This window comes from Extensimonas soli, assembly GCF_029211265.1.
GTDB classification, from domain to species: Bacteria; Pseudomonadota; Gammaproteobacteria; order Burkholderiales; family Burkholderiaceae_C; genus Extensimonas; species Extensimonas soli.
In genome coordinates this window covers 1-57,269 of record NZ_JARGEL010000022.1, presented here as the reverse complement: position 1 = coordinate 57,269, position 57,269 = coordinate 1, and the positions used below count along the sequence as shown (strand labels likewise).

Genomic DNA, 57,269 nt, shown 5'->3' with positions numbered 1-57,269 from the left:
CCGCGAGCGCCGCGCCCGCGCCCGCCGTGCGCCGCACACGCCGCCCCGCCGCCCCGCCGGCGGCCGCCAGCGCGCTCGGGCCCGACGCGCAGGCACGGTTCATCAATCTCAAGGCCTGGCGCGCCGAAGTCGCGCGCGCACACAACCTGCCCGCCTACGTGATCTTCCACGACGCCACACTCGCCGCCATCGCAGAGCAGCGCCCCACCACGCTCGAAGCGCTGCAAGGCATCAGCGGCATGGGCAGCAAAAAGCTGCAGGCCTACGGCGAGGAAGTGCTGCGCGTCTGCCAGGCGGGGTGAGGGAATGGGGGACTGACCCCGAAATGGGGGCAGATTCCAAGGATTGGCGGCGTTGTGAAGCAAAAGGCCGTGCGCCCGGCGGTGCGCGAAACGCGCTGCGCAGCGCCGCTATCCGCCGTGCGGCTGCCTGTCCGTGCTTGCGCTGCGTTGGACGAGCCCGTCGGGTCCGAAGGTAACGGTGAACACCATCTCCCGATTGGGCGGATCGACCCAATTCCAGTCCCAGTCGGTTTCCTGCTTGAGGGTAAAGGTCATGCGCTGAGCAGGCTTGCCCAGCAGGCGGCGCACCTGTTCCTCGGTCATGCCGGGCTGCACCTGGGCAAAGACGTGGGGCGCCAGCACCTGGCGCAGGGCACTCATCTTGCCGTCGGGGCCGATGGTGATCATGTAGTTCTTCGCGCCGGCGGGCTGGCGGTTGTATTCAAAGGTGCGCGAGCCGTCGGGGTCTTCCCATATCTTCTCGGGCACACCAAAACGGGCGCGCACGTCGGCTTCGGTGGACACACCTTCTTCGAGTTCGCGAATGTTCTTTTCGTCGCAGCCCGCCAACAGGCCGAGCGTCACCAGCACAGCCAGGCCAGAGATCCAGAACCAGGTTTTCATCATGCTCATCCTTGCAAAGATGGGGGCAGACCATTGTCAAATCATTGGAACCTGCCCCAATTTTCTGCAATTTTCCGGGGCTCGCAATGACGGCTGTCTTGCAAAAAGGCCGAGCGCAGCGATGGCCCGCATGGTATCCCCTGGCCCTTCTGTATGCGCCGAGGAGCGCAGCGCCCTGCGGGAAAAGGGCGCGCGATTGTTTGAGCGAAGCGCAGCGCAGCGAGTTTCGCGCGCCCCCGCTGGGCGTGAGCACCGCAGGTTTCCCTGACCGCCGTCAGGCGGGCAGGGACGCAGGCAGCAGGGTCGCCTTCTTTTGCCTTCTTTTCTTGGCGAGACAAGAAAAGAAGGTGCGCCGCCGGGCGCACATCCCGGCATCTGCCCTGAGCCCCTTCACCTGCGCCCAATAATTGGAATCTGACCCCAATTTCAGGATTTCAGCATGTTTTTGGCCATTAGAGCAGGTACAGCAAGCGCAAGAAGCTATCAAAACCATATAAAAACCACCACATGCAGCCCATGCTAAGCTGATCGCCATCACTGTTTTGCACGGAGAAAAACCCATGCCCGGCCTGTTGCCCGATGTCGATCCTGACGGTCTGCTCGAATTTTCGGTGGTCTATACCGACCGCGCGCTCAACCACATGTCCAAACGCTTCGTGGGCGCGATGCAGGAAATTCTCGCCACGCTCAAGGAGGTGTACCACGCGCAATCGGCCGTCATCGTGCCCGGCAGCGGCACCTTTGGCATGGAGGCCGTGGCGCGGCAGTTTGCGCAGCGGCAGAAGGTGCTGATCGTGCGCAACGGCTGGTTCAGCTACCGCTGGAGCCAGATTCTCGACATGGGCGGCTTTGCCGGCGAGGCCGTCGTCTGCAAGGCGCGCCAGCAGGGGGCGGGCGCGCAGGTGCCCTGGGCGCCGTGCCCGGCCGCGGAAGTGGCCGCCAGCATCCGCGCCGAGCGGCCTGCGGTGGTGTTTGCCCCGCACGTCGAAACCGCGAGCGGCATCGTGCTGCCGGATGACTACCTGCGCACCGTGGCCGAGGCCGCGCACGACGTGGGCGCGCTGTTCGTGCTCGACTGCGTGGCCTCGGGCGCGCTGTGGGTGGACATGCAGGCGCTGGGCGTCGACGTGCTGATCTCGGCGCCGCAAAAGGGCTGGAGCGGCCCGCCGTGCTGCGCTCTGGTGATGCTGGGCGCGCGTGCGCGTGCGGCCATCGAGGGCACGATGAGCAACAGCTTTGCCTGCGACCTCAAAAAATGGCTGCAGATTGCCGAGGGCTACGAAAAAGGCCAACATGCCTACCACGCCACCATGCCCACCGATGCGCTCGTGCGCCTGCGCGACGTGATGCGCGAGGCGCGCGCCTACGGCTTCGACAGGCTGCGTGCCGAGCAGATCGAACTGGGCGCCAGGGTGCGCGCGCTGCTCGAGTCGCGCGGCTTTGCGAGCGTTGCGGCCGAGGGTTACAAGGCGCCGGGCGTGGTCGTGAGCTACACCACCGACCCGGGCATCCAAAACGGCAAGAAGTTCGCCGAAGTCGGTCTGCAGACGGCCGCGGGCGTGCCGCTGCAGTGCGGCGAGGGGCCGGACTTCATGAGCTTTCGCATGGGCCTGTTCGGGCTCGACAAGTGGCAGCACATCGAGCGCACCGTGGGCCACCTGGCAGCGGCGCTTGAGCGCATCGCGGCCCCCGCGTGATGGGGCGCTGCGCGCGGACATTCAGGCGCTGGGCGATATGTTTTTGGTAGCGTTCACCAGGGGCTTTGCGAAGTGACAGACCAGGCCCACGCGCTGCAAAAAGCCAAGCGGCAGGCGGGCGCCTTGCTCGTGCTGATGGCGGCGCTGTTTGCCGCGAGCTACGCGCTGCCGCGCAGCCTGGGCGTGGATTGCCTGCGCGCCATGGCCGAGGCCGCGATCGTCGGTGGCCTGGCCGACTGGTTTGCCGTCTCGGCGCTGTTTCGCCGCATCCCGCTGCCGCTGTTGCAGCGCCACACCGACATCGTGGTGCGCAACAAGGAGCGCATAGGCGGCAACCTTGCGCGCTTCGTGCGCGACAAATTTCTCGATCCGCCCTCGCTCGTGGCGCTGATCCGCCGCAACCCGCCCACGGCGCTGCTTGCGCAGTGGCTTAACACGCCCGCGAACGCCGAGCTGCTCGGGCGCCAGCTCGCGCGGCTTGCGCTCGCGGGGCTCGAGATGGTCGAAGACGCACAGGTGCAGCGCTTCATGCGTGCCGCGGCGCGCACGCTGATCGGCCAGATCGACCTCACGCGCTCCATGGCCGCGGCGCTGCAGGCGCTCACGCACGAGGGCCGGCACCAGGCGCTGCTCGACGACCTGCTCGCGCGCCTCGCGCAGCTGTTGCGCTCCGAAGACACACGCGCCTTCATCGCCGCGAGCCTCGTGCAATGGCTCAAGCGCGAACATCCGCTCAAGGAAAAAGTGCTGCCCAGCGAATGGCTCAGCGACAAGGGCGCGAGTGCGATCGCGCACGCCGTGGAAAGCCTGCTCGCCGAAATCGCGCGCAACCCCGAACACCAGCTGCGCGACGCGCTCGACGAGGCGCTGCAGCGCCTGATCACGCGGCTGCAAAGCGACCCCGAGTGGGGGCGCAGGGGCGAAGAAATCCGCCGCTATCTGCAGACCGACCCCACGGTGGGCGCGTATGTCGAGTCGCTCTGGGCCGGGCTGCGCACACGCCTGCAGCGCGACTTGGCCGATGAGCATTCGGCGCTCGTGCGCCGCATCGTCGGCATGGGCCAGTGGCTCGGGCGCGCGCTTGCGGGCGACGCACTGCTGCGCGAGCGCCTCGACGCCCAGCTCGAACTCTGGGCCGTGCAATGGGCGCCCGAGGTGTCCGAATTCTTCGCGCAGCACATCGAAGGCACCGTGCAGCGCTGGGACGCGCGCGAGATGGCGCAATTGCTGGAGCTGCACCTCGGCCCCGACCTGCAGCACATCCGCATCAACGGCACGCTGGTGGGCGGGCTGATCGGCCTGCTGCTGTTCGCCCTGTCGCACGCGGGGGCGCTGTACGCGGCGGCGCGGGTGGCGTTTGTGGGGTGAGCGGGCGGTTGCGTGGATGTGCAGCTGGAGCGGATGGGGAGAAATTGGAATCAGACCTCACAATTTCCCGAAGTGTGCTAGTGATACCATTTGCAACATCATGATCCGCATGTTGCTTGGCGCCAATGTGTTGGTAGCTGGCCTAATGAGCGCTATGACAGTGCGGGTAATACGGTTGCTTTGGCCCACGTGAAGGAGTGCCCAATGAGCCAGCATATGCAAACCGGCAGCCACGCCACCAGCGGCGAATGCCTCCTTTCCGCTTGGGTGCCGAGGAATATGGCAGCCCCATCCTCATGGTGCAGGAGATTCGCGGCTACTCGGAGCCGACCCGCATCGCCAACGCGCCGGACTTCATCCTCGGTGTGCTCAATCTGCGCGGGGTGATCGTTCCCATCATTGACCTGCGCCTCAAGCTCAACCAGCCCGAGGCACCCTACAACGACCTGACCGTCTCCATCGTGCTCAACATCGGCCAGCAGGTCATTGGCGTCGTGGTCGATGCGGTGTCGGACGTGATTGCCTTGAAGGGCGAGCGGATCAAACCCGCCCCCGATTTCCAGAGCAGCGTGGACGCTGCCTACATCACGGGCATCGCCACCATTGAGCAGGGCGGGCAGCACCGCATGCTGATCCTGATGGACATTGCCAAGCTGCTCTCCAGCGCCGAGATGGGGTTGCTCGGCAGCGCCGCCTGACCCTTTCGAAAAACAAATCAAATCCACCTTTCAAAATAAAACGCCATGAACAACTTGAAGACTTCGATCCGTTTGACCCTGCGCCAAAGGTTTTTCTTTGGTTTTCTGACCGTGATCGCGGTGGTTCTGCTGGTGATGCTGGGCGGACGCTACCTTGGCAAGGCCGCGAAGTTTCACCGCCTTGAGCGGGACCACCTGGAGGTGGTCATGCAGATGGCCAACGCAATGCAAGGGGTTGCCTCCGGTGGCTCGGCTTCCGCGCTCGAAAAAGACTTCCTGCTCAAGTCCATTGAGCGTGGGCAATGGCTTGCCGCGCAGGTTGATGTCGAGTTGCTCAAGATTGAGCAGGGGCTGTTCCGCCTGATCGGTTTCGGTGATGTCATCGACTTGCCAACCAAAGATATCGACGATCTGGAGCACATGCGAAAGATCATCGAGGCCGAGCCCGGCCTCTCCGTGAGTCCGGCGCTGGTCGAGCGCTTGCGTCCCGATATGACAGCCGTGAAGCGCAACTCCGAGCTTTTCCCCAAGCTAGTCGCTGAGGCGGCAAGTTTCATCCAGACGGTTGTGTCCATCCTCAACGCTCTGGGGGGCTTGGTGCTGTTGGCCACCTTCTGGGGACTGCGCCAGGCGATTCTCGGGCCGCTGGAGGATGCGGTGGGTGTGGCGGGCCGCATTGCCCATGGCGATCTGTCGGGGCACATCGTGGTGCGCTCGGGTGATGAGATAGGCCGCTTGATGACCAGCCTTGAGGAGATGCAGGCCAGCCTGGTCAAGACCGTGGCCAGTGTGCGCCAAGGCTCCGAAAGCGTGGCCAACGCCAGCATCGAGATTGCCTCGGGCAACGCCGACCTGTCGGCCCGCACCGAGAGCCAGGCCAGCTCGCTGGAAGAAACCGCTGCCTCCATGGAAGAGCTCAGCTCCACCGTGCGCCAGAACGCCGACAACGCCAAACAGGCCAACCAGCTGGCACAAAGCGCCTCGCAAGTGGCCGTCAAAGGGGGCGAAGTCGTGGCCCAGGTTGTTGGCACCATGAAAGAGATCAGCGACAGCAGCCAGAAGATCGCCGACATCAACAGCGTCATCGAAGGCATTGCCTTCCAGACCAACATCCTGGCGCTGAACGCTGCGGTCGAAGCGGCCCGTGCCGGCGAACAGGGCCGCGGCTTTGCCGTGGTGGCCTCCGAGGTGAGGAACCTGGCCGGACGCAGTGCGGCCGCCGCCAAGGAGATCAAGGCCATGATCACCACCAGCGTCGAACGGGTCGAAGCCGGCTCACAGCTGGTGGATCAGGCTGGGCAGACCATGGAAGAAGTGGTCAGCGCCATCCGCCGGGTGACCGACATCATGGGCGAAATCAGCGCGGCCAGTGCCGAGCAGAGCGCCGGGGTGTCTCAAGTGGGCGAGGCCGTGACCAATATGGATCAGGTGACGCAACAGAACGCGTCGCTGGTCGAGGAAATGGCCGCTGCGGCCGACAGCCTCAGAGGCCAGGCACAGGAGCTGGTGCAGACGGTGGCGGTGTTCAAGCTCAGTGGCAGCGAATCCGGTATGCGGCCGGTGTCGGTTGCGGCTCCGCGGCCCGCCCCAGCGGCAGCAAAGCCAGCACCCCAGCGCAAGATGCCGGCCCCGCGAGCGGCTGCTGCGCCGAAGCAGATTGTGGCAACTTCGCCAGCACCCGCGGCGGCCCGCAAGGGCGACTCCGAAAGCGAGTGGGAATCCTTCTGAATGAGGGGAAAATCCGAATCCGTGCGATAACTCAAAGAGCGTTTCGGCAACGAGGCGCTTTTTTGGGAAAATTGGGTTCGGATTCCAATTTTTCCATTCCCTCCCCCGCACGTCGCCCCCGCCTCAAAACCGCTCCAGCTCCGGGTACGCAAGCTGCCCGCCGCGCACCGGCATCTTGCCGTACTCGGCGCAGCGGTGCAGCGTGGGGATGACCTTGCCGGGGTTGAGCAGCCCTGCGGGGTCGAAGGCGGCCTTGAGGGCGCGCATCTGCGCGTTTTCCTCGGCGGAAAACTGCACGCACATGGAGTTGAGCTTTTCCACGCCCACGCCGTGCTCGCCCGTCACGGTGCCACCCATGGCGACGCTGGTTTCGAGGATGTCGGCGCCGAATAGCTCGCAGCGCTGCAGCTGGTCGGGGTCGTTGGCGTCGAACAGGATCAGCGGGTGCAGGTTGCCGTCGCCGGCGTGGAACACGTTCACGCAGCGCAGCTGGTATTTGCGCTCCATCGCGGCGATGGCCTGCAGCATGTCGGCCAGGCGTTTGCGCGGGATGGTCGAGTCCATGCACATGTAGTCAGGGCTGATGCGGCCACTCGCAGGGAAGGCATTCTTGCGTCCGCTCCAAAAGCGCAGGCGCTCCTCTTCGGACTGGCTGACTGCGATTTTCGTAGCGCCTGCGGCAAGCAGCACCTGCGTCATGCGCTCGATTTCTTCTTGCACTTCGGCGGGCGTGCCGTCGCTTTCGCACAGCAGGATGGCGGCGGCGTCGAGGTCGTAGCCCGCGTGCACGAAGTCTTCGACGGCGGCGGTCATGGGCTTGTCCATCATCTCCAGCCCGGCCGGGATGATGCCGGCGGCAATGACTTCGGCCACGGCCTCGCCGGCGCGCCGCACGTCGTCGAAGCTCGCCATGATGCAGCGCGCAAGCTGCGGCTTGGGGATCAGGCGCACCGTGACTTCGGTGGTCACGGCAAGCATGCCTTCGCTGCCTATCACCGCGGCGAGCAGGTCGTAGCCGGACGCATCGAGCGCCTCGCTGCCGAACTCGACGGGCTCGCCCTCCACCGTGAAGCCGCGCACGCGCAGCACGTTGTGCACCGTGAGGCCGTATTTGAGGCAGTGCACGCCGCCCGAGTTCTCGGCCACGTTGCCGCCTATGGTGCAGGCGATCTGGCTGCTTGGGTCGGGCGCGTAATACAGGCCGTGCGGCGCGGCGGCTTCGCTGATGGCGAGGTTGCGCACGCCGCACTGCACGCGCGCGGTGCGCGCAAGCGGGTCGATGTGCAGGATGCGGTGGAAGCGCGCGAGCGAGAGCGTTACGCCCATGGCATGCGGCAGCGCCCCGCCCGAAAGCCCTGTGCCCGCGCCGCGCGCCACCACGGGCACCTGCAGCGCGTGGCAGGTCTGCAGCACGGCCTGCACCTGCGCTTCGGTTTCGGGCAGGCACACCACCAGCGGGCGCTGGCGATAGGCCGTGAGGCCGTCGCACTCGTAGGGCGTGGTGTCTTCGCTGTGCCACAGCAGCATGTGCGCGGGCAGCACGCGCTGCAGGGCGTGCACGACTTCGACCTGGCGCTGCTGGCGCTCGGCGGACAGGATGGAGGGGGGCGGGGTGGAGGGGGAGTGCATGGCGTGGCCGGGCGGAGTGGTCAGACTAGCAGCCTGTCGGACTTTGGGCGTCGATTGCGAGAATGCGCCCCAGCGAGGCCAGTTTTTGCCGGATTCGCCGCCCCATGGCGGGACCATGGGGCAAGAAGACGGTAAAAAATGGGCCGCTGCGGCGCATTCGCAGCCGACGATTCCAAAGTCCGACAGGCTGCTAGTGTAGTGTTTGATGCTTGATGCGACAAATAAAGCCGATGGATTTTTGGTCTGGGCAAGGCGCAAACCGCAGCGATACCGGGTGGTATCGCGAGGATTTGCAACGCGGCCCGGGCCGAAAAGACGCGGTTTGATGTCGCAGATAGTGTCGAACACTGCACTAGGGGCTCAGAAGCCAATTTTCGCCCCGGCGCCGAGCAGGGTGGCCATGCCCAGCACGGCAAAAACCGCGGCGGCGAGCGCGCGCACGAGCTTCATCGGGATTTTGGCCGCGAGCTTGTCGCCCACGAACACGGCGGGTACGTCGGCGATCAGCATGCCGAGGGTGGTGCCGGCCACGACCAGCAGTGGTGTGCCGTAGTGCGCCGCCATGGCCACGGTGGCGATCTGCGTTTTGTCCCCCATTTCGGCCAGGAAGAAGGTGACCAGCGTGGCGCCGAACACGCCCAGGCGCTGGGCCACGTGGGCGCCGTCTTCTTCCATCTCGTCGGGGATCAGCGTCCACACGGCCATGCCGACGAAGGACAGCCCGAGCACCCAGCGCAGAACTTCGGGGCGAACATGGGCGGTGATCCACGCGCCGAGCGCACCCGCCAGGCCATGGTTGACGATGGTGGCCAGCAGGATGCCGAGGATGATGGGGGCCGGCTTTTTGAACCGGGCTGCAAGCAGGAAGGCGAGCAGCTGCGTCTTGTCGCCGATTTCGGCAAGCGCGACGACGCCGGTCGAAACCAGCAGGGACTCGAGGAACATGGTGGGAGCCTTTGACGATCTTTGTCTTTGCGTGAAAGGCGCGGATCGTAAAGGTTCCGTGCGTCGTGCGCGCAAACGCGCTCGCGCACCTGCCCCCGCGGCAGGCTTCAGCCGTTCACATGCGAAACACTGCGTACTGCGTGTCCTTGGCGGGGGTGCGCCCGGCCATGGCGAGCAGCTCGGCGAGCACGGGGCGCGTCTGCACGGGGTCTATGACCATGTCGCACCACAGCTGGCGTGCCCAGTCCATGGCACCAGCATATTCGGCCGCGCCGCCAGCCGCGCCCGTGGGAGCGCCTATGGGAGCGCGTAGTGCGGCGCGTGCATTGGGCCACATCAGCAGTGCGTTGGGCTTGAGCGCGCGCCCGCACAGCGCGTAGTAGGCCGCGCCCCAGGCGTGGCCGGTGATCAGCGTGAACTTGGGCACGTCGGCATTGGCCACGGCGTTCATGAGCTTGGCGCCGTGCTTGCCCACGCCCTGGCGTTCAGACTCGTCACCCGACAGAAAGCCCGGTGAATCGACGAGGAACAGCAGCGGGATGTCGCGCTGGCCGCACAGTTCGATGAAGTGCGCCCCCTTGGCGCCGGCCTGCGCCGTGAGCGCGCCGTTGCCCGCGAGCACGCCAACTTCGATACCCTCGATGTGCGCAAAGCCGGTGACCAGCGTCTCGCCATGCAGCTGCTTGAACTCCTGAAAGCGGCTGCCATCGACGAGGCGCGCGATGATTTCGTGCGCGTGGTAAGGGTCGTCGGCGTGCGTGCGCGCCAGGCCGTAGAGCTCGGCCGGGTCGTGGCGCGGTGGTTCTGCTTCGGCGCGCGTCCAGCGCAGGCGCGGCGGCTCGCCCAGGTGCGCGACGATGTGGCGCGTGATCTCGAGCGCGTGGCGGTCGTCGTCGGCGATGTGGTCGGTCACACCGGAGAGGCGGCTGTGCATCTCGGCACCGCCCAGGGGTTCTATGCCTATCACCTCGCCGGTCGCGGCAAACACGAGCTGCGGGCTGCCGAGGAACATCGCGCCCTGCTTGCGGATGATGACCACCTCGTCGCACAGCGCGGGGATGTAGGCGCCGCCCGCGGTCGAGGGGCCGTGCACGATGGCGATCTGTGCGATGCCCTCGGACGACATCTTGACCTGGTTGTACATGATGGAGCCGGCCTGGCCCTCGTCGGGGAAGATGTTGGCCAGATCGGGCAGAAAGCCGCCGCCCGACTGCACCATGGTGATGCAGGGCAGGCGGTGCTGCCAGGCAAACAGCTGCGCGCGTGTGTGCTTTTTGGTGGTCATGCCAAACATGGTGCCGCCCTTGACGGTGGCGTCGTTGATGATCAGCATGCACGCGCGCCCGCAGACCCAGCCCACGCCGGTGATGATGGTTGCGCCCGGCGGCACGCCCTCGTACATGTCGGCGCCCGCGAGCTGGGCGAGCTCGATGAACGGCGTGCCGGGGTCGGTCAGCGCGGTGATGCGCTCGCGCGGCAGCATCTGCCCGCGATCCTGGTGCAGCTTGCGCGCCTTGGCGCTGCCGCCCTGCAAGGCCTCGGCGCTGCGCTCCTGCAGCTGCGCCAGGTGGCGCTGGTAGGCCGCGCACCGTTGCTGGAAGGCCGGATCGTCGGTGGCGACCTGGGACGCGATCGTGGGCAGTGCAGTCAAAGTCATGGCTTGGGCTTGGTGAACTAACAAATGTTTGTTATCTTACATACCTTCGGTTGTTTTTTGCAACGCAGTTTTTTCACCTACGCCCTTCAGCCATGAACCACCACCGCAGCGCCCCCCACGTCGCGCCTATTGCTGCCGGCGCCTTCCGGCCCGAGAGGAGTTTGTCATGAGCGTCATGAAATCCTCGCTCTCGACGGGTTCGCCCGAATTTCAGGCCAACCAGGCCGCTTACGAGGTGCGCATCGCCGACCTGCACGCGCGCCGCGCCGCGGCGCTGGCCGCGGGCCCGCTGCCCGCGCAGGAAAAGCTGCGCCAGGCCAAGCAGCTGCTCGCGCGCGAGCGCGTCGCGGCGCTGCTCGACGCGGGCTCGCCGTTTCTGGAGCTGTGCCAGCTCGGCGGCGAGGGGTTGTACCCTGGGCAGGCGCCCGGCGCGGCCATCGTCACGGGCGTGGGCGTGGTCGCGGGGCGGCCGTGCATGGTGATTGCCAACGACGCGAGCGTCGATGGCGGCAGCTACAACGCCATCACCTGCAAAAAGCACGTGCGCGCGCTGCGCTTTGCCTGGCAGCACCGCCTGCCCTGCATCACGCTCGCACAGCCCGCGCCGCCGGCTGAAAAGGAAGAACCCGGCGTGTTTCCCGACGACGGGCAGTTCGGCTCCATTTACTACTGCCAGCTGCGCATGTCGCGCGACGGCGTGCCGCAGATCGCGAGCGTGCACGGCCCGGCGGCCGACGTCCTGGCGTTTGCACCCGCGCTGTGCGACCAGGTGGTGATGGTGCGCAAGCAAGGCGCGCTGGCCTTCGGCCCCGAGCCTGCGCTGGCCGCCGGTGACGCCGAGCGCCAGACCACGCTCAGCGGCACCGCGGACAACCTGGCCGAAAACGACAACCACGCCATGGCCATGCTGCGCGACATCGTCGCCAACCTCGGCGACCTGCCGCGCCAGCGCCGCGACGTGGCGCCGCTGCGCGCGCCGCTGCACGATCCGCGCGAGATCCACGGCATCATCAGCGCCGACCCGCGCATTCCCACCGACAACCGCGAGATCGTGCTGCGCCTGATCGACGGCAGCGAGCTGCACGAGTTCAAGCCCGGCTACGGCGACACGCTGATCACCGGCTTTGCGCGCATCATGGGTTTCGAGATCGGCATCCTGTGCAACAACGGCGTGCTGTTTTCCGAAAGCGCGATGAAGGCCACGCAGTTCATCGAGCTGTGCTGCCAGCGCGGCATTCCGCTGCTGTTCATGGCCGACATCAACGGCTTCATGGTCGGGCGCGAGGCCGAGGAGGCCGGCATCGCCAAGCACGGAGCGAAGATGATCACTGCGATGACCAGCGCCAACGTGCCCAAATACACGCTGATCATCGGCGGCTCCTACGGCGCGGGCTACCTGGCGATGTGCGGGCGCCCGTTCAAGCCCAACGCGATGCTCATGTGGCCCAACGGCCGCGCCGCCATCATGGGCCCCGAGCAGGCCGCGACCACGCTCGCGATGGTCAAAGACGACCAGCACAAGCGCGACGGCACGAGCTGGACCGACGAGGAGCGCGAAGCCTACAAGGCCCCCGTGCGCAAGACCTTCGAAGACTTTGCCAACGCCTACAACTTCGCGCGCCACACCTGGTGCGACATGGTCATAGACCCCGTGGAGACGCGCACCGTGATGGGCATGCTGCTCGATCTGGCCGGCTGCGTGCCCGAAGTTCCCACGCGCTACGGCGTCTATCGCATGTGAGGGCCGTTTTCATGTTCAAGAAAATACTGATAGCCAACCGCGGCGAAATTGCCTGCCGCATCGCGCGCACCTGCCGGCGCCTGGGCGTGGAAGTGGCGGGCGTGCACTCGGTGGCCGACCGCGACGCGCTGCACGTGAAAGAGATCGGCGAGTCGATCGACATCGGCGGCGCGCCGGCGTCCGAGAGCTACCTGCGCATGGACGCGGTGATCGCCGCGGCCAAGGCCACGGGCGCGCAGGCCATCCATCCGGGCTTCGGCTTTCTGGCCGAGAACGCCGCGTTCGCGCGCGCCGTAGAGGCCGCGGGCCTGGTCTTCGTCGGCCCCACGGGCGAGGTCATAGACCGCCTGGGCGACAAGGCTGCGGCCAAGCAGGAGGCGCAGGCCGCAGGCGTGCCCACGGTGCCCGGCAGCCTCACGCCCAGCGAAGACCGCGCCGAAATCGCCGCGCTGGTGCGCCAGACCGGCCTGCCCGTGATGCTCAAGGCCGCGGCCGGCGGCGGCGGCAAGGGCATGCGCGCGATCGCGCAGCTCGCGGGGCTGGAGGACGAGATCGACGCCGCCATGCGCGAAGCCAAGAGCTCGTTCGGCAGCGCCGGCCTGATCGTCGAAAAGCTGGTCGAGCGCGGCCGCCACATCGAGGTGCAGATCGTGGGCGACGGCAAGGGCCACGTGATCCACCTGTTCGAGCGCGAATGCACGCTGCAGCGCCGTCACCAGAAGCTCATCGAAGAAGCGCCCGCGGCCCGGCTCGACCCCGAGCTGCGCGCGCGCATGACGGCCGACGCCGTGCGCCTGGGCCAGCGCCTGAAGTACCGCGGCGTGGGCACGGTGGAGTTCATCGTCGGCGGCGAGGACTATTACTTCCTCGAAGTCAACCCGCGCCTGCAGGTCGAGCACCCCGTGACCGAAGCAGTCACGGGCCTGGACATCGTCGAGCTCATGCTGCGCATCGCTGCGGGCGAGGGCCTGCCGCTGCGCCAGGAGGACGTGCCCCTGCACGGCCACGCGGTCGAGGCGCGCATCTGCGCCGAAGACGCGGCGGCGGGCTTTTTGCCCTCCACGGGGCGGCTCGTGCAGGTGCGCTTTCCGGGCGCGGGGGTGCGCGTGGAAACCGGCATCGAGGCGGGCATGGAAGTCACGCCCTACTACGACCCCATGCTCGCCAAGCTCATCACGCACGCCGACACGCGCGACGCCGCGCTCGACAGGTTGCGCCTGGCGCTCGACGACACAGCAATCTTCGGCGTGACGACGAACTGCGACTTCCTCAAGCGCCTGATCGACCTGCCCGAGACGCGCAGCGCGCGCTTTCACACGCGCCTGATCGACGAGCAGATCGCAAGCTGGGACTTGCGCGCCGCGCAGCAGACGCGCCAGACGCTCGCGCTCGCGGCTTACTACTGGCTTTACGCGCAGCGCCACAATGCCGCATCCAAACTCCAGCCATTGTGGCAAGGCTGGGGCTCCAGCGGCTGGAGCCTGGGCACGGGCGACGAAAGCCTCAGCGCCGCGCCCAGCCTGCACATGGCATACACGGGCGGCAGCGTGGCGATCCGCTTTGCGCCGCTGCAGGCCGACGGCAGCATGTGCATAGGCGTGGGCGACGACAGCCTGCGCGTGGCGTTGCAGCCCGTGGGCGGGGATGAATTTCTGGCCATCGTTGCGGCGCGGCGCGAGCGCGTGCGCCTGTACCAGGACGGCGACACGCTGTACCTGCACGACCGCCAGGGCGTTCATGCGTTCCAGGCCGTGCCCTACCTGTCGTACATCAGCGCGGCGGCGCAGGCCAGCGGCGAGCTCAAGGCGCCGATGATGGGCCTGATCCTCAAGGTGAACGCCGCCGTGGGCGACCATGTCGAAAAAGGCGCCGTGGTGGCGCTGCTCGAATCGATGAAGATGGAAATGCGCATCTGCGCCGAATGCGCAGGCACCGTGACGGCCATCCACTGCCAGAGCGGCCAGACGGTGGAGCGCAACGCCATCGTCGCGGTGATAGAGCCGGACGAGGAAGCCTGAGGCCGCTCACTTACGCCAGCAGGCCGGTGGAGCGGACGCCCCATCCGGCTTGCATGGCAGCCCGCACGCGGTGCATGGGTATATCAAAAAAATGAGCTGCTTACGCTCTATCCATGAGCGTAAAAAGGCATTTTGACCATCAAATTGGCGCGATCCGAAGGTGCCTGAGGCGGGCGCAGGACTCCGACACGAGGCTCAGCGAAACACCACCGTCTTGTGCCCGTTGAGCAGCACGCGGTGTTCGCTGTGCCACTTCACGGCGCGCGCGAGCACCAGGCTTTCGGTGTCGCGCCCGCGCGCGGCGAGGTCTTCCACGGTGTCGGTGTGGTCGGCGCGCGCCACGTCCTGCTCGATGATGGGGCCTTCGTCGAGCGTGGCCGTCACATAGTGCGCCGTCGCGCCGATGAGCTTGACGCCGCGCTCGTGCGCCTGGTGGTAGGGGCGCGCGCCCTTGAAGCTGGGCAAAAAGCTGTGGTGGATGTTGATCGCGCGGCCTTCGAGCTTGGTGCACAGGGCGTCGGAGAGCACCTGCATGTAGCGCGCGAGCACCACGAGCTCGGCGCCTTCGGATTCGATGATTTCGAGCTGGCGCGCCTCGGCCTGCGGCTTGGTCGCGGCCGTCACGGGGATGTGGTGAAAGGGCACGTCGTAGCTCGCGGCCAGCTGGTAAAAGTCGCGGTGGTTGCTGATGATGGCGCGGATGTCCAGGCGCAGCAGCCCGCTTTTGTGGCGAAACAGCAGGTCGTTGAGGCAGTGGCCCTCGCGGCTGACCATGAGCACGGTCTTCATGGGCGCGGCTGCGGCGTGCAGGCCCCAGCGCATCTGGTAGGGCTCGGCGAACGCAGTCCAGTCGGCTTGCAGTTGCGCGGGCTCGTGCGCGTCGCAGGCGAATTGCACGCGCATGAAAAACAGGCCCGTGGCGTGGTCGTTGAACTGCGCGGCTTCTTCGATGTTGCCGCCGTGCTCGAGCAAAAACCCTGAGACGGCATGCACCAAGCCCCTGCGGTCGGGGCACGAGAGGGTGAGAATATAGGTTGGGTTCGCGGAAGGGGTCATAAGCGCACGATTGTCGCAGCCCCGCGTGCGCGAACCTTTTGCTTTTGCAGACAGACAGTGGAAATGAAACCATCCCGCAGCACCGCCGCAAACGCAGACGAAGGCGCGTCCCGCCCGCCGCGCATGCTCGCGCCCTGGCGAGGGGCTTTGCTGTACCTCGTCTTGGGCGCGCTCTGGATTTATGTGGGTGACGCCTTGCTCGAGCGCTGGGCTGGCAACACCGCCGAGCTCACGCGCTGGCAGACCATCAAGGGCTGGCTGTACGTGCTGCTCACGGCGCTGCTGGCCGGCGTGCTGCTGCGGCGCGCACAACAGGCGCAGGCCGAAAGCGCCAGCAGCGCGGAGCGCCAGCGCCTGGCGCACACAGCGGTCGATCACACCGTCGAGGGCGTGGTCGTGACCGATGCACACAGCCGCATCCTCTCGGTCAACGCGGCGTTCACGCGCCTCATGGGCTACACCGAGGCAGAGGTGCTGGGCCAGATGCCGCGCCTGTTCAAGTCCGGGCGGCACGACCAGGCGTTCTACCAGGCCATGTGGGCGCAAATACTGGGCACGGGCCATTGGCAGGGCGAGATCTGGAACCGGCGCAAAAACGGTGAAATCTTCCCCGAGCACATGTCGTTGAGCGCGGTGCGCAACGCCGCGGGCGAAGTCACGCACTATGTGTGCGTGTTCAGCGACATTTCTGCCGAAAAGGCGCAGCACGAGCGCATGGAGTTCCTCGCAAACCACGACCCGCTCACGGGCCTGGCCAATCGCCTGTGGCTGGTGCAGCAGCTCGAAGCTGCCGTGCAGCTGGCGCGCACGAGTGGCGAGCGCCTGGCCGTGCTGCAGGTCAACCTCGACCGCTTCAAGGACGTGAACGACAGCTACGGCCACACCGTGGGTGACCGGGTGCTGCGCCACATCGCGCAGCAGCTGCAGTCGGTGCTGCGCCCGGACGACCTGCTGGGGCGCATGGCGGGCGACGAGTTCGCCGTGGTGGCGCGCCATCTGCGCCACCCCGACGAGGCCGCCACCGTGGCGCGCCAGTTGATCGCGGCTGTGGCCGTGCCCTGGCGCTCGCCCGAGGGTTTCGAGGTCGAGTGTGGCGCCAGCGTGGGCATTTGCCTGTTCCCGGGGCATGCGGACACGGCCACGGCGCTGCTGCAGGGTGCGCACGCCGCCGTCTATGGCGCCAAGGCGCAGGGGCGCGGCGCCTGGTGTTTTTACGCCGAGGAAATGACGCAGGCCGCGCGCGAGCGCCTCACGCTCGAGTCGCGCCTGCGCCAGGCGCTGCAGCAAGGGCAGCTCGTGCTGCACTACCAGCCGCAGATCGACATCGCCACGGGCCGCATCGTGAGCGCGGAAGCCCTGGTGCGCTGGCTCGACCCCGACGAGGGCCTGATTGCACCTGCGCGCTTCATCCCGCTGGCCGAAGTTTCTGGCCTGATCGTGCCGCTGGGCGCCTGGGTGCTGGCCGAGGCCTGCCGCCAGGGGCAGGCCTGGCGCGCCGCGGGCTTGCCCGAGATCACGCTCGCGGTGAACGTCTCGCCGCGCCAGCTGCGCCAAAGCGACCTGCCCGCCGCGGTGGCGCAGGCGCTGGCGCAAAGCGGCTTTGCCGCAGCGCAGCTGGAGCTCGAGATCACCGAAAGCGCGCTCGCCGAAAACCATGAACACGCGCTGCGCATCCTGCACCAGCTGCGCGCGCTCGGTGTGCAGCTGGCGATCGACGACTTCGGCACCGGCTACTCGTCACTCGTGCAGCTCAAGCGCTACCCGATCCAGGTGCTCAAGATCGACCAGGGCTTCGTGCGCGACATCCCCCACAACAAGGACGACATGGCCATCAGCGCTGCCATCATCGCGATGGGCCACAGCATGGGCCTGCGCGTGCTCGCCGAAGGGGTGGAAACCGTGGAGCAACTCGAATTCCTGCGCGCGCAGGGCTGCGACAGCTACCAGGGCTATCGGCGCAGCCGCCCCGTGCCCGCAGCCGAGTTCGAGGCCTTGCTGCGCGCCGAAGCGGGGTGCTGAGCCTGAATTCGGCAGTGGGGCGAGCCCACAGCATTTTCTTTCACGCCGCCGTCATCGTGGTGCGCAAGGATTGGGTGCATTACCAACCCAAGCTTTGCGCGCCATGACCAACAAGCCATCCCTTCCCGCGTTGTCCCCGTTTCGCCGCCGTGCCCCGCGCATGCTGGCGCTCGCGCTGCTGTGCAGCGCCGCCCTCGGCCTGAGCGCCTGCGGTGGTGATGGCGGCAGCCCCAGCTACAAGCCGCTGTCGCTCAACATCGCGCACATCAACGACCACCATTCGCAGCTCGATCCGTTTGCCGCGACGCAGCTGCAGCTCGACGGCGTGGCCACGCAGGTCGAGCTCGGCGGGTTTGCGCGCCAGACGGCGTTCTTCAAGTCGCTCGCGGGCACACCCAACCTGCTCAAGCTGCACGCGGGCGACGCGCTCACCGGCACGCTCTACTACACCTTCTTCAAGGGCCAGGCCGACGCGCAGCTGATGAACAGCATCTGCTTCGACGCCTTCATCCCCGGCAACCACGAGTTCGACGACGGCGACGCCGAGCTCAAGCAATTCCTCGACTATCTGTGGGACCCGGCCAACCGGCCCACCGGCAGCAGCTGCAAGACGCCCGCGCTGTCGGCCAACATCGTGCCGCAGGCCGGCACCGCGCTCGCGCCCAGCGCTGGCACGCCCTATCTGCAGCCCTACCTGATTCGCAACATCGACGGCGTGGACGTGGGCATCATCGGCCTGACCACCAAGGACAAGACGACGAATTCCTCGCGCCCGCTGCCGACCACGCAGTTCCTCGACGAAGCCAGCGCAGCGCAGCAGACCATAGACACGCTGCGCAACAAGGGCGTGCGCCACATCGTGCTGATGACGCACCTGGGCTACGACAACGACAAGGCGCTCGCGGCCAAGCTCACCGACGTGGACGTGATCATCGGCGGCGATTCGCACACGCTGCTGGGCGACTTCCAGTCGCTGGGCCAGAGCAGCGCCGGCGCCTACCCCACGGTGGCCAAGAACAAATCGGGCGAGACCGTGTGCATAGGCCAGGCCTGGGAATACGCCAAGGCGAGCGGACTCATGCACGTCGAATTCAACGCGCAAGGCAGCGTGGACAAGTGCAGCGGGCAGGCCTCGTTGCTGATCGGCGACAGCTTCAAGCGCCAGGACAGCACGGGCGCCTGGCAGCCGCTGGCTGACGCCGACCGCCAGGCGCTGATCGCCAAGCTCGCCGCCAACCCGGCCGTGAAGGTGCTCACCCCCGACGCGCAGGCCGCGCAGACGCTCGCCACCTTCAGCAGCCAGGTCAGCGCCGAAAAGGCCAAGGCCATAGGCAGCGCCAGTGAGGCCCTGTGCCTGGTGCGCGTGCCCGGCGAAGCGACCAACCGCAGCGCCGGCGTGGCCGGTTGCGAAAGCGCCAACACGCTCGCGCGCGGCAGCGACGCCGCGCAGGTGGTGGCCGACGCCTTCCTGGCTGCGAGCAAGCGCGCCGACTTCGCCATGCAAAACGCAGGCGGCGTGCGCATCGCCATCCCGGCGGGGCCGCTGAACATGAACACCGCCTTCACACTGCTGCCCTTTACCAACGTGCTCGTGGAGCTCGAGCTGACCGGCGCCGATGTGGTCGCCGCGCTCGAAGACGGCGTGGCCAACCATCTCGACAACAAGCAGTCCGACGGTTCGCACCCCTATGCCTCGGGCTTGCGCTGGGACCTGGACATGAGCCAGCCCAAGGGCCAGCGCTTTGCCAACGTGCAGGTGCGCAACAAAACCACGGGCGCCTGGGCGCCCATAGACCCGGCCAAGACCTACGTGCTCGTGACCAACGACTACGAAGCCTCGGGCAAGGACGGCTACACCACGCTGGGCAAAGCCTATGCCGCGGGCCGCTACGTCAACACCTACCTGCTCTACACGCAGAGCTTCGTCGATTACGTGCTCGCCAAAGGCACGCTGAGCCGCCCGCAGCGCGGCGACTATGCGCACCAGAAGGTGGTCACCAAGGCCGGGGTGACGCTGCCTTGATGCGCTGGGCGGGGGTGCGCGTGGCTTCTGTCGCTGCGCGCGCCAGGCTTGATTTGCTGGTCTTTTCCCGTCCCCGGAGGCTCCATCACGGGGCCGGAAACCCATCCCCCAGCGCCGCCCCCTCGCGCCGCGGGTCGGCGCTGCCTTCGAGCACGGGGCGGCCACGGTAGCGCGTGCGCATGATGGTTGCGATGCCGCTGCTTTGTGCCCTGAGGTCGATCTGGTGGCCGCGCGCGCGCAGGCCGCGCACGAGCGCATCGGCATCGCCGGGCAGGCCGCCCGCAGGGGCAGTGGTGTGGACGTTCGGGTGCTCGCCGCCGACGTAGGTCACGGGGCTGTTGGCGGCACCGAAGTCGATCAGGGCCGTGGCCTGCTGCGCCGAAAGGCCCCAGTCGAGCGCGCCCACCAGCGTTTTGCTCACGTACTGGATGATGGCCGCGCCGCCGGGCGAGCCCGTGGCGAGCATGAAGTCGCCCATGGAGCCGTCGGGCTTTTGGTGGAACACGAGCGTGGGCGCCATGGAGCTGCGCGGGCGCTTGCCGCCTTGCACGCGGTTGGCGATCGGGCCGTGCGCGTCGCGCGGCAGCACGGAAAAGTCGGTGAGTTCGTTGTTCAGCAAAAAACCGTGCGTCATGCGAAACGAGCCCATGCTGCTTTCAATGCTGCTCGTCATGCTGACCACGTTGCCGCGCGCATCGACCACGGTGATCTGCGTCGTGCCTTTGCCTTCGGCGCTGCTCGAGCCCATTTTTGGCTCCTGGGCAAACTCGCCGGGCTGCGCCGTGCCCATGCTGCGCTCGGCGGCGATCAGGCCGGCGCGCTCGCGCAGGTAGTTTTTATCGAGCAGCGCCGCCGCCGAGCCGCCAGGCAGCGGCACGAAGTCGGGGTCGGCGATGTAGCGGTTGCGGTCGGCGTAGGCCAGGCGCTCGGCCTCGGTGACCCAGTGCACGGCCTGCGCCTGCGGTTGGCCGCCGAGCGCGTCGAGCGCGGTGGGGGGCAGGCTTGGCAGGTCGAAGTTTTCCAACATGCCCAGCGTCGCGGCCACGGTGATGCCGCCCGACGAGGGCGCGCCCATGCCGCAGACCCAGTAGGCGCGGTAGCTCGTGCAGACGGGCGTGCGGCGCAGCGCACGGTAGTGCGCCAGGTCATCGACACTGGTCAGGCCCGGCGTGATCGGCACGGCCGGCTGGCCGCCGCGCGTGAGGTGGATTTTTTGCGCGATGCCCGCTGCGATGGAGCCGCTGTAGAAAGCGTCCACGCCATCGTGCGCGAGCGTCTGCAGCGTGGCCGCGTAGGCCGGGTTGCGCAGCAGGCTGCCGCGCGGTTTGGGGCTGCCATCGGGCTGCAGAAAATACGCGGCCGCTTCGGGGTCGGTGTGCAGCAGCACCTGGGCGCCGGCAATCGCGTCGGCCAGGCGCCCGCCGATGGCAAAGCCGTGCGCGGCGAGGTGAATTGCAGGCTGCAGCAGCTGCGGCCAGGGCAGGCGCCCGTGGTCTTGGTGGGCGAGTTCGAGCATGCGCAGCACGCCGGGCGTGCCCACCGAGCGCCCGCTCTGGCGCAGCGCGTTGAATGAGGATGGCCCCTCGGGCGCGCCGTTGACGGGCGCGGGCGGGCTTTGATCGCTCTCGTTTGCATAGCGCAGGTAGTCCTCGGTGGCTGCGGCGGGTGCGGTTTCGCGCCCGTCGTAGGAGGTGACGGTTTTGCGCCGCGCGTCGTAGTGCAGCAAAAAAGCCCCGCCGCCCAGGCCCGAGGACTGCGGCTCGACCAGGCCCAGCACCATTTGCGCGGCCACGGCCGCATCCACGGCCGAGCCGCCGCGCTGCAAGACCGCGCAGCCGGCCTGCGCCGCGAGCGGATGCGCCGCCACGACCATGAAGCGGCGCGCGCGCACGAGCGGCTTGGCGCGGTAGCCCGAGGCGGGCTCGGGCACGCCGGGCGCTGCGTTGGGCAAGGCGCGGGGCTGGCCAGTGCGTGTGCCGGTATTTGCAGCCTCGTCGGTAGCGCTGTACGCGCTGCAGGGTGCGGGGGTGCCTGGTTTGGTGAGATCGCGCGCCTGCGCTGTACCTGTCGCAAGGCACGCCAGGGCGAGCCAGAAGGCAGGCTTGCGCAGGAGGACGAGTGTGGTGACAGACATGGCGCGGCGCGTGGTGGATGGTGCGTGCGGCGCGCGGTGTACGGCGGCTGCGCTCAGAGGTAGATGATGAACGCCACCAGGGCGATGATCAGCCCGTACTTGATGAGGTAATACAACGGCTTGCTGAAGCTCTTGAGCCGGCGCCGGTATTGCCCCGCGTACCAGAAGATGCGGAAGATCTTGTTGATGACGCCGGTTTTGTCGCCGGTGTCGTTGGGCGAGGCCGCGGCGCTCAGCAGCGTGCGGCCCAGCCAGCGGTTCACGGCCTGGGCCCAGCGGTACTTCATGGGGCGCTCGAGGTCGCAAAACAGGATCAGGCGGTTGCGCTCGGTGCCGTTGATGGCCCAGTGCAAAAAGGTTTCGTCGAACACGAAGCCCTCGCCGTCGTGCCAGGCGTGCGGCTCGCCGTTGACCTCGATGAAGCAGCGCTCGTCGTTGGGCGTGGCCAGGCCCAGGTGGTAGCGCAGCGAGCCGCCGAACGGGTCGCGGTGGATGTTGAGCTTGCCGCCCGGCGGCAGCTCGGCAAACATCGCGGCCTTGACGCCGGGAATGTCGCGCAGCAGCGCCACGGTCTTGGGGCACAGGGCCGCGGCCGAGGGCGGGCTGATTTCATACCACTTGAGGTAAAAGCGCTTCCAGCCGTTTTTGAAAAACGAGTTGAAGCCTGCGTCGTCGTTCTTGTCGGTGCCGCGGATGCGCCCCTGTTCGCGCAGCGCGAGCGCCTCGTCGCGGATCATTTCCCAGTGGTCGGCAATGGTCTGCAGGCCCGGAAACTGGCTCGTGGGCAGGTAGGCGTCGCGCGTGGGCACGGCCGAAAAGGCGTAGAGAAAGACGTTCATCGGTGCGACGAACGAGGAATGGTCGAACAGCTGGCGCATGAACGGCAGCCGCGTGCGCCCGCGAAAATGCACGTACAGCACGCAGGCCAGCAAAAGCCCCACGATGGCCCACTTGACGATGCTTGCTCCATTCAGGTCCATATCCCACTCCATTGACCCACTCCATTCATTGACGTCACTGCCGCGCATGCCCGGCGGTTGCACTCCGCAAACGCGCATTGTGCCGGCAAGTGCATGACCTGTTCATGCGCGCAGACATGGTGTTTGATTCAGGACAAGCGGCGGGATGCACACCACCGGGCCGGGTGATTCAGGCAGAGGCGTCGCAGGTCAGCAAGTCGTAGGCGGCGCGCACGCGCTGCAGGTCGCGCCCCAGGCTGCGGCTTTGGGGCAGCAGGCGCAGCCAGTGCAGGCGCGGCAGGTCGGTTGCCAGCGCGGCTTGCATCGCGGGGCTGCTGTGCGCGAGCCAGTCGGCCCACAGCGCATGGCCGGCGGCGAGGGCGCCGCTTTCGACCAGGTAAATGGCGCAGGAGTGCGCATAGTGCAGCGCGTCGCGCGCCTGGCACAGGGGCAGCGGCAGCACGGCGCTCGGGTCTTCCTCGAAGTCGAGGAAACCGACCACGCCGTCGCTGCAGCGCACCATGTTGCGTGCAAAGGCCTGGCTCAGGCAGGCGCCCGCGGCGTGCACCTTGGCGAGCGCCTGCAGGCCCTGCTGCCAGATCGTGAGGATGGTCTGCGCATCACCTAGCAGCCTGTCGGACTTTGGAATCGTCGGCGGCGGCGCATGTTCGCTATCGACGCCCAAAGTCCGACAGGCTGCTAGCGCGGCGTCCATCTCGTCGATCAGCGTGCCGCGCGTGGCGAGGTTTTGCATCAGAAAGCCCTCGGGCTCGGCGGCCAGCACCTGCGGCACGCGCAGGCCCAGCGCGTGCAGCGCGCGCAGGCGGCGCACTTCGGTGGCGATGGCCTGCTGGCCGCCCAGGTTCGGCACGGGTTGCAGCGCCGCCAGGCGCAGCGTGCGCGCCGCCAGGCCGAGCACGCGGTAGCGCCACATGCTGTGCGGCGCGCCGGCTTTTTTCAGCCACACGCGCTCGCCGTCGAGTTCATGCGGCACGACGTTGCCCGTCTGCCGCGGCAGCTGCGCGCGCAAGAAGGCGGCATAGGTCTCGGGTGGGTGGGCGGGGGCAGCAAAAACCGTAGCGGCAGTGGTAGCAGACAAGGGCGTCATGCGGCAAAAAGCATGCAAAAGAGCCGAGCGTAGCGCATGCGCTTGCCCGCGCGAAGCAGCGGTGACACCAAAGCTACCGCTGCGGCGTCGGCTGAAAGCTGTGCGCGGCAGCCATGGGCCAATACAGGCGGTAGGGGTTGGGCAGCGCGTCGAGCGCACCGGGCGCGGTGTCGAGCAGTGCGCCGGGCAGCAGCGGCGTGAGCAGGCGCGCCAGCGGGCGCACCTCGGTGGCGCTGGTGCGGCGCACGATGTGTTCGGCGGTGATTTCGCTGGGGTGCGACAGGCCCGCGGCCTGCAGCAGCTCCTTGAAGGCGTGCAGCGTGCTGCGGTGCAGCTGCGCCACGCGCTGGGCCTTGTCGGGCACGACCAGCGCGCGCTGGCGCCGCGCGTCCTGCGTGGCCACGCCCGTGGGGCAGCGGCCGGTGTGGCAGCTTTGCGCCTGCACGCAGCCCAGCGCCATCATGAAGCCGCGCGCCGAATTGCACCAGTCGGCGCCCAAAGCGATCATGCGCGCAAGGTCGAACGCCGACACCACTTTGCCCGCGCAGCCTATGCGCACGCGCTCGCGCAGGTTCAGGCCCACGAGGGTGTTGTGCACCAGTTGCAGGCCCTCTTGCAGCGGCGCGCCCACGTGGTCGCTGAACTCGACCGGCGCCGCGCCCGTGCCGCCCTCGGCGCCATCGACGGTGATGAAGTCGGGCGTGATGCCCGTCTCGAGCATGGCCTTGGCGATGGCGAACCACTCCCACGGGTGGCCTATGCACAGCTTGAAGCCCGTGGGCTTGCCGCCCGAGAGCGTGCGCAACTGTGCGATGAACTGCAGCAGCTCCACGGGCGTGGCAAACGCGCTGTGGCTGGGCGGCGAGATGCAGTCCTGCCAGGCGGGCACGCCGCGCGCCTCGGCGATCTCGGGCGTGACCTTGGGGCCCAGCAGCATGCCGCCCTGGCCGGGTTTGGCGCCCTGGCTGAGCTTGAGCTCGATCATCTTGACCTGCGGCGCGTGCGCCTGCTCGGCAAAGCGCTCGGGGTTGAAGCTGCCGTCGGCGTTGCGGCAGCCGAAGTAGCCCGAGGCGATCTCCCACACCAGGTCGCCGCCGTGCACGCGGTGGTGGCGCGAGATCGAGCCTTCGCCCGTGTCGTGCGCAAAGCCGCCGATCTTTGCGCCCTGGTTGAGCGCCAGAATCGCGTTGGCTGACAGCGCGCCAAAGCTCATCGCCGAGATGTTGAACACGCTCATCGCATACGGCTGCGTGCAGGGGCTGACCGAGGGCGAGGGCTGCTGCGGCGTGCCGCCGACCCAGACGCGGAAGTCTTGCGAAGCGATGCGCGTGGGCGCGAGCGAGTGGTTGATCCACTCGTAGCCGCTGTCGCTCACGTCGAGCAGGGTGCCAAACGGGCGGTTGTCGGGCTCGCCCTTGGCGCGCTGATACACCAGCGAGCGCTGCGCGCGCGAAAACGGCTCGGCCTCACGGTCGCCTTCGATGAAATACTGGCGGATTTCGGGGCGGATGTCTTCGAGCAGGTAGCGCAAATGCCCGATCACGGGGTAGTTGCGCAGGATGGCGTGGTGCGGCTGGATCAGGTCATAAAGGCCAATCAGCACCAGCAGCGCACACAGCGCGAGCGCCATGCCCGTGGGCCAGCCCAGCGCGAGCCCGGCCTGCAGGCGCTGCGCGGCCAGCACGCCGGCCCACAGCAGGCCGAGCGCGCACAGCAGCAGTGCGGTGTAGCGGATCGGGAACAGCGTGGGCAGGCGTTTTGGCATGGGGCTGGCTGAAAGAGTGGCGGGCTCCCGGCCATCATAAAAGCCCCTGAAGACCGATGCTCCCGCCAGCGCAGATGCCCTTGGATGGAGCGCAGTGAAAGACCGTGGATGCTTTCATAATGATAGCTTCTCATGCTTTCTGAACGGGGACTAAAGCCCGATTTCATCAAAAAAGGCCGCACGGGGCGGCCTTGGGAGGTGATGGCGCGCTCGCGCGTCAGAAGTCCACGGTCAGGCCCGCGTAGACCGAGCGCCCCATGCCGGGCACGCCGGTGCCCCAGAGCGTGGAGCCGGCTTTTTCCCGGTTCATGGACATGGTCGTGCCCTGGCCCAGGTAGGCGCCGCCGAGCGGCTGGTAGTAGAGCTTGTCGAACAGGTTTTCGATGCCGAAATCCACGCGCACGTTTTTCCAGCGGTAGCTCGAGCGCAGGTGGAAGAGCGCATAGCCCGGCGTTTGCAGCTCGTTGCGCACGTCCGACACCTGCGACTTGCGTTTGACCATCTGCAGCTCGAGGCCGCTGCTCCAGTTGTCGTACTGGTGTGTGAGCGTCAGCTTGGCGTTGAGCGGCATGATGTTGTAGAGATGGTCGCCCGTGTCGCGGTTCTTGCCGTTGGTGTAGTTGAGCAGGCCGAGCAGCCCGAAGCGGCCGAAGTCGGTCTTGGCCAGCGGCATCTTGCCCGAGAGGTCCAGGCCATACAGGCGCGCGCTCTGGTTGGCGTAGCGCAAAACGACGAACTGGTTGCGCAGGGGCATCGTTGTGGGGGCGTTGCCCATGGCGCTCCACTGCACCGCGTCGATGAAGTTGTTCACGCGCGAGTAGTAGGGCGTGGCCTTGAACTCCCACTCGCGGTCGGCGGCGTGCAGGTCGAACGTGGCCGAGAAGGTGTGCGCCATTTCATGCTGCAGGTTCGGGTTGCCGAAATAGCCGTTGCCGTCGCCGACGAAGTTGTTCATCGCCGCAGCCATGCCCATGCTCGACCAGGAATAGCGCTCGTAGAGGTTGGGCGAGCGCGTCTTGAAGGCGTAGCCGAACTCTACGCTGCGCGTGGTGTCGGGCGTGTAGCGCGCGATGGCGGCGAGGTTCCAGTTGTCGTCGCTGCGGCTGCGGTCGCTCGTGTTGAAGGCAGTGGTGCTGTACATCATGTTGTAGCCCTGCACATTGCCAGCGTCCGTTTTCACGTGCTCGTAGCGTGCGCCGACCAGGGCCATCCACTGCGCGTCGATCTGGCGCTCCCATTCGCCGAACAGGCCGATGCGGTCGCGCTTGCCGTCGTTGATGTTCCAGAAGGTGTTGGGCCACATGCCGCCGCCCGATGGGGGCCACCAGTCGTCGAGGCGGTAGTTTTGCAGCTCGCCGCCTACGCGCAGCAGGTCGCGCGGGCCCATGTCTATGCTGGCCTTGAGCGACGCACCGGTGTTTTTGCTTTGCGTGTACATGGGCATGCCCGCCGCGCAGGTCGAGCCGATGGGGGAGCAGGGGTAGCCCGTGAAGGGCACGGCGCCGTTGGAGGCGCTGCCGTACCAGTAGCGCTTGTCGTCGCCAAAGTCCATGTAATGGTCGACCTTCTCATGGTAGGCGCGTGCCTCGAGCGCGCCCCAGTCGAACTGGCCCAGGTAGCGCAGGTTGATGCGGTGCTGGGTGTTGTCGAGCATGTCCATGCGCTGGGTCGGGTACAGCTGGTAGGGCATGTCCTGAAAGCCGAGCTTGGCCTCGACGAGCTGGCCGCTGCCGCGCCAGGCCACGCCGAGCTCGTGGTTGCGCGTCTCGTAGGCCGTGGAGCCGACCTCGTCGCGCGCCAGTGTATGGCCGGGGCGGCCCGTGGCGTCGTAGTTCTTGAAGTTGCCGCCGGCCTTGTAGTTGTCGGACTGCGCGATCGAGCCCGCGTAGGTGAGGTTGAAGGTCTCGGTGGCGTAGCTGGCACGCAGGTTGGCGCCCACGGCGTCGCCGTTGCTGCGGTAGTAGGTGCCGACCTGGCCCGTGGTGAGGCGGCCCGTGCCGGGCGCAGCGAACACCGGCGGCAGTGGCTCGACCACGATGGCGCCGCCGATCGCGTCGCCACCCACGCTCACGGGCGCGATGCCGGCATAGACCTGCACGCTGCCCACGTTGCTTGGGTCTATGTACGACAGCGGCGGGTTCATGTGGTTGGGGCAGGCGGCCATCAGGTCCATGCCTTCGAGCTTGATGCGCAGCCGGTCGTCGGCCAGGCCGTGGATCACGGGCAGGCTGGAGACGCCGCCGGCGCCGTACAGGCTCACGCCCGGCACGTCGCGCAGCAGGCTCGCGGTGTCGCTGGTGGACGCGCGCAGCGCAGGCAGGTCTTCGGGCGCTGCGGGTGTGGCGACGGCGCTGGTCGCCTTGGGCGCCGTCACGGTGACCTGCGGCAGGCGCGGCGCTGTGCTTTCTGGCGCGTTTTGCGCCTCCTGCGCGGCGACGACCTGGCAGACCGCCGCGGCGATCAGGCCGAGCGCCAGACGCTCGGCTTTGGGGGGACGGGTTTTCATCGAAATCTCCTGAATACGAATGATTTTTTCCGGCGCAAACACAGTGCCGGCAAGCAAACGGGCAGGGCCATGCGCGCGTGGCGCATGCCTGCGGTGGCTCGGGGGGGTCAGGAGAAAACGGGAGGTGCGCGTGTGCGGTGCGCGCGCCGCGGCTCGTGCGCGCGGGGCGCTTGCGCGGCAGGGCCCCGCGGCGGGGCCTGTGCCTGCGCGGCGGCGATAACGAGGGGCGCGGCCGCCGGAGGCAGCACGGGCGTGTGGCCGTGCAGCACGCACAGCGGGCAATGTGGCGGCGACAGCAGCGCGCCGGGCGCGTGCGGTGCGGCCGGTTCGGGCGCACCCGCATGCATGGTGCCCATGGCGCTGCACACCTGCTCGTCCCAGGGCAGCGCGTCGGCCGCGGCCCGGGATTGCGCCCAGGCCGACAGCAGCGGCGCGCCCAGGTTCCACAGCAGCGCGCACAAGGCCAGCCAGGCGCCGAAGCGCTTGAGCCGAGTGTTGCGCAATGCCGTCATGGTGGGGGTGCCGATCTGCGGTTTGTGTTCAGTCCAAGGCCGCGAGTCGCCCGGCCAGCCAGCCGAGCGCGTGCTGCGCCGTGGCGGCGCGTATCTGTGCGCGTGTGGTCAGGCCGTCCGCGGCGAAGTGCCGTACCTCGCTGTGCAGCAGCGGCGGCTGCCCGGTCGTGGCGCCGGGCAAGCACCAGCCGAACCACACCGTGCCCACGGGCTTGTCGGCGCTGCCGCCGCTCGGGCCCGCGACGCCGGTGACGGCGAGGCTCAGCTGCGCGTGTGCGTGCATGAGCGCGCCGCGGGCCATGGCGCGCACCACGGGCTCGCTCACGGCGCCGTGGCGCGCGATCAGCGCCGCGTCCACGCCCAGCAGCTCGGTCTTGGCGGCGTTCGAATAGCTCACGAAGCCGCGCTCGAACCATTGACTCGAACCCGCGAGCTCGGTGCAGGCCGCGGCGATCAGCCCGCCCGTGCAGCTTTCGGCCGTGGCGAGCATCCAGCCGCGCCGCAGCAGCTGCGCAGAAATAATGGTCAAAACAGGCTCTAGCGCAGATAAATCAAGCGCTGGCAGCTCTTGTTTTGTGAGTTCCGAGGCGCTCATGCGAAGAACCTCCAGAGCGCGATCACGAACAGCGTGCAAAACGCCGCGACGAAGTCGTCCCACAAAATGCCGAAGCCGCCGCGCCAGCCCAATCCCTTGCACACGCGGTCGGCCCAGCCCACGGGGCCGGGCTTGGCGGCGTCGAAAAAGCGAAACAGCACGAAGGCCCAGAACTGCCCCCAGCCGCCCATCGGCATGGCCAGCCACAGCACGAGCCAGAACGCCACGATCTCGTCCCAGACCACGGCGGGCGGATCGGCCACGTCCAGGTGCCGCGCAGTCAGTGTGCAGGCCCACCAGCCGAGCACGGCGCTCGCGGCGATCAGCAGGCCGATCTGCATGGTGCCCAGCCACTGCTGCAGCACCAGGTAGCTGAGCCAGGCCCAGAACGTGCCCACCGTGCCCGGCGCAACGCGGCTCAGCCCCGCGCCTGCGCCCAGCGCAAGGAAATGCGCCGGATGCAGCAGCAAAAAGCCCACACCGGGCCGAGACGGGCGGCGCGGGGGCGGGGTGCTCGATGGATTGCTCGCGGAAAGGGTAGGCATGTCGCCACGTGGGGGCTTGGTGGGTCTGCTTTGGAGGCCGGGGCGAGCAAACCATTGGTTGACCGCAGGCACCGAACCCAAAGGGTTGCAAATTCTAACGAGCCCGCTTTGGCGCTGGTTCGGCGCTGGTTCGGTGGCGCGGCCCCGTTGCGGCTGCCGCGGGCAAGGCAGATGCTTCACGCCCGGCGTGCGTGCAGCGGGCGCAGCGCGATCCCATGCAAAAATCCGCCGACCTTCACGGCCGAGACCATGCCATGCTCAGCGATCCCCTCGATGCCTTCCAGCAAGCCCAGGCCTTGCTCGAGCGCCTGCAGCGCCAGCCGCAGGCCTTTGGCCAGGCTGCTAGCGTGGAGCGCCTGCAGACGCATATCTCGTGGCTGCTGCTCGTGGGCGAGCATGTGTACAAGTTCAAAAAGCCGCTGAAGCTCGAATTCCTCGACTTCAGCACCGCGGCGCTGCGGCGCGCGGCCTGCGAGGAAGAGCTGCGCATCAACCGGCGCACGGCGCCGCAGCTTTATCTGGACGTGGTGGCGGTGGTCGAGGGCGATGCCCAATCCGAAGTGCAGGGGCTAGGAGCCTGTCGGACTTTGGGCGTCGAAAGCGAGAATGCGCCCCGGCGAGGCCAGTTTTTGCCGGATTCGCCGCCCCATAGCGGGACTATGGGGCAAGAAGACGGTAAAAAATGGGCCGCTGCGGCGCATTCGCAGCCGACGATTCCAAAGTCCGACAGGCTGCTGGGCGGCTTGCGCGTGCTGCCCGCGGCCGAGGCCGATGTGCTCGGCCTGCAGGCGCTGGCGCACGCCGTGCACATGCGGCGGTTTGCGCAGGACGAGCTGCTCGCGGCGATGCTCGCACAAGGGCGCCTGCTGCCGGCGCATATCGACGCGCTGGCGCGGCACGTGGCGCAGTTCCACGCGGCCGCGGCGGTGGCGGCGCCGGATGCAGGCTGGGGCAGCGCGGCCGCGGTGCGCGCGCCCGTCACCGAGTGCGTGCAGGCCGTGCAGAGCGTGACTGCGGCGGCGCTGCCTGCGCTCGCGCCCACGGTGCAGGCGCTTGCGCAGTGGTGCGCGGCGCAGGGCGAGGCGCTCGCGCCGGTGTTCGCGGCGCGCCTGCAGCAAGGCTGGGTGCGCGAATGCCATGGCGACCTGCATCTGGGCAATCTGGTGCTGCTCGAAGGTGTGCCGGTGCTGTTCGATGCCATCGAGTTCAACCCCGCGCTGCGCTGGATCGACGTGATGGCGGACGTGGCCTTTCTGGTCATGGACTTGCACGCGCATGGCCGCGCCGACCTGGGCGGGCGCTTTCTCAACGCCTGGCTCGAGCGCACGGGCGACTACGCGGGGCTCGCGCTGCTGCGCTACTACTGCGTCTATCGCGCCTTGGTGCGCGCGCGCGTCGCGGGGGTGCGGCTCGCGCAACTGCACGCCGAGGCGGGCGCGCGTGCGGGCGAAGCACAGTCGTTGGCGCAGGTCCAGGCAGGGGCTGAAATACAGGCCGAAGCACAGGCCGCAGCACTGGAAACGGCGAGCGAAGTGCAGCGCTACGTGCAGCTTGCGGCCCGCTTGAGCGCGCCAGGGCCCAGTGGGCTGGCACTTGCGCATGGCTTTTCCGGCGCGGGCAAGACCACGCAGTCGCAGGCGCTGCTTGCGCGCGGCGTGGTGCGCGTGCGCGCCGACGTGGAGCGCAAGCGCCTGTTCGGCCTTGCGCCCGAGGACGCGAGCGCGGCCGTGCCCGGCGGCATCTACACGCCCGAGGCCACCGAGCGCACCTATGCGCGCCTGGCCGAACTCGCGCGCGCGGTGCTGCAGGCGGGCTACCCGGTGCTCGTCGATGCCACGCTGCTCGCCGGCGCCCAGCGTGCGCGCTTCATCGCGCTCGCGGCGCAGCTGCGCGTGCCCTGGTGCATCCTGGCCTTCGAGGCGCCGCCCGAGGTGCTGCGCGCGCGCATCACCCAGCGCCAGCAGGCGGGCGGCGATGCGTCCGAAGCCACGCTCGCGGTGCTGGAGCGGCAGCTGGCCTCGGCGCAGCCGCTGTCGGCGCAGGAAGAGGCGCATACGCTGCACCTGGACACGACGCAACCGATCGATTGGGATGCCGTGTTGGCGCAGCTCTTGGAGGCCGGGCCGGGCGCTGCTACCAGTGAAACGGCTGCGGCAGCAGGTACAGCAGCACCGCGGTCATGACCAGGTAGCGCAGCAGCTTGCCCACGGCCATGTACGCCACGCAGGGCCAGAACGGCAGCCGCATCCAGCCGGCCACGGCGCACAGCGGGTCGCCGACGATGGGTAGCCGAGAGCCTATCTCGGTAGGGAACATACCCCGCGCCATGGCCTTGCGCGATGCCTGGCTAGGCGCAGGGGGCGACGTGGAGCGGCGCTCCACGAGCCACCTGTAACACCGCCAGGGGCGCGCAAGGCCATGGCCCTTCGGGTTGCGGTCAGGGGCGGCGTCTGCGGCGTTGCAGCGCTTGTTCAGGCATGCAGCATGAACGGCGCGCTGCGCCTTGCATCCATCCGCCCCTGACCGCAACGCGGGGCATGTTCCCTACCGAGATAGGCTCTAGCACACAGGCGCGCGGGCCAAAGCGCCGCAGCCATGCGAGCGCGCGCAGCTCGGTCGCACTGCCGCGCACCTTGTCCACCGCTTTGTGCGTGCCCAGGCCCAACCACCAGTTCAGCGCGCCGCCCAGCGTGTTGCCCGCCGTGGCCACGAGGATGGTGGGCCAGAACAGCGCAGGGTTGAGCTTGATGAGCCCGAACACCGCAGGCTCCGAGCCCATGGGCAGCAAGGTCGCGGACACGAACGAGACGACGAAAACCGTGCCCAGGCCGTATTGCGGCAGCGCGAGCAGTTCGAGCAGGTGTTGCAGCCAGGCTTGCATGGTGGCGCGAGTGTAGTGTTTGATGCTTGATGCGACAAATAAAACCGATGGATTTTTGGTCTGGGCAAGGCGCAAACCGCAGCGATACCGGGTGGTATCGCGAGGATTTGCAACGCGGCCCGGGCCGAAAAGACGCGGCTTTATGTCGCAGATAGCGTCGAACACTACACTAGTGTAGGGGCAGGTGCGAAGGCTGCACTGGCGCACCGTGCGCGGATGCCGGGCGTGTCTACGGGAAAACGAGCATGGCGCAGCGGATTCGCGAGGCACGGCAGCTGCCGCAAAATGCCTAAAATTTGAGCAGCTACAATCGCGCCTCTTTTTTTGCTGCGTCACTGCGACTGCCATTGCGCGCTGCCATGCACATCGGCCCCTACCACCTGCCCAACCGCTTGTTCGTCGCCCCCATGGCGGGGGTGACGGATAGACCTTTTCGCCAGCTGTGCCGCCACTTCGGCGCGGGCTACGCGGTCAGCGAGATGGTGACTTCGCGGCGCGATCTGTGGGACAGCCTCAAGACCTCGCGGCGCGCCGACCATACGGGCGAACCGGGGCCGATCGCGGTGCAGATCGCGGGCACCGACGCGGCCATGATGGCCGACGCGGCGCGCTACAACATCGAGCGCGGCGCGCAGATCATCGACATCAACATGGGCTGCCCGGCCAAGAAGGTGTGCAACAAGTGGGCCGGCAGCGCGCTCATGCGCGACGAGCCGCTTGCGCTCGCGATCATCGAGGCCGTGGTCGCTGCCTGCGCGCCGCATAGCGTGCCCGTGACGCTCAAGATGCGCACCGGCTGGTCGGCCGCGCAGCGCAACGCCGTGGCGCTCGCGCGCGCAGCCGAAAGCGCCGGCGTGCAGATGCTCACCGTGCACGGCCGCACGCGCGAGCAGGGCTACAGCGGCGCGGCCGAATACGACACCATCGCCGCGGTGAAGGCCGCCGTGCGCGTCCCCGTGGTCGCCAACGGCGACATAGACTCGCCCGCCAAAGCGCGCGCCGTGCTCGCCCACACCGGCGCCGACGCGCTCATGATAGGCCGCGCGGCGCAGGGCCGGCCCTGGATTTTTCGCGAGATCGGCCACTACCTGACCACGGGCGAGCCGCTCGCGCCGCCGCTCGTGGCCGAGCTGCGCACGCTGCTGCTCGCGCACCTGCAAGACCATTACCAGCTCTACGGCGAGCACACCGGCGTGCGCAGCGCGCGCAAGCACATCGTCTGGTACACGCGCACCCTGCCCGGCGGCGCAGCTTTGCGCCAGGTCATCCACAGCGCGCAGGACTGCGCCACGCAGTGGCAGGCCGTGGCAGACTATCTGGACGCATTGGCCGCGCGCATGGACCGGCTGCCGGCGGTCTGGGGCGACGCCGGACAAGATCACACAGACACATCCATACCCGAGGGACTGGCGGCATGAGCAAACCATCGATTGCCGATTGCGTGCGGGAAAACCTGCAAAACTACTTGCGCGACCTGGACGGCGAGACGCCCCACGGCATGTACGACATGCTGATGCGCGTGGTCGAAAAACCGCTGCTCGAAGTGGTCATGGAGCACACCGGCCACAACCAGTCGCGCGCCGCCGAGTGGCTGGGGCTCAACCGCAACACGCTGCGCAAAAAACTCATGGAGCACCAGTTGCTCCAATGACTATCGTATTAAGAGCTGCTTGCGCTTGATGCGCCTGCGCTATAGGCCGATTTCAATCTCAAACTGCACCTGCCCATGAACGCCCTGATCTCCGTTTCCGACAAAACCGGCATCGTCGAATTCGCCCGCGCGCTGCACGCGCTGGGCGTGCGCCTGCTGTCCACCGGCGGTACCGCCAAGCTGCTCGCCGAGCAAGGCCTGCCCGTGACCGAGGTGGCCGAAGTCACGCAATTCCCCGAAATGCTCGACGGCCGCGTCAAGACCCTGCACCCCAAAGTGCACGGCGGCCTGCTCGCGCGCCGCGACCTGCCGGCGCACATGGCCGCTTTGAAGGAACACGGCATAGACACCATAGACCTGCTCGTGGTCAACCTCTACCCGTTTGAAGCCACGGTGGCCAAGGCCGGCTGCACGCTGGCTGACGCGATCGAAAACATCGACATCGGCGGCCCCGCCATGGTGCGCAGCGCCGCCAAGAACTGGCAGGACGTGGGCGTGGTCACCGCGGCCGACCAGTACGCGGGCGTGCTCGCCGAGCTGCAGGCGCAGGGCAGGCTCTCGGACCAGCTGCGCTTTGCCCTTGCGGTGGCGGCGTTCAACCGCATCAGCCAGTACGACGGCGCGATCAGCGACTACCTTTCGAGCGTGCAGTTCGAGCCCGAAAAGCTGTGCGAAACCTACGTGCCCGCACGCAAGCTGTTCCCCGACCAGGCGAACAGCCAGTTCGTCAAAATCCAGGACCTGCGCTACGGCGAAAACGCGCACCAGCAGGCCGCCTGGTACCGCGACCTGTACCCCGCGCCCGGCGCCATCGTCACGGGCAGGCAGCTGCAGGGCAAGGAGCTGAGCTACAACAACATCGCCGACGCCGACGCCGCCTGGGAATGCGTCAAGAGCTTCGCGCAGCCCGCGTGCGTGATCGTCAAGCACGCCAACCCCTGCGGCGTGGCCGTGGGCCAGGATGCGCACGAGGCCTACGCCAAAGCCTTCCAGACCGACCCGACGAGCGCCTTCGGCGGCATCATCGCCTTCAACCGCACGGTGGACAAGGCCGCGGCCGAGGCCGTGGTCAAGCAGTTCGTCGAGGTGCTGATGGCGCCCGACTTCACGCCCGAGGCGCTCGAAATCTTCCGCCCCAAGGTCAACGTGCGCCTGATGCAGATCGCCCTGCCGCCGGGCGGCAGCACCCCGTGGGAGCAGGGCCGCAACGCCATCGACTCCAAGCGCGTGGGCTCGGGCATCCTGCTGCAGACCGCCGACAGCCACGAGCTGCAGCTCGCCGACCTCAAGGTCGTCACGCAAAAGCAGCCCACGCCCGCGCAGCTGCAAGACCTGCTGTTCGCCTGGAACGTGGCCAAGTACGTCAAGAGCAACGCCATCGTCTTTTGCAAGGATGGCATGACCATGGGCGTGGGCGCGGGGCAGATGAGCCGGCTCGACTCGGCGCGCATCGCCAGCATCAAGGCCCAGGCCGCGAGCCTGAGTTTGCAGGGCACGGCGGTCGCGAGCGATGCGTTCTTCCCGTTCCGCGACGGGCTCGACGTGGTCGTCGATGCGGGCGCGAGCTGCGTGATCCAGCCCGGCGGCTCCATGCGCGACCAGGAAGTGATAGATGCCGCGAACGAGCGAGGTGTCGCGATGGTGTTCACGGGCGTGCGGCATTTCCGGCATTGAGACGCTGCGCTGTGCCGGTGCAGGACGGCGCAAGAGGGCGCAGGATCGCGCAGGATGGCGCAGGATGGCGCATCGTGGCGCCGATGGATTCAGAGCGTTTTTGGCGCTTTGCCGGTGTCCATCAAGCCCTGGCAGCTATCATTAGCGAAGCGGTGCGCGCACTGCCTCGGCCGCCGTGCCGGTGCGCGGCCCGGCCGCGTCCGCCGCCAGGGCTCAGACAGGGACCAGCCGGCCGCGCCCCGCCGCGCCGGGCAGCACCTTGAGCGACTTGTCCGTGCTGGCGTGGTAGTTGTGGCTCGTGATGGTGTCAACGAACACCCAATCGCCGCGGCATTCGCTGGGGGTGGCGGTGAGCAGCAGGTAGCCGCGGCGTGAGGTGTCGGCGTATTTCAGCGTGGGGATGAGCTGCTGGAAGGCGCCGGCGAGCATCGCGGGGTTCTCCTTGGGCAAGATTTCCTCGAAGCCCGGCGCGCTCACGGAAGAGGTGGCGAACTCCACGCCCACGGGGTTGCCTTGCAGGTCTTGCAGCTCGTTGGCCCAGGCGTTGTGCGTGTCGCCGGCCAGCACCACCAGGTTTTTTTGCAGTGCGCGGGCCATGCCCAGCACGGTTTCGCGCGCTGCGGCGTAGCCGTCCCAGGCGTCGAGGTTGTACGGAATCGCTGGCTGCGCCAGGATGGCCTGCTCCTGTGGCGTGAGCGCGGCAGGGGTTTGCTGGGCCTTGGCGACCAGCGCCGCATAGGTGGACACGCTGACCCCGCTGCCCGGCGCCAGCACGTCCATGAGGATGGGCGCGGGCACGTTCATGCGGCCCATGAGCACCTGCTGGCCCAGCACCTGCCAGGTTGCGGCCGAAGCGCCCAGCTGCTGCTGCAGCCATTGCGTTTGCTGCGTGCCGAGCAATTGGCGCGTCGGATTGCTGAGTGCCGCGGTAAAGGCCGCGGCGTCGAGGCCCTGGGGCGTCATGAACTGGGTGTAGTCGAGCTGTTTGTCGCGCCCAATGTGGCGCGTGTCGAGCATGTGCAGCGCCAGCAGGTCGCCGAACGCGAAGCTGCGGTAAATCAGCGCGGGCTGGGCGTTGCGCGTGGGCAGCCACTCGTGGTAGGCCTGCTGGGCCACGGCCTTGCGTGTGGCGTAGTCGCCTTCGGTCGCGCTCTGGTGGTTTTCGGCGCCGCCGGTCCAGCTGTCGTTGGCGACCTCGTGGTCGTCCCAGATGGCGATCATGGGCAAAGCGGCGTGCAGCGCCTGCAAGTCCGGGTCGCTGCGGTACTGCGCGTAGCGCTGGCGGTAGTCGGCCAGGGTGAGGATTTCGCCTGCAGGCTGCACCAGCCGCCCGAGCTGCGCAGCCTGCGCCGAGGCATAGCCGTCGCGGCCGTATTCATAGAGGTAGTCGCCCAGGTGCACGGCGACGTCCACGTCGCTGCGGCGCGCGGCGTCGGCATAGACGTTGAAGTAGCCCGCGGGGTAGTTGGAACAGGAAAACACCGCGAGTTTGACCTGCGCGACGCTGCCCGTGGGCAGGGTGCGTGTGCGTCCCGTGGGCGATGTGGCATCGTAGGCGCGGAAACGGTAGTAGTAGCCGGTGGCGGCCTTGAGCCCGGCGGCATCGACCTTGACGGTGAAGTCCCGACCCGCAGCGGCCGTGGCCTGGCCTTGCGCCACGAGCGTGGTGAAGGCGGCATCGCTGGCCACTTCCCACTGCACCGGAATGTCGCGCGTGTCGCCCGCGGGCGGCGTGACGCGCGTCCACAGGATCACGCGGTCGCTCAGCGGGTCACCGCTGGCCACGCCGTGCAGAAACTGCACGGGCGGTGCGCCATCGCCGCCACCGCAGGCGGTCAGTGGCAAGGTGCCGAGCGCGACCCCGCCCCAGGCCACTTGGCGCACAAAGCTGCGGCGTCCGGGGTCGGCGGGGCGCTGGTCCGCACTGGCAGCGGAGGTTGCAGGGACGGAGGTGTCGGCTGGCAGATTCATGGTGCGGCAGTGATTGAAAGAACAAAGCCGCGAGTCTGGTCACGGGTTGTGACGCGGGCGTGAATCGTGTCGGGGCGGCCGCAAAAGCCCCATGCAGTCCGTTCCGCGTTTTGCGAGAAAAGCGCCGAAGCCGACGAAATGTAGGGGCGTTTTTGGCACTTTGCCCGCATCCATCAAGCGCCATCAGCTATCACTAGTGTAGTGTTCGACGCTATCTGCGACATAAAACCGCGTCTTTTCGGCCCGGGCCGCGTTGCAAATCCTCGCGATACCACTCGGTATCGCTGCGGTTTGCGCCTTGCCCAGACCAAAAATCCATCGGTTTTATTTGTTGCATCAAGCATCAAACACTACACTAGCGAAGTGATGCGAACACCGCCTCGGCCGCCGCGAGGGTCTGTGCGATGTCATCCTCGCTGTGCGCCGCGCTCACGAAGCCGGCCTCATATAGCGCCGGAGCGATATACACGCCACGATCGAGCAGGCCGTGGAACAGCCGGTTGAAGCGTGCGCCGTCGCTGTGCATGACTTGCTGATAGTTTTGCGGCAATTCGGGCAGCAGGAAAAAGCCGAACATGCCGCCTTCGCAGTCGGCGGCAAAGGGCACGCCGTGGCGGGCGGCGGCGGCCGCTAGACCCTCGACCAGGCTGCGGGTGCGCTGCGCGAGCGCGGCGTAAAAACCAGGCTTGGCGATTTCGCGCAGCGTGGCGAGGCCGCAGGCCGTGGCCACGGGGTTGCCGCTGAGCGTGCCGGCCTGGTACACGGGGCCCAGCGGCGCGAGCTGCTCCATGACCGCGCGCTTGCCGCCAAAGGCCGCGAGCGGCATGCCGCCGCCTATGACCTTGCCCAGCACCGTGAGGTCGGGCGCGAAGCCGGGGATGGCCTGTGCATACAGGCTTTGCGCGCCGCCGAGCGCGACGCGAAAGCCGGTCATCACCTCGTCGAGGATGAGCAGCGCGCCGTACTGCGTGCACAGCTCGCGGCAGCGGCGCATGAAGGGGATGCTCGCGCGCACGAAGTTCATGTTGCCCGCGATGGGCTCCAAAATCACGCAGGCCAGCTCTGCGCCATGTTCGGCAAACGCCTGCTCGAGCTGCGCCACGTCGTTGTAGGGCAGCACCAGCGTGTGCTGCACCACCTCGGGCGGCACGCCGGCGCTCGTGGGGTTGCCGAAGGTGGCCAGGCCCGAGCCCGCCTTGACCAGCAGCGCGTCGGCGTGGCCGTGGTAGCAGCCTTCGAACTTGAGGATCTTGCTGCGCCCGGTGGCGCCGCGCGCCAGGCGCAGCGCGCTCATGCCCGCCTCGGTGCCGGAGCTGACCAGGCGCAGCATTTCCATAGAGGGCAGGTGCGCGAGGATGGCTTCGGCGAGCTCGATCTCGCGCTCGGTTGGCGCGCCGAAGCTGAAGCCGTCGCGCGCGGCCTTTTGCACGGCCTCGAGCACCGCAGGGTGGCCATGGCCCAGGATCATCGGGCCCCAGGAGCCTATGTAGTCGATGTAGCGCTGGCCGTTGGCGTCCCAAAAGTAGGGCCCTTGTGCGCGCTCGACGAAGCGCGGTGTGCCGCCCACGGCGCGAAACGCGCGCACCGGCGAATTGACGCCGCCGGGGATCACGCGCTGGGCGCGGGCGAACAGGCTGGCGTTGCGGTCGGCGCCAGCGCCAGGGGTGGAATCAGTGTTTGGTGTCATGGGGTGGGATGACGAAGCCCTCGAAACTCGTGGCTTCTTCCATAAGCGTGTCGATGCTGTCGCCTTCGTCGTCCTCGTCGTCCTCGTCGGACTGCGCCCAGAACATGCGGTCTGGCAGCACATGGCCCATGCCGGGGCGAAAGCCTGAGGCCAGGCAGCGGTCGAGGTAGGAAAGCGCCTCGCTCGTGGCCTCGCCGAGGTCGAAGCCATTGGCTATCAATGCCGCGAGTGCCGCCGAGAGCGTGTCGCCCGCGCCGGTGAAGGTGGCGTCGAACAGCTCGAACTTGCCGCTGCCGAGGATTTTTTCGGGCGATGCCAGCACGTTTTCGACGAACTGCTCGGGCAGGGGAATGCCCGTGACCAAGGTATAGGGCACGCCCTGCTCGCCGGCCGCGCGTGCGAGGTCGCGCGCCGTGGGGCTGCGCTCGCCGTCCCAGTCGGGCAGCAGCCAGCGCCAGAGCGTGCCGTGGTTGCCCACCAGCACCGAGGTCTGCGGCAGCAGCAGTTCGCGGAAGGCGTCGAGGTAGGGCTCGATCGCACTCTCGCGCAGCCACGACAGGTCGGGCATGTAGGCAATCACCGGCACGCCGTCGTAATCGGCGGTGATTTCGGCAATCGTGCCTATGTTTTCGGGGCTGCCCACGAAACCTACCTTGATGGCCTGCACGCTCAGGTCTTCGAGCACGGCGCGCGCCTGCTCGCCCACGGCCTCATCGTCGAGCGCACTGTGGTCGAAGATTTCGGCGGTGTCGCGCACATAGACGCCCGTGGTGACCGGCAGGGGGTGTGCCCCTACGCTTGCGCTGGCGGTAATGTCCGCCGCCAGGCCGCCGGCGCCGCAGGGGTCGCTGGCATTGAAAACCAGAATGCAGGCGGGAAGCTCTGAGCCTGCAGCTTGCGGGTCACCGGGCATGTCAGGTGCAAAGGGAGAAGGCGATGGGGTCATGGACACCGTTTTTTGTGTGGCAAGGGTGCAACTGTAATGCAGGCGCGGCGCGGCGGTGGAGGGGGCCGGGTGCACATCGCCTGTTGTTTTTTGGTTCCCGTCGCGTGCCAGATTCCATGCAAAGTGGTCTGGTGGATACGAGCGCACCGATACAATGCCCTCTCATTGTAGGAGCGCGTCAAGGAGCCTCCAGTGCGGCAAAAGGCGGTCGCCGGCCTCTGGAAAGACAACTGCCATGTCGGCTGCCAGTGCAGCGTTTCGTGGTTGCTGCATGCGCGCACCGATCGTCATTACATTTACCGAAGCAGGCATTAATCTGTGAGCGCCCCCAGGTCTTGGATGTGTTTGGTGTGCGGCTGGGTTTACGACGAAGCCAAAGGCTCGCCCGAACACGGCATTCCCCCCAACACCCCTTGGGAGCAGGTTCCGATGAACTGGACATGCCCCGAATGCGGGGCGCGCAAGGAAGACTTCGAAATGGTGCAGATATAAACAAAACAGGGACAGGGTGGACCGGCTTGTTCATGCGCATTTTTCCTTCAACCTTCAGGAGTGGCAGCAATTGACTACCAATGACCCATCCTTCAAGGTGCTCGTGGTGGACGACAGCAACACCATCCGCCGCAGTGCCGAGATTTTTCTCAAGCAGGGCGGCCACGAGGTTTTGCTGGCAGAAGACGGTTTCGACGCCTTGTCCAAGGTCAACGACTACCATCCCGATATGATTTTTTGCGACATCCTGATGCCGCGGCTCGATGGCTATCAGACGGTCGCTATCATTCGGCGCAACATCCGGTTTGCGGATACGCCGGTGGTCATGCTTTCCTCGAAAGACGGTGTGTTCGACAAGGCGCGCGGACGCATGGTGGGATGCCAGGAATACCTGACCAAGCCATTTACCAAAGACCAATTGCTGCAGGCCGTGCAACGGTTTGCCCATTCCTCCCAAGGAGCGACCTGATGTCCATCAAAAAGGTATTGGTGGTTGACGATTCGAAGACCGAACTGATGTTTTTGAGCGATCTGCTGCACAAAAAAGGGTTCCAGGTGCGTACGGCCGAAAACGGGGAAGAGGCTTTTCGCTGCCTGGCCCTGGAAAAGCCCGACCTGATTCTCATGGACGTGGTCATGCCGGGACAAAACGGGTTTCAACTCACGCGCACCATTTCGCGTGACCCTCTGTATGCCGATGTGCCCATCATCATGTGCACGAGCAAAAACCAGGAAACAGACCGTGTCTGGGGCATGCGCCAGGGCGCACGCGACTACATCACCAAACCGGTCGATCCTGCGGAGTTGCAGGCCAAGATCGACGCCCTGGGCTGAGCTCCATGAGCAAGCGTGAAGCGCTGCGAGAATTTCAGGCGCGCATCGTCAGCCGACTCCAGACCGCCAGGGCGCAGGGCGCACTGGTGGCCTCCTGGCTGGCCGTCGAGTCTGCCGGGCAGTCCTATCTGGTGCCGCTTGGCCATGCCGGGGAAATCTTCCCCGGGACTTCGGTGCAGCCTGTGCCGCATACCCTTGGCTGGTTTCTCGGTGTGGCCAACCTGCGCGGGAGTCTGGTCGGGGTCGTCGATCTGGCTGCACTGCTGCATGCCACGCCCAGGCGCGATGAACAGGCCTTGTCCGAAATCAGCCTGCTGACGTTCAACCCGGCGCTGGAAGTGAACGCGGCCCTGCTGGTGGATAGACTGCTCGGGCTGCGCAGCGCGCAAGACTTCGTTGCCTCGGAGCCGCCGGCGGAGGATGGGCCATCGTATTTCGGGGCCACTTATCTGGATGCGCACGGTGTGCGCTGGGGGGAGCTGAATCTGCAGCTGCTGTCCCAGGATCCTACATTTTTGAGCATCAATGCTTGATTCTTCCTGTCCTCACGGCTTGCGTAAGCCAGGTCCGACCAGGCTCCTATACGCCACCTTGGCGTACCCGCGTGTGCGATAGTCCTATTTCTTGTAAGGTTGACCATGTCCATCGTTGATCAATTGGGGAAGTTGTTCCAACGCCAGCCGGCGTCAGCCGCGCCCGTCCAGGGAGAAGAGGGGGCAGGTGAACGGCCGCCGGAGGGTGCGACCGTGCTCGACTCCTACCAGGCGGATCCCATGCACAGCGTGCAAGGTGATCCGGGGGGGCGGCCGCAGGAGCAGGAGCCTGAACCTATTGAGGGGCAGGAGGAGCTGATCTCTTTGCCACTGCTTGGGCAGGCTACTGCGGCCCAGCACCAGAGGCGCCTGCTGGCGTTATTGGCGGGCGGTGTGGTGTTGCTGGTATTGATTGCCGGCTGGGTGCTGCAGCGTGCAGACCGTGCCGCGCAGCAGATCGAAGCGACGGGCCAGGCCCTGACGCAATCGCAGCGTCTCGCCAAGTCGGTGACGCAGGCATTGGTGGGCAGCCCGCAGGCATTTGCCGAGGTGGCGGAGAGTGCGGGGATTTTGGCCCGCAATGTGCGCGCGCTCAGCCATGGGGATAGCGCCCTGGACGATGTGAAGGCGCTGGGAGACGCCTTCAAGCCCGAGCTCGATGCCATCAGCCCGCTGGCCGAACGTACCGAGCGCAATGCCAAGGTGGTGCTGGGGCAGCAAAAAACATTGCCCCAGGTGGCCGAGGCCCTGCGCGCGATCAACCGGCAATCGGCCGAGCTGCTCGAAAATGCCGAAACCATCGCTTCGCTCAAGGTGCAACAAGGCGCGCCCGCGCCCGAGGTGGCCGCAGCCGGTCAGCTGGTGATGTTGACCCAGCGCATCGGCAAGTCTGCGAGCGAGTTCCTGACGCTGGAGGGGGTCAGTCCCGAAGCGGTGTTCCTGCTCGGCAAGGACTTGAATGCCTTCAAGGAAATTGCGCAGGGCCTGCTCGATGGCAATGCCGAACTGCGCGTCGGCCCGGCACGCGATGCGCAAACGCGCGAGCAGCTTCAAAGCCTTCTCAAACGCTATGAGGAAACGCGCACGCAGGCCGGCGCCATTTTGGGTAATTTGCAGGGCTTGATGACCGCCAGGCAAGCGCAAAATGCTATCGTTTCTGATAGCGAGCCGCTGCGTCGTAGCCTGGAAGGCTTGCAGACCAAGCTCTCGGCCCAGGCAGGTCTTGGCGTGGGGCAGCTGTTTCTTTTGGTATTGGTGACCCTGTTCGTGCTGCTGTGCGGCGTCGGCTTTGCGCGTGTGCAACTGCTCGAGAGCCGTCGGCGCGAAGCTGCGGCCGAAAGCATGCAGCAGGAAGCCAGGCACCAGGAGCAGGAAGCCAAGCGCATCAACGATGCCAACCAGGCGGCCATCTTGCGCTTGATGAACGAATTGCAGTCCGTTGCCGAAGGTGACCTGACGCAGGAAGCCACGGTGACCGAAGACATCACGGGCGCCATCGCCGACTCGGTGAACTACACGGTGGAAGAGCTGCGCCAGCTCGTGGGCAACGTGCAGAACACGGCCACGCGCGTGGCGCAGACCACGGCGCAGGTGGACAGCACTTCCACGGAGCTGCTTGCCGCCTCGACCGAGCAGCTGCGCGAAATTCGCGAAACGGGCCGCTCGATTCTGGACATGGCCGGGCGTATCAACGAAGTCTCCACGCAGGCGCAGGAATCGGCCGACGTGGCGCGCCAATCGCTGCAGGCGGCGGAATCCGGTCTGCAGGCCGTACAAAACACCATTGGCGGCATGAACGCCATCCGCGACCAGATCCAGGAAACCTCCAAGCGCATCAAGCGCCTGGGCGAGTCCTCGCAGGAAATCGGGGAAATCACCGAGCTGATCTCCGACATTACCGAGCAGACGAACGTGCTCGCGCTCAATGCGGCCATCCAGGCGGCATCCGCGGGCGAGGCCGGGCGCGGTTTTTCCGTGGTGGCCGAAGAGGTGCAGCGTTTGGCCGAGCGTTCGGCGGACGCCACACGCCAGATCGCGGCGCTGGTGAAGGCCATCCAGACCGATACGCAGGACGCCGTGGCGGCCATGGAGCGCTCCACGCAGGGCGTGGTGGAGGGCGCGCGCCTGTCCGACAGCGCGGGTACCGCGCTGGCCGAGATCGACCGCGTGACGCGCCGCCTGGCCGAGCTGATCGAGCAGATATCCTCCTCGACCTCCCACGAGGCTGTGCTCGCGAACGAGGCGGCAGACAACATTCAGCACATTTTTGCGGTGACCGAGCAAGCAGGCGAGGGCACGCGCGCCACTGCGCAGCAGGTGCGCGAGCTCGCGCAGGTTGCCGAAGAATTGCGCCAGTCGGTGGCGCGGTTCAAGATCGCCTGATTCGCCTGATGCCGTCTTTGTCGTACCAACCAGCAGGGCTCATCGCGGCCGGAGACGAATCCATGCCCTCTCTCGATGTCAATCACGCGCCCGCGGCAAGCCAGCAAGAACGCGACCTCGGGCCCCTGGCCTGGGTGTTGGAAGAATTGCGCAAGTCCCTGGACACTGCCGTCAAGGCGATGCGCCGCTTCGTGCACGAAGCCGAACAAGCCCGGGATTCCGACCTTGCGGCGCTGGATGCAGGTGCCTTGCGCATGGCGCGACAGCAGTTGCACCAGGCCAGCGGCGCCCTCGAAATGGTGGGCATGGCGCCCCCTGTGCAGCTGTTGCGCGCGATGGAGGCGGCGGTCCATAAATTCGTGCAGCAGCCGCCGTTGTGCACCAGGGAAGCCATATCCACCATCGAGCGTGCAGGCTTTGCCCTGCTCGAGTACCTCGAATATGTGCTGGCGGGCAAGCAGGCGTCTCCCGTCGCCTTGTTCCCGCAATACCGTGAAGTGCAGACGCTGGCGGGTGCCGAGCGCGTCCATCCTGCGGACCTGTGGCCCACCGAGCGGCGTATCCGTGAACCTGAATTTCCTCTGTCAGTGGCGCCCCTGGCTTATGGGAGTGCGGCGCGTGCCCGCCTCGATGCCGCCGTGTTGCAGATCGTCAAGTCCGGTGATGCCGGCGCCGCGCACAGCATGCAGGACCTCTGCCTGGGTTTTGCCGCAGCCCAGACCGATACCCGCGTGCGCACCTTCTGGAAGGTCTGTGCGGGCTTCTTCGAGGCCTTGGCCGGCGGCCTGCTGCCCGCGGATATTTATGTCAAACGCGTGGCCTCGCGCGTGCTCATGCAGTACGCCACGCTCGCCAAAGGCGAGGATGGCGTCACCGATCGCCTGCTGCAGGACCTGCTTTTCTTCTGCGCGCAAGCCAGGCCTGCAAATGCGGACGCCTTCCCCGTGCTCAACGCAGTGCGGCAAACATTTGGCTTGCACCGGTTCGAGCCGGTGCGTTACGAGGCGGCGCGTTTCGGCCGCTTCGACCCGAGCCTGCTTGCGCAGGCGCGCAAGCGCATCGCGACAGCTGCAGAAATCTGGTCCGCACTGGCCGGCGGCGATCGTGCCAAGCTCAAGCCGGCTGCGGATCAGTTCAGTCTGGTCTGCGATTCCCTGCGCAAGCTGCTGCCCGGCAGCGAGGGCCTCGCACAGGCTCTGGCGCAGGCGCTCGATGCCACGGTGCGCACCGGGGAGTCGCCGGCTGCCCCTTTGGCCATGGAGGTGGCCACGGCCGTGCTGTATCTGCAAGCGGCTTTCGAGGAACTGGATGCCGAAGACGCCCAGATGGAGGTGCATTTCGGACGCCTCGCCGAGCGCCTGCGCGCCGTGCTGGCCGGCGCCGCGCCCGAGCCGCTGGAGCCCTGGATAGAAGACCTGTACCGGCGCGTCAGCGACAAGCAAACCATGGGCAGCGTGGTCAACGAACTGCGCGTCTCGCTGGCCGAGGTGGAAAAAGCGCTGGACCAGTTTTTTCGTGCACCTGAGGACACCAGCGTGCTGGTTCCTGTGCCCGGGCAAATGGCGCAAATGCGTGGCGTGCTCTCGGTGTTGGGGCTGGAGCAGGCGGTGCAGGCCATGGCGCGCATGCGCGAGGTGGTGGAGCGTTTGTTGGTTCAGGCCATCCCCGAGGAGGGTCTGGGCCAAAATTTCGAAAAACTGGGCAACAGTCTCGGCACCCTGGGTTTTCTGATCGACATGCTGAGCTACCAGCGCAATCTGGCGCGCAAGCTCTTCATTTACGACGAAGTGCAGGATGAGTTGCGCATGCTGACGGGCAAAACACGGGTGCGGGCCACGGACGATGCCCCCCTGGCGCAGGCCGCACGGCAGGCACGTGCAGGGACTGAGTTGCCGCCCGTGGTGCCCCGCTTCCCGGAGCAGGCGCCCGCCCAAGAGCCCACCGATTTTGCGCCCCTGCTGGAAATGCCGGGTGATCTCGGTGGGGTGCAAGAATCGGTGCAGGAGGCCGCGCCAGCTTCAGTGCAAGCCGAGTCGGCCAAAGAGGCGATAGCGGAACAAGCTGTGACGCGGACCTCGCCCGCCGCACCCGGAGCCGGGATTTTGGGGCAACCCACGCCATCGGTGCCTGACGCGGAAGACGAAGAATTGCGCGAGGTGTTCCTGGAAGAGGCGCGCGAGGTCGTGGCGCAGGGGCTCGCAGCCATCGCCGCATTGCACGAGGAGCCCGGCAACTTGAGCGAGCAGACCACGTTGCGGCGCGCTTTCCACACCCTCAAGGGCAGTTCGCGCATGGTGGGACTGAATGAGTTCGGCGAGGCGGCCTGGTCTATGGAGCAGGTGCTCAATGCCTGGCTCGCCGAGCAAAAGCCGATGCCTGCTGCCTTGCTGGGGTTGGCAGGGGATGCCTTGCGCGCCTTTGGGCAATGGGCGGACGACATTGCCACGGGGGGGGCAGCGCACTGGCAGGCGCAGGCATTCCGTGCTTCGGCCGATGCCATGCGTCTACACGGCAACTTGGTGCCCCTGGAGTTGGTGCTTGCTGGAGCCGCAGCGGCGGATGTTGCCGAAGTGGCAGAACCTGCGCTCGCCGAAGTGCCGACCTTGCAGCAGGCGCCCCAGGAAGAGCCCGGCGAGCCCGAGGTGCCGCAAGCGCCTGCGGAGCAGGCTGTGGAGGCGGTCGCGCCGCAGGCGCCCGTTGCGGAGATTCCCTTTGCTGCCGAGGGTGCTGCCATGTTGGGGGCGGTGGCTGCCGAGGAAGCGCACGGCGCGCAGGAATGGCCGGCGCTGGAGTTGCCGCAAGGCTTACCCGATGCTTCGCCGCAGGAGCCCGTGGCGGAAATTCCGTTTGCTGCCGATGTGGAAGAGGTCGATTTTTCCGCGTTTGCCGCCGCGCAGGAACAAGTATCTGCCGCCCCGGAAGCACCGATCGCCGAGCCTTCGCCGGAGGCCGCGGCACCGGTACCGGCACCCGAGCCAACGCTGGAATTTGTTCCGCTGCCAGAAATCGTTCTGCCCGCTGCCGCGCAAGCGGGAGCCACAGAACTGCCGGGCGCGGAACCGCTCAGCATGGAGCCGCTGCCCGCTGCGGCCGAGGCAGTCCAGACCATCGAGCCACGCCAGGAGGACGGTGCACAGAAGGAGCTGGTGGAATTTCTGGCCGACCTGTCCGTGGACATGCTCGCAGACCTGTCAACGGAAACGGCGTCGGTCGCTCCGTCCGTGCCGCAAGAATCCTCCTTCGGCATGGAGGCACCTCAAGAGGTGCCTCAAGATGCGCCTGTGGAAAGCGCGGTGCAGGTGCAGGACGACCAGGATGCGGTCAAGGTCATTGGCGACCTGCGCATTGGTGCCGCGCTGTACAACGTCTATCTCAATGAGGCGGACGAGTGGTCGCAGGAGCTCGAAGATCGTCTGCAGACCTGGTCGCGCGAGCTGCAGACGCCCGTGCCCGATATGGCGGTAGCCAGGGCGCACGCGCTGGCCGGCGCCTCTGCCACGGTGGGCTTCCTGACCTTGTCGGAGCTGGCCCGTACGCTCGAACATGCATTGCAGCATGTGCAACTGCAGACGGGCGGCACACCAGAGCAGGCGCGGGTATTTCTGGCCGCGGCGCAGGACATTCGCCGCCTGCTGCACCAATTCGCAGCCGGTTTCCTGAAGGAGCCGGGCGTGCAGGTACTGGAAGACCTGCACGGCATCCTGGCGCAGGAAGTGCCCAGTGCGTCCATGCAGCTGCAAGAAAACTTGGCAGAGGAGTTCATCGAGACGACGCCCCCCCCCAGCGAAATGGGGCCCGAAAGCGCGCCAGTGCCCGCAACACTGCAGACGTTCGCGCCCGCCGCCGCCGCCGCAGATCTGGAGGCGCCCCCTGCTGGCGTTGTGACGAGCGCGCAGGCGACTACGAAGGATGAGGGGGATGCGAGCGACGCCATCGATCCCGACCTGTTCCCGATCTTCGAAGAAGAGGCGCAAGAGCTCTTGCCGCGGCTCGGTACGGCACTGCGTCAGTGGGCCGCGCATCCCAGCGATCTGGAAGCGCGCAATGCCGCACTGAGGGTCTTGCACACCTTCAAGGGCAGCGCCCGCCTTGCCGGGGCCATGCGCCTGGGGGCAAGGGCGCACAGGCTCGAGTCCCTGATCGAACAACTGGATGCCCACCACCTCAAGGCCGAGCAAATCGAGCCCTTGCTCGGCCGCTTCGATGCGCTGAGCGCGCATTTCGATGCTTTGTGCGCGCGGGGCGAGCAGGAAGCGAATGCGCCGCTGGCTGCTGACGCAACGACCACAGCTGGCGCGCAGAGTGCGGAAATATTGGCGCTGGAGCAAGCAGTGTCCGCTGCCGAGGCTCCGCCAGTGCTGGCGGCACCGTCTTTGCCGGGGCCGGCGCCCTTGGTCATCGGGCGTGCGCAGATCACCCAGTCGGTGCGTGTGCGTGCGCAGCTGCTCGACCGCTTGGTCAACCAGGCCGGCGAGGTCGTGATCAGCCGTGCGCGCCTGGACGCGCAGGTGGCGCAGCTGCGCAGCTCGCTCGCGGACCTGACGGGCAATCTGGAACGCTTGCGTCAGCAGCTGCGCGACATCGAGGTGCAGGCCGAATCACAAATGCAGTCCAAGCTGGCGCTGTCCAAGGATTCGGCCAGCGGTTTCGACCCGCTGGAGTTCGACCGCTTCACGCGCGTGCAGGAGCTTACGCGCATGATGGCCGAGTCGGTCAACGACATTGCCACAGTGCAGCGCAATCTGCAGCGCGCCGTCGAAGGGGCAGAAGACGAACTCAGCGCGCAGGCGCGCCAGGCGCGGGAGCTGCAGCGTGACTTGCTGCGCACGCGCATGGTGGAGTTCGATGCGATTGCCGAGCGTCTTTACGCCGTCGTTCGCCAGGCAGGCAAGGAACTGGGCAAGCAGGTCAAACTCGAGTTGCGGGGCGGATCGTTCGAGCTGGACCGCGGCGTGCTCGAGCGCATGGCGCCGGCGTTCGAACACTTGCTGCGCAATGCCGTGGCCCACGGCATAGAGCCCGCGGAGCAACGCCTGGCCCAGGGCAAACCCGCTGCGGGCACCATCACCATCGATGTGCGCCACGAGGGCAATGACGTGGCCATCGAGTTCCGCGACGACGGCGCTGGCCTCGACCTGCCGCGCATCCGCGCCAAGGCCATTGCGCAGGGCTTGCTTGCGCCCGATGCCGAGCTGGGCGTCAGCGATGCCGCGAACCTGATCTTCCAGTCCGGTTTTTCCACGGCCGCGGAAGTGACGGGGATCGCCGGCCGGGGGGTGGGCATGGACGTGGTGCGCTCCGAGGTCAATGCGCTCGGTGGACGCATCGAAACCTCTACCGAGGCGGGCCAGGGGACGGCTTTCCGGCTGGTGCTGCCGCTGACCACCGCGGTGACGCAGGTGGTCATGCTGCGCGCTGGCGAGTTGACGGTGGGCATGCCCGCCAATCTTGTCGAAATCGTGCGGCGCGCCACCGCTGCGGACCTGGAGCAGGCCTATCGCAGCGGGTTTTACGAAGAAGGCGGGGAGCGTTTGCCGTTTTTCTGGGCGGGGGCGCTGCTGCAGTCTTCGGTGCGCAGCAAGGAACCCGTGGGCAAGAACCGCCCGGTGGTCATCGTGCGCAGTGCGGCGCAGCGCATCGCGCTGCACGTGGACGAAGTGCTGGGCAACCAGGAAGTCGTGGTCAAGCAACTGGGGCCACAGCTGTCGCGCCTGCCGGGACTTGCCGGCATGTCGCTGCTCGCTTCGGGTGCCGTGGTGCTCATCTACAACCCCGTGGCGCTGGCCACCGTCTATGGCGAGCGCGTGCGCGCTGCGGGTGCGGGGCTGCCGGCCGTGCTCGAGGCCACGCTGGCGCCGACGGCTGGCGTACCGATGGCGCCGGCCGTGGCGCTGGGGCCGAGCCAGGTGCCCCTGGTGCTCGTGGTCGATGACTCCATCACCGTGCGCCGCGTCACCCAGCGCCTGCTGCAGCGTGAAGGCTACCGCGTGGCACTGGCGACGGACGGGCTGCAGGCGCTCGAGCGGCTGCAGCAGGAGCGCCCAGCGGTGGTGTTGTCCGACATCGAAATGCCGCGCATGGATGGCTTCGACCTGCTGCGCAACATCCGTGCAGACCAGGCGTTGCATGGCTTGCCGGTCATCATGATCACTTCGCGCATTGCGCACAAACACCGCGAGCACGCGCTCGAGCTGGGCGCCAACCACTACCTCGGCAAACCCTATTCCGATGAGGAGCTGCTGGGGCTGGTCGCGCATTACGCGCGGCTCGAGGCCGCAGTTCAGGCATAGCGACGGGATATTCCCACTCCGCGACAAAGGGCGCTCATGGAATCCGCAAACAAGCCAGCAACCTTCCCGGGCGACAGCCGCCTGCTTTCTTACCTGGCGCTGATGGCGCGCGAGCGTGCCTCCGACCTGTTTTTGCTCGACGGCGCGCCGCCCACGCTCAAGCGCCAGGGGGACTTCACACCCATCACGCAGGCCCCGCTGGGCGCCGAGGACATCCGCGCGATGGCCTACTCGATCATGCGCAAGGCGCAGATCGACGAATTCGAGGCCACCATGGAGTGCGACCTTTCGTTCCAGATGGGGGCGTCGGGGCGCTTTCGGGTCAACGTGCACCAGCAGCGCGGCAAGGTGGGCATGGTGGTGCGTCATGTCACGGCGCAGATCCTCTCGCTCGAAGAGCTGGGTTTGCCCGCGGTGTACAAGCAGCTGGCGTTCCTGCAAGCGGGCCTGGTGCTCGCCGTAGGTGCGGCCGGCTCCGGGAAAACCACCTCGCTGGCGGCCATGCTCAACTACCGCAATGAGAACGCCACAGGCCACATCCTGACCGTGGAAGACCCGATCGAATACCTGCACGGGCACAAAAAATCGCTGGTCACCCAGCGCGAAATCGGTCTGGACACGCGCTCGTACGACGATGCCCTGCGCCACGCCATGCGCGAGGCGCCGAACGTGATCATGATCGGCGAAATCCGCGACCGCAGCACTATGCAGCATGCACTGCACTACGCGGAATCCGGGCACCTGTGCGTTTCCACCATGCACGCCAGCAACGCCCGCCAGGCCGTGCAGCGGATTCTGAATTTCTTCCCCGAAGATGCGCACAGACAGGTGCTGATGGACTTGTCGCTGAACTTGCGCGCGGTGGTGGCGCAGCGGCTCGTGAGAAGCGTGCAAGGTCAGCTCGTGCCCGCAACCGAAGTCATGCTGTGGTCGCCCTATGTGTCCGAGCTGCTCCAGAAAGGCCAGATCGACGAACTCAAGACGGCGATCGAGCGCAGCGGCGAACCCGGCATGTGCACCTTCGACCATTCCTTGTACGAGCTCCAGCAGCGTGGCGTCATCACGGCCGAAGAGGCCCTGGCCCATGCCGACAACCGCACCGACATGTCGCTGCGCCTGCGGCTTGCGGCCGGCGCCCCGCCACTGGGCGAAGGCCTGCAGATCAGCCCGCAGAGCAGGTCCAGCCTCGGCTGAGGAGCGGGCCGGTTTTTGCTCGCCGCTGCTGCGCGGCGCTGGATATGGGGGCGCGGGCCGGGGCGCCGTGGGATGGTTCGTCGCGTGGGCATGGGCGGCCCACCTTGCGGCTGCAGTCTTGGCTTGCCCGTAGAATTGCCCGCATGTCTGCCGAGTCCGCGCCCATGAACCTGACGCACCATTTCCTGATCGCCATGCCCGGCGTGCGCGATTCTCTGTTCGCGCGCAGCGTGGTGTATGTGTGCGAGCACAACGAGCGCGGCACGCTGGGGCTCATCGTCAACAAGCTGAGCGACATCACGCTGGGCCAGCTGTTCGACAAGCTCGACCTGCCGCTGCAGCGCGCCGACCTGGCCACGCAGCCGGTGCTGCAAGGCGGGCCGGTGCAGACGGATCGCGGCTTCGTGCTGCATGAAGTGGTGCAGGCGTCCGCGGTCCAGGGGGGGCAAGAGCAGGAGCCGGACGAAACCCTCTATGCCTCGACCTTGCGTATCCCCGGTGGCATGGAGATGACCACGTCCAAGGACGTGCTCGAGGCGCTTTCGACTGGCGGCGGCCCGCAGCGCCTGCTCATCACACTCGGTTATTCCGCCTGGGGTGAGGGCCAGCTCGAATCCGAGCTGCGCGAAAACGCCTGGCTCACCGTGGGGGCCGACCTGGCGGTGCTGTTCGACACACCCGTGCCCGAACGCTACGGCCGCGCCCTGGCCCTGCTCGGGCTGCAGTCCTGGATGCTCACCGCCGAGGCGGGGCATGCCTGATGAAGAGCGACGAGATGGCTGGCCTGCCCGCGCAAGCACCCGTGCCGGCGCAGTTGCAGACCTTCCTGGCCTTCGACTACGGCCTGCGGCGCACCGGCGTGGCCGTGGGCACGCGGCTGTTGCGCAGCGCGAGTCCGCAAACCAGCATCCACGCCGCGGGCGACGCGCGCTTTGCCGAGGTGGCGCGGCGCATCCGTGAGTGGCAGCCCGACGCCCTGGTGGTCGGCGTGCCTTTTCATCCCGACGGCGCGAGCCATGAAAACACCGTGCGTGCGCGCAAGTTCGCGCGCCAGCTGCATGGGCGCTTTGGTCTGCCGGTGTACGAGGTCGATGAGCGCTACAGCACCACCGAGGCGCGGGCCGAGGCGCGCACGCCGGATGCCGACGCCGGCGCCGCCTGCATCATCCTGGAGCAATTTTTGAGGAGCCTGCCATGAGTTCCCCCCCGCCTGCCGCCGCAGGCCACCTCGTGCTCGACGCCGAGGCCCTCTACCGCGAACTGCTGCACGGGGTGCGCGCACTCATGGCGCCGGCGACGCGGCTCGCGGGCATCGCCTCGGGCGGCGCCTGGCTGGCCGAGCGCCTGCAAAAAGACCTGGGCCTGCCCGGCGCGCCCGGCGTGCTGTCTTCGGCGCTGCACCGCGACGATTTCGCCCAGCGCGGCCTGAGCGCGAGTGCGCAGACCACGCTGCCGTTCGACGTCGAAGGGGCCGACATTCTGCTGCTCGACGACGTGCTCTACACCGGGCGCACCTTGCGCGCCGTGCTCAACGAACTGTTCGACTACGGCCGTCCCGCGCGCGTGCGCCTGGCCGTGCTCGTCGATCGCGGCGGGCGCGAGCTGCCCGTGCAGGCCGACTTCGCTGCCGCGCGCGTGGCGCTGCCACCCACGCAGTCGCTCGCCCTTGCGCGCGACGCGCAGGGCCATTTCCACTTTCAGATCAAGGGGGCTTGAGCGTGCTGCACCGGCGCAATCCCCAGCTCAACGCGCACGGCGAGCTGATCCACCTGCTTTCCACCGAGGGCCTGCCGCGCGACATCCTGCTGCAGATCCTGGACACGGCCGACAACTTCGTGAGCGTGAATGACCGCGAGGTCAAAAAAGTGCCGCTGCTGCGCGGCAAGAGCGTGTTCAACCTGTTTTTCGAAAACAGCACGCGCACGCGCACCACGTTCGAGATCGCGGCCAAGCGGCTGTCGGCGGACGTGATCAACCTCGACATCGCGCGCAGCTCGGCGAGCAAGGGCGAATCGCTGCTCGACACCATCGCCAACCTGAGCGCCATGGCGGCCGACCTGTTCGTGGTGCGCCACAGCGAGTCGGGCGCGCCCTACCTGATCGCGCAGCACGTGGCGCCGCACGTGCACGTGATCAACGCGGGCGACGGGCGGCATGCGCACCCCACGCAGGGGCTGCTCGACATGTACACCATACGCCACTACAAAAAAGACTTCAGCAATCTCACGGTGGCCATCGTCGGCGACGTGCTGCACTCGCGCGTGGCGCGCTCGGACATCCACGCGCTGACCACGCTGGGCGCGGCCGAGGTGCGCGTGGTCGGCCCGCGCACGCTGGTGCCCGCCGACATGGCGCCCATGGGGGTGCGCGTGTGCCACACGCTGCAAGAGGGCATCCAGGACGCCGACGTGGTCATCATGCTGCGCCTGCAAAACGAGCGCATGAGCGGCGCGCTGCTGCCCTCGCGCCAGGAATACTTCAAGCATTTCGGTCTCAGCCCCGAAAAGCTGCGCTGGGCCAAATCCGACGCGATCGTCATGCACCCCGGCCCGATCAACCGCGGCGTCGAGATCGACTCCGCCGTGGTCGACGGCCGCCAGAGCGTGATCCTGCCGCAGGTCACCTTCGGCATCGCGGTGCGCATGGCGGTGATGTCCATCGTTGCGGGCAATGAAGCCTGAGGCGATGCGAAAAATCATTTTTTGATAGCTGCTAGTGCTTGATACATCTGCGCTAAAGGCCATTTTCATACAAAAACCATGAACCTACTGATCCAGCACGGCCGCGTGATCGACCCGGCCAGCGGCTTCGACCAGCACTGCGACGTAGCGCTGGCCGCGGGGCGCGTCGTCGCGCTCGGGCCGGCGCCGGCGGACTTCGTGCCGCGGCGCGTGCTCGATGCGCGCGACTGCATCGTGCTGCCCGGCCTGGTGGACCTGGCGGCGCGCCTGCGCGAGCCTGGGCATGAGCACGAAGGCATGCTCGAGTCCGAAATGGCCGCCGCGGTGGCGGGCGGCGTGACCAGCCTGGTGTGCCTGCCCGACACCGAGCCCGTGCTCGACGAGCCCGGCCTGGTCGAAATGCTCAAGTCGCGCGCCGAAAAGTTGCACCTCGCGCGCGTGTTTCCGCTGGGCGCGCTGACGCGCGGCCTGGCCGGCGAGGTGCTGACCGAAATGGCCGAACTCACCGAGGCCGGCTGCGTCGGCTTCGGTCAGGCCGAGGTGCCGCTGCCCAACACGCAGGTGCTGCAGCGCGCGCTGCAATACGCGGCCACCTTCGGCTACACCGTGTGGCTGCGTCCGCAGGATGCGCACCTGGGGCGCGGCGTGGCCGCCAGCGGTCCGCTGGCCACGCGCCTGGGCCTCGCGGGCGTGCCCGTGGCGGCCGAAACCATCGCCCTGCACACCATTTTCGAGCTGCAGCGCAGCACGGGCGCGCGCGTGCACCTGTGCCGCCTCTCGAGCGCTGCAGGCGTCGAGCTGGTGCGCCGCGCCAAGGCCGAGGGCCTGCCGCTGAGCTGCGACGTGAGCATCAACTCGCTGCACCTCACCGACACCGACATGGGCTACTTCGACAGCCGCGCGCGGCTCGCGCCGCCGCTGCGCCAGGCGCGCGACCGCGACGCGCTCCGTGCGGGCCTGGCCGACGGCACCATAGACGCCCTCGTGTCCGACCACACCCCGGTCGATGAGGACGCCAAGGCCCAGCCCTTTGCCGAGGCAGAGCCTGGCGCGACGGGGCTGGAGCTACTCCTGAGCCTAGCGCTCAAGTGGTCGCAAGACCAGGGCGTGCCGCTGGCGCGCGCGCTCGCCGTGGTCAGCAGCGCGCCGGCAGGTGTGCTCGGCAATGCGCCGGATCAAACAGGCCTGGGACGCATCGTCGAGGGCGGCGTGGCCGACCTGTGCATCTTGGACCCGCAGGCACACTGGAGCGTGCGCGCCGACGCGCTGCGCAGCCAGGGCAAGCACACGCCGTTTCTGGGCTACGAACTGCCCGGCCAGGTGCGCTGGACCTTGGTGGCCGGCGCAGTGGCGTTCGAGCGCGCCTGAGAGGCTGAGAGTTTTCGTCCATGGCCGCCTTGCACACCAAAACACCCCCGCTTGTCGTTGCAAATGCTCGCCATAGCCCGAGCTATGGCTGCGCTTTGCGCCTCGATCGGTGGCGTTTTGATGCGCCTTTCGGCCGCGGCCGAAAAACTCTCAGCCTCTGAGTGGCGGTTGGGTGCTGCCCGGGGGCGCCGTTTCATGAAGCAAGTCATCGCCTGCGGGCGGATGTTGCGGCTGTTTTGGCATATTTGCGTGGGCATGGCGATCGTGCTGCTGCGCTTTCCACGCTGGTCGCCCGAGCAGCGGCAAATGCGCGTGCAGGTCTGGGCGCAGGCCTTGTTGCGCATCCTTGGCGTGTCTTTGCGCATCGTGGGCAACCCGCCAGCGCAGGGGCCCGTGCTGCTGGTGGCCAACCACATTTCGTGGCTCGACATTCCGGTGCTGCACGCCACGCGCCACTGCCGCTTCGTCTCCAAGTCCGACGTGCAATCCTGGCCCTTGCTCGGCACCCTGGCCTCGGCTGCGGGCACGCTGTACCTGGAGCGCAGCTCGCGCCGCGACGCCCGGCGCATGGTGCATCAGCTGCAGCAGGCGCTGCAGCGCCACGAGGTGCTGGCCTTGTTTCCCGAGGGCACCACGGGCGACGGGCGCACGCTGCGGCCCTTTTATCCCAACCTTTTGCAGGCTGCCATCGACTGCGACGCCCCCGTGCAGCCTCTGGGATTGCGCTTTGCCGACAAGGCCAGCGGCTGCATCAGCTTTGCACCGAGCTACACCGGCGACGAAACCCTGCTGGCTTCGCTTTGGCGCACGCTGTGCGCGCCGCCCATCGAAGCCGTGGTGCACTTCGGCACCCCGGAGCACGCGCAAGGCCGCGACCGGCGCGCCTGGAGCCGCGACTTGCAGCAGGCCGTGGACCGCCTGCGCCAAGGCTGAGCCTGCACTCTGGGCCCACACCGGCCGCGATGCCGCGATGGGTGCGATTCAAACTGATGTGTCCCAATAGAGGGTAAGCCAGCAACGCCAGGAGGGCAACGTGATGAAACCAGACGAGATCAGCGACGAAGAGATAGTGCGAGG

Annotated in this window: 46 protein-coding genes; 27 read left to right on the top strand and 19 right to left on the bottom strand. The window is 67.2% G+C overall.

What is annotated here, in order from left to right:
- Nucleotides 1–302, top strand: a 302-nt coding sequence (locus PYV55_RS10215) for an HRDC domain-containing protein (protein ID WP_275850696.1), incomplete at its 5' end; no start/stop codon positions are given.
- A gap of 108 nt (nt 303–410) precedes the next feature.
- Here PYV55_RS10215 and bamE read toward each other — a convergent pair.
- Nucleotides 411–905 carry an outer membrane protein assembly factor BamE domain-containing protein gene (gene bamE / locus PYV55_RS10210; protein ID WP_275850694.1) on the bottom strand — a complete coding sequence of 165 codons (495 nt, stop codon included), beginning with the start codon at nt 903–905 and terminating at the stop codon, nt 411–413.
- Nucleotides 906–1,179: 274 nt separating this feature from the next.
- The gene (locus tag PYV55_RS10205; protein WP_275850692.1) at nt 1,180–1,467 is read right to left on the bottom strand and encodes a hypothetical protein; all 288 of its coding nucleotides are present in this window, start codon (nt 1,465–1,467) and stop codon (nt 1,180–1,182) included.
- On the opposite strand from PYV55_RS10205, the gene PYV55_RS10200 reads away from it, so the two are divergent.
- The 4 genes from PYV55_RS10200 to PYV55_RS10185 all read left to right on the top strand — a co-directional run bounded on the left by PYV55_RS10200 (nt 1,466) and on the right by PYV55_RS10185 (nt 6,396).
- Nucleotides 1,466–2,602 (top strand): aminotransferase class V-fold PLP-dependent enzyme, encoded by a 1,137-nt coding sequence (locus tag PYV55_RS10200; protein ID WP_275850690.1) that lies wholly within the window; start codon nt 1,466–1,468, stop codon nt 2,600–2,602. The two genes, PYV55_RS10205 and PYV55_RS10200, sit on opposite strands and share 2 nt — an antisense overlap.
- Nucleotides 2,603–2,674: 72 nt before the next feature.
- Nucleotides 2,675–3,970 carry a DUF445 domain-containing protein gene (locus tag PYV55_RS10195; RefSeq protein WP_275850688.1) on the top strand — a complete coding sequence of 432 codons (1,296 nt, stop codon included), beginning with the start codon at nt 2,675–2,677 and terminating at the stop codon, nt 3,968–3,970.
- A gap of 248 nt (nt 3,971–4,218) precedes the next feature.
- Nucleotides 4,219–4,668 (top strand): chemotaxis protein CheW, encoded by a 450-nt coding sequence (locus tag PYV55_RS10190; RefSeq protein ID WP_275850685.1) that lies wholly within the window; start codon nt 4,219–4,221, stop codon nt 4,666–4,668.
- 45 nt (nt 4,669–4,713) lie between these two features.
- Nucleotides 4,714–6,396 carry a methyl-accepting chemotaxis protein gene (locus PYV55_RS10185; protein WP_275850683.1) on the top strand — a complete coding sequence of 561 codons (1,683 nt, stop codon included), beginning with the start codon at nt 4,714–4,716 and terminating at the stop codon, nt 6,394–6,396.
- Between the two features lie 123 nt (nt 6,397–6,519).
- On the opposite strand, the gene PYV55_RS10180 is transcribed toward PYV55_RS10185, so the two are convergent.
- Nucleotides 6,520–8,025: an FAD-linked oxidase C-terminal domain-containing protein gene (locus PYV55_RS10180; RefSeq protein ID WP_275850680.1), complete on the bottom strand. Its 1,506-nt coding sequence runs from the start codon at nt 8,023–8,025 to the stop codon at nt 6,520–6,522.
- Here PYV55_RS10180 and PYV55_RS10175 point away from each other — a divergent pair.
- Complete coding sequence (locus PYV55_RS10175; protein ID WP_275850678.1) at nt 8,024–8,224, top strand: hypothetical protein; 201 nt, start codon at nt 8,024–8,026, stop codon at nt 8,222–8,224. The genes PYV55_RS10180 and PYV55_RS10175 overlap by 2 nt on opposite strands.
- Nucleotides 8,225–8,385: 161 nt before the next feature.
- Here PYV55_RS10175 and PYV55_RS10170 read toward each other — a convergent pair whose 3' ends face one another.
- Together PYV55_RS10170 and PYV55_RS10165 are read right to left on the bottom strand one after the other, a co-directional pair.
- Nucleotides 8,386–8,970 (bottom strand): TMEM165/GDT1 family protein, encoded by a 585-nt coding sequence (locus tag PYV55_RS10170; RefSeq protein ID WP_275850676.1) that lies wholly within the window; start codon nt 8,968–8,970, stop codon nt 8,386–8,388.
- A gap of 115 nt (nt 8,971–9,085) precedes the next feature.
- On the bottom strand, nt 9,086–10,612 hold the full coding sequence (locus PYV55_RS10165) for an acyl-CoA carboxylase subunit beta (protein WP_407066790.1): 1,527 nt from the start codon (nt 10,610–10,612) through the stop codon (nt 9,086–9,088).
- 181 nt (nt 10,613–10,793) lie between these two features.
- Here PYV55_RS10165 and PYV55_RS10160 point away from each other — a divergent pair, with 181 nt between their 5' ends.
- Both PYV55_RS10160 and PYV55_RS10155 read left to right on the top strand, forming a co-directional pair.
- Nucleotides 10,794–12,368, top strand: a complete 1,575-nt coding sequence (locus PYV55_RS10160) for a carboxyl transferase domain-containing protein (RefSeq protein ID WP_275850672.1) — start codon at nt 10,794–10,796, stop codon at nt 12,366–12,368.
- Between the two features lie 11 nt (nt 12,369–12,379).
- A complete protein-coding gene (locus tag PYV55_RS10155) occupies nt 12,380–14,386 on the top strand; it encodes an acetyl/propionyl/methylcrotonyl-CoA carboxylase subunit alpha (RefSeq protein ID WP_275850670.1) in 2,007 nt (668 codons plus the stop codon).
- Nucleotides 14,387–14,581: 195 nt separating this feature from the next.
- Here PYV55_RS10155 and purU read toward each other — a convergent pair whose 3' ends face one another.
- Nucleotides 14,582–15,442, bottom strand: a complete 861-nt coding sequence (gene purU, locus PYV55_RS10150; protein ID WP_275850668.1) for a formyltetrahydrofolate deformylase — start codon at nt 15,440–15,442, stop codon at nt 14,582–14,584.
- A 123-nt stretch (nt 15,443–15,565) separates the two neighbouring features.
- Between purU and PYV55_RS10145 the strand changes: the two genes are divergently transcribed.
- Complete coding sequence (locus tag PYV55_RS10145) at nt 15,566–17,461, top strand: putative bifunctional diguanylate cyclase/phosphodiesterase (RefSeq protein WP_275850715.1); 1,896 nt, start codon at nt 15,566–15,568, stop codon at nt 17,459–17,461.
- 103 nt (nt 17,462–17,564) lie between these two features.
- Entirely contained in the window at nt 17,565–19,484 is a 1,920-nt protein-coding gene (locus tag PYV55_RS10140; protein ID WP_275850667.1) for a bifunctional metallophosphatase/5'-nucleotidase, read from the top strand.
- A gap of 85 nt (nt 19,485–19,569) precedes the next feature.
- Here PYV55_RS10140 and PYV55_RS10135 read toward each other — a convergent pair whose 3' ends face one another.
- The 8 genes from PYV55_RS10135 to PYV55_RS10100 form a co-directional block, all read right to left on the bottom strand.
- Nucleotides 19,570–21,618, bottom strand: a complete 2,049-nt coding sequence (locus PYV55_RS10135; RefSeq protein ID WP_275850665.1) for a gamma-glutamyltransferase family protein — start codon at nt 21,616–21,618, stop codon at nt 19,570–19,572.
- 53 nt (nt 21,619–21,671) lie between these two features.
- Entirely contained in the window at nt 21,672–22,577 is a 906-nt protein-coding gene (locus PYV55_RS10130; protein WP_275850712.1) for an aspartyl/asparaginyl beta-hydroxylase domain-containing protein, read from the bottom strand.
- A 190-nt stretch (nt 22,578–22,767) separates the two neighbouring features.
- Nucleotides 22,768–23,676 carry a BUD32 family EKC/KEOPS complex subunit gene (locus PYV55_RS10125; RefSeq protein WP_275850663.1) on the bottom strand — a complete coding sequence of 303 codons (909 nt, stop codon included), beginning with the start codon at nt 23,674–23,676 and terminating at the stop codon, nt 22,768–22,770.
- An 82-nt stretch (nt 23,677–23,758) separates the two neighbouring features.
- A complete protein-coding gene (locus PYV55_RS10120; protein WP_275850660.1) occupies nt 23,759–25,450 on the bottom strand; it encodes an FMN-binding glutamate synthase family protein in 1,692 nt (563 codons plus the stop codon).
- A 217-nt stretch (nt 25,451–25,667) separates the two neighbouring features.
- Nucleotides 25,668–27,956 (bottom strand): TonB-dependent receptor, encoded by a 2,289-nt coding sequence (locus PYV55_RS10115; protein WP_275850658.1) that lies wholly within the window; start codon nt 27,954–27,956, stop codon nt 25,668–25,670.
- Nucleotides 27,957–28,063: 107 nt separating this feature from the next.
- Complete coding sequence (locus tag PYV55_RS10110) at nt 28,064–28,468, bottom strand: DUF2946 domain-containing protein (RefSeq protein WP_275850656.1); 405 nt, start codon at nt 28,466–28,468, stop codon at nt 28,064–28,066.
- A gap of 28 nt (nt 28,469–28,496) precedes the next feature.
- Nucleotides 28,497–29,063: a CinA family protein gene (locus PYV55_RS10105; protein WP_275850654.1), complete on the bottom strand. Its 567-nt coding sequence runs from the start codon at nt 29,061–29,063 to the stop codon at nt 28,497–28,499.
- Nucleotides 29,060–29,608 carry a phosphatidylglycerophosphatase A family protein gene (locus tag PYV55_RS10100; RefSeq protein ID WP_275850651.1) on the bottom strand — a complete coding sequence of 183 codons (549 nt, stop codon included), beginning with the start codon at nt 29,606–29,608 and terminating at the stop codon, nt 29,060–29,062. The genes PYV55_RS10105 and PYV55_RS10100 overlap by 4 nt, the downstream gene beginning before the upstream one ends.
- A 254-nt stretch (nt 29,609–29,862) precedes the next feature.
- Between PYV55_RS10100 and PYV55_RS10095 the strand changes: the two genes are divergently transcribed.
- The gene (locus tag PYV55_RS10095) at nt 29,863–31,791 is read left to right on the top strand and encodes a bifunctional aminoglycoside phosphotransferase/ATP-binding protein (protein ID WP_275850649.1); all 1,929 of its coding nucleotides are present in this window, start codon (nt 29,863–29,865) and stop codon (nt 31,789–31,791) included.
- Here the strand turns inward: PYV55_RS10095 and PYV55_RS10090 are convergent.
- The gene (locus PYV55_RS10090) at nt 31,742–31,924 is read right to left on the bottom strand and encodes a hypothetical protein (protein WP_407066789.1); all 183 of its coding nucleotides are present in this window, start codon (nt 31,922–31,924) and stop codon (nt 31,742–31,744) included. The two genes, PYV55_RS10095 and PYV55_RS10090, sit on opposite strands and share 50 nt — an antisense overlap.
- Nucleotides 31,925–32,045: 121 nt before the next feature.
- Entirely contained in the window at nt 32,046–32,489 is a 444-nt protein-coding gene (locus tag PYV55_RS10085; RefSeq protein ID WP_275850648.1) for a YqaA family protein, read from the bottom strand.
- A 359-nt stretch (nt 32,490–32,848) separates the two neighbouring features.
- On the opposite strand from PYV55_RS10085, the gene dusB reads away from it, so the two are divergent.
- From dusB to purH, 3 genes are all read left to right on the top strand, one after another.
- Entirely contained in the window at nt 32,849–33,907 is a 1,059-nt protein-coding gene (gene dusB / locus PYV55_RS10080; RefSeq protein WP_275850646.1) for a tRNA dihydrouridine synthase DusB, read from the top strand.
- Nucleotides 33,904–34,140, top strand: coding sequence for a Fis family transcriptional regulator (locus tag PYV55_RS10075; RefSeq protein WP_275850644.1), 237 nt, complete (start codon nt 33,904–33,906; stop codon nt 34,138–34,140). Before dusB ends, PYV55_RS10075 begins: the two co-directional genes overlap by 4 nt.
- Nucleotides 34,141–34,209: 69 nt before the next feature.
- Nucleotides 34,210–35,814 (top strand): bifunctional phosphoribosylaminoimidazolecarboxamide formyltransferase/IMP cyclohydrolase, encoded by a 1,605-nt coding sequence (gene purH, locus PYV55_RS10070; RefSeq protein ID WP_275850709.1) that lies wholly within the window; start codon nt 34,210–34,212, stop codon nt 35,812–35,814.
- 213 nt (nt 35,815–36,027) lie between these two features.
- On the opposite strand, the gene PYV55_RS10065 is transcribed toward purH, so the two are convergent.
- The 3 genes from PYV55_RS10065 to thiD all read right to left on the bottom strand — a co-directional run bounded on the left by PYV55_RS10065 (nt 36,028) and on the right by thiD (nt 40,385).
- Nucleotides 36,028–37,785 (bottom strand): alkaline phosphatase D family protein, encoded by a 1,758-nt coding sequence (locus PYV55_RS10065; RefSeq protein ID WP_275850642.1) that lies wholly within the window; start codon nt 37,783–37,785, stop codon nt 36,028–36,030.
- Nucleotides 37,786–38,140: 355 nt separating this feature from the next.
- Nucleotides 38,141–39,472, bottom strand: coding sequence for a glutamate-1-semialdehyde 2,1-aminomutase (gene hemL / locus PYV55_RS10060; protein WP_275850640.1), 1,332 nt, complete (start codon nt 39,470–39,472; stop codon nt 38,141–38,143).
- Nucleotides 39,456–40,385 (bottom strand): bifunctional hydroxymethylpyrimidine kinase/phosphomethylpyrimidine kinase, encoded by a 930-nt coding sequence (thiD, locus tag PYV55_RS10055; protein WP_275850638.1) that lies wholly within the window; start codon nt 40,383–40,385, stop codon nt 39,456–39,458. Before thiD ends, hemL begins: the two co-directional genes overlap by 17 nt.
- Nucleotides 40,386–40,757: 372 nt before the next feature.
- Between thiD and PYV55_RS10050 the strand changes: the two genes are divergently transcribed.
- From PYV55_RS10050 to PYV55_RS09990, 13 genes are all read left to right on the top strand, one after another.
- Nucleotides 40,758–40,910, top strand: a complete 153-nt coding sequence (locus PYV55_RS10050; RefSeq protein ID WP_275850706.1) for a rubredoxin — start codon at nt 40,758–40,760, stop codon at nt 40,908–40,910.
- Between the two features lie 70 nt (nt 40,911–40,980).
- Entirely contained in the window at nt 40,981–41,379 is a 399-nt protein-coding gene (locus PYV55_RS10045; protein ID WP_275850703.1) for a response regulator, read from the top strand.
- Nucleotides 41,379–41,744, top strand: coding sequence for a response regulator (locus tag PYV55_RS10040; RefSeq protein WP_275850637.1), 366 nt, complete (start codon nt 41,379–41,381; stop codon nt 41,742–41,744). The genes PYV55_RS10045 and PYV55_RS10040 overlap by 1 nt, the downstream gene beginning before the upstream one ends.
- A 5-nt stretch (nt 41,745–41,749) precedes the next feature.
- The gene (locus PYV55_RS10035) at nt 41,750–42,277 is read left to right on the top strand and encodes a chemotaxis protein CheW (protein ID WP_275850635.1); all 528 of its coding nucleotides are present in this window, start codon (nt 41,750–41,752) and stop codon (nt 42,275–42,277) included.
- Nucleotides 42,278–42,382: 105 nt separating this feature from the next.
- Nucleotides 42,383–44,659, top strand: a complete 2,277-nt coding sequence (locus tag PYV55_RS10030; protein WP_275850632.1) for a methyl-accepting chemotaxis protein — start codon at nt 42,383–42,385, stop codon at nt 44,657–44,659.
- A gap of 62 nt (nt 44,660–44,721) precedes the next feature.
- A complete protein-coding gene (locus PYV55_RS10025; protein WP_275850629.1) occupies nt 44,722–50,949 on the top strand; it encodes a hybrid sensor histidine kinase/response regulator in 6,228 nt (2,075 codons plus the stop codon).
- A gap of 36 nt (nt 50,950–50,985) precedes the next feature.
- On the top strand, nt 50,986–52,143 hold the full coding sequence (locus PYV55_RS10020) for a PilT/PilU family type 4a pilus ATPase (protein WP_275850627.1): 1,158 nt from the start codon (nt 50,986–50,988) through the stop codon (nt 52,141–52,143).
- A gap of 143 nt (nt 52,144–52,286) precedes the next feature.
- Nucleotides 52,287–52,904 carry a YqgE/AlgH family protein gene (locus PYV55_RS10015; RefSeq protein WP_275850624.1) on the top strand — a complete coding sequence of 206 codons (618 nt, stop codon included), beginning with the start codon at nt 52,287–52,289 and terminating at the stop codon, nt 52,902–52,904.
- A gap of 14 nt (nt 52,905–52,918) precedes the next feature.
- A complete protein-coding gene (gene ruvX, locus PYV55_RS10010; protein WP_275850701.1) occupies nt 52,919–53,341 on the top strand; it encodes a Holliday junction resolvase RuvX in 423 nt (140 codons plus the stop codon).
- Nucleotides 53,338–53,859 (top strand): bifunctional pyr operon transcriptional regulator/uracil phosphoribosyltransferase PyrR, encoded by a 522-nt coding sequence (pyrR, locus tag PYV55_RS10005; protein WP_275850621.1) that lies wholly within the window; start codon nt 53,338–53,340, stop codon nt 53,857–53,859. The genes ruvX and pyrR overlap by 4 nt, the downstream gene beginning before the upstream one ends.
- A 2-nt stretch (nt 53,860–53,861) precedes the next feature.
- Nucleotides 53,862–54,824: an aspartate carbamoyltransferase catalytic subunit gene (locus PYV55_RS10000; protein ID WP_275850698.1), complete on the top strand. Its 963-nt coding sequence runs from the start codon at nt 53,862–53,864 to the stop codon at nt 54,822–54,824.
- 78 nt (nt 54,825–54,902) lie between these two features.
- The gene (locus PYV55_RS09995) at nt 54,903–56,192 is read left to right on the top strand and encodes a dihydroorotase (protein WP_275850619.1); all 1,290 of its coding nucleotides are present in this window, start codon (nt 54,903–54,905) and stop codon (nt 56,190–56,192) included.
- A 195-nt stretch (nt 56,193–56,387) separates the two neighbouring features.
- On the top strand, nt 56,388–57,125 hold the full coding sequence (locus PYV55_RS09990) for a lysophospholipid acyltransferase family protein (protein ID WP_275850617.1): 738 nt from the start codon (nt 56,388–56,390) through the stop codon (nt 57,123–57,125).
- Nucleotides 57,126–57,269 lie beyond the last annotated feature (144 nt).

Bases quoted from the DNA above. Each gene is read 5' to 3' on its own strand.
- PYV55_RS10185 (WP_275850683.1), top strand. From the start codon at position 4,714: ATGAACAACTTGAAGACTTCGATCCGTTTGACCCTGCGCCAAAGGTTT.
- PYV55_RS10205 (WP_275850692.1), bottom strand. From the start codon at position 1,467: ATGGGTTTTTCTCCGTGCAAAACAGTGATGGCGATCAGCTTAGCATGG.
- thiD (WP_275850638.1), bottom strand. From the start codon at position 40,385: ATGCCCGGTGACCCGCAAGCTGCAGGCTCAGAGCTTCCCGCCTGCATT.
- PYV55_RS10025 (WP_275850629.1), top strand. From the start codon at position 44,722: ATGCCCTCTCTCGATGTCAATCACGCGCCCGCGGCAAGCCAGCAAGAA.
- PYV55_RS10050 (WP_275850706.1), top strand. From the start codon at position 40,758: ATGTGTTTGGTGTGCGGCTGGGTTTACGACGAAGCCAAAGGCTCGCCC.
- PYV55_RS10170 (WP_275850676.1), bottom strand. From the start codon at position 8,970: ATGTTCCTCGAGTCCCTGCTGGTTTCGACCGGCGTCGTCGCGCTTGCC.
- hemL (WP_275850640.1), bottom strand. From the start codon at position 39,472: ATGACACCAAACACTGATTCCACCCCTGGCGCTGGCGCCGACCGCAAC.
- PYV55_RS10180 (WP_275850680.1), bottom strand. From the start codon at position 8,025: ATGCACTCCCCCTCCACCCCGCCCCCCTCCATCCTGTCCGCCGAGCGC.
- PYV55_RS10030 (WP_275850632.1), top strand. From the start codon at position 42,383: ATGTCCATCGTTGATCAATTGGGGAAGTTGTTCCAACGCCAGCCGGCG.
- PYV55_RS10015 (WP_275850624.1), top strand. From the start codon at position 52,287: ATGTCTGCCGAGTCCGCGCCCATGAACCTGACGCACCATTTCCTGATC.
- bamE (WP_275850694.1), bottom strand. From the start codon at position 905: ATGAAAACCTGGTTCTGGATCTCTGGCCTGGCTGTGCTGGTGACGCTC.
- PYV55_RS10115 (WP_275850658.1), bottom strand. From the start codon at position 27,956: ATGAAAACCCGTCCCCCCAAAGCCGAGCGTCTGGCGCTCGGCCTGATC.
- purU (WP_275850668.1), bottom strand. From the start codon at position 15,442: ATGACCCCTTCCGCGAACCCAACCTATATTCTCACCCTCTCGTGCCCC.
- PYV55_RS10175 (WP_275850678.1), top strand. From the start codon at position 8,024: ATGGCGTGGCCGGGCGGAGTGGTCAGACTAGCAGCCTGTCGGACTTTG.
- PYV55_RS10105 (WP_275850654.1), bottom strand. From the start codon at position 29,063: ATGAGCGCCTCGGAACTCACAAAACAAGAGCTGCCAGCGCTTGATTTA.
- PYV55_RS10160 (WP_275850672.1), top strand. From the start codon at position 10,794: ATGAGCGTCATGAAATCCTCGCTCTCGACGGGTTCGCCCGAATTTCAG.
- PYV55_RS10140 (WP_275850667.1), top strand. From the start codon at position 17,565: ATGACCAACAAGCCATCCCTTCCCGCGTTGTCCCCGTTTCGCCGCCGT.
- PYV55_RS10085 (WP_275850648.1), bottom strand. From the start codon at position 32,489: ATGCAAGCCTGGCTGCAACACCTGCTCGAACTGCTCGCGCTGCCGCAA.
- pyrR (WP_275850621.1), top strand. From the start codon at position 53,338: ATGAGTTCCCCCCCGCCTGCCGCCGCAGGCCACCTCGTGCTCGACGCC.
- PYV55_RS10020 (WP_275850627.1), top strand. From the start codon at position 50,986: ATGGAATCCGCAAACAAGCCAGCAACCTTCCCGGGCGACAGCCGCCTG.
- PYV55_RS10065 (WP_275850642.1), bottom strand. From the start codon at position 37,785: ATGAATCTGCCAGCCGACACCTCCGTCCCTGCAACCTCCGCTGCCAGT.
- PYV55_RS10075 (WP_275850644.1), top strand. From the start codon at position 33,904: ATGAGCAAACCATCGATTGCCGATTGCGTGCGGGAAAACCTGCAAAAC.
- PYV55_RS10095 (WP_275850649.1), top strand. From the start codon at position 29,863: ATGCTCAGCGATCCCCTCGATGCCTTCCAGCAAGCCCAGGCCTTGCTC.
- PYV55_RS09995 (WP_275850619.1), top strand. From the start codon at position 54,903: ATGAACCTACTGATCCAGCACGGCCGCGTGATCGACCCGGCCAGCGGC.
- PYV55_RS10110 (WP_275850656.1), bottom strand. From the start codon at position 28,468: ATGACGGCATTGCGCAACACTCGGCTCAAGCGCTTCGGCGCCTGGCTG.
- PYV55_RS10090 (WP_407066789.1), bottom strand. From the start codon at position 31,924: ATGTTCCCTACCGAGATAGGCTCTCGGCTACCCATCGTCGGCGACCCG.
- ruvX (WP_275850701.1), top strand. From the start codon at position 52,919: ATGGCTGGCCTGCCCGCGCAAGCACCCGTGCCGGCGCAGTTGCAGACC.
- PYV55_RS10145 (WP_275850715.1), top strand. From the start codon at position 15,566: ATGCTCGCGCCCTGGCGAGGGGCTTTGCTGTACCTCGTCTTGGGCGCG.
- PYV55_RS10155 (WP_275850670.1), top strand. From the start codon at position 12,380: ATGTTCAAGAAAATACTGATAGCCAACCGCGGCGAAATTGCCTGCCGC.
- PYV55_RS10040 (WP_275850637.1), top strand. From the start codon at position 41,379: ATGTCCATCAAAAAGGTATTGGTGGTTGACGATTCGAAGACCGAACTG.
- dusB (WP_275850646.1), top strand. From the start codon at position 32,849: ATGCACATCGGCCCCTACCACCTGCCCAACCGCTTGTTCGTCGCCCCC.
- PYV55_RS10200 (WP_275850690.1), top strand. From the start codon at position 1,466: ATGCCCGGCCTGTTGCCCGATGTCGATCCTGACGGTCTGCTCGAATTT.
- PYV55_RS10190 (WP_275850685.1), top strand. From the start codon at position 4,219: ATGCCTCCTTTCCGCTTGGGTGCCGAGGAATATGGCAGCCCCATCCTC.
- PYV55_RS10135 (WP_275850665.1), bottom strand. From the start codon at position 21,618: ATGTCTGTCACCACACTCGTCCTCCTGCGCAAGCCTGCCTTCTGGCTC.
- PYV55_RS10100 (WP_275850651.1), bottom strand. From the start codon at position 29,608: ATGCCTACCCTTTCCGCGAGCAATCCATCGAGCACCCCGCCCCCGCGC.
- PYV55_RS10035 (WP_275850635.1), top strand. From the start codon at position 41,750: ATGAGCAAGCGTGAAGCGCTGCGAGAATTTCAGGCGCGCATCGTCAGC.
- PYV55_RS10120 (WP_275850660.1), bottom strand. From the start codon at position 25,450: ATGCCAAAACGCCTGCCCACGCTGTTCCCGATCCGCTACACCGCACTG.
- PYV55_RS09990 (WP_275850617.1), top strand. From the start codon at position 56,388: ATGAAGCAAGTCATCGCCTGCGGGCGGATGTTGCGGCTGTTTTGGCAT.